Source organism: Corynebacterium sp. AOP12-C2-36 (assembly GCF_052379185.1).
In the GTDB taxonomy this organism is placed as follows: Bacteria; Actinomycetota; Actinomycetes; order Mycobacteriales; family Mycobacteriaceae; genus Corynebacterium.
Map to the genome: position 1 here is coordinate 1 of NZ_JBQSYJ010000008.1, position 55,994 is coordinate 55,994.

52 protein-coding genes and 1 pseudogene (1 of these 53 running past the window's edge) are annotated in these 55,994 nt (G+C 69.0%); 31 read left to right on the forward strand and 22 right to left on the reverse strand.

Annotated features, from left to right (window positions below):
• Positions 1–7 precede the first annotated feature (7 nt).
• The 6 genes from ACT3UN_RS08260 to ACT3UN_RS08285 form a co-directional block, all read right to left on the reverse strand.
• The gene (locus ACT3UN_RS08260) at positions 8–601 is read right to left on the reverse strand and encodes a MarR family winged helix-turn-helix transcriptional regulator (protein ID WP_301444249.1); all 594 of its coding nucleotides are present in this window, start codon (positions 599–601) and stop codon (positions 8–10) included.
• A 129-nt stretch (positions 602–730) separates the two neighbouring features.
• Positions 731–2,245 (reverse strand): cardiolipin synthase, encoded by a 1,515-nt coding sequence (cls, locus tag ACT3UN_RS08265; protein ID WP_441583015.1) that lies wholly within the window; start codon positions 2,243–2,245, stop codon positions 731–733.
• Between the two features lie 74 nt (positions 2,246–2,319).
• Positions 2,320–3,096: an exodeoxyribonuclease III gene (locus tag ACT3UN_RS08270; RefSeq protein ID WP_301443518.1), complete on the reverse strand. Its 777-nt coding sequence runs from the start codon at positions 3,094–3,096 to the stop codon at positions 2,320–2,322.
• Between the two features lie 63 nt (positions 3,097–3,159).
• Complete coding sequence (locus tag ACT3UN_RS08275; RefSeq protein ID WP_301443517.1) at positions 3,160–4,299, reverse strand: N-acetylglutamate synthase, CG3035 family; 1,140 nt, start codon at positions 4,297–4,299, stop codon at positions 3,160–3,162.
• Positions 4,292–4,927, reverse strand: a complete 636-nt coding sequence (locus ACT3UN_RS08280; protein WP_441583010.1) for a peptide deformylase — start codon at positions 4,925–4,927, stop codon at positions 4,292–4,294. The genes ACT3UN_RS08275 and ACT3UN_RS08280 overlap by 8 nt, the downstream gene beginning before the upstream one ends.
• Before the next feature lie 29 nt (positions 4,928–4,956).
• Positions 4,957–6,282 (reverse strand): MFS transporter, encoded by a 1,326-nt coding sequence (locus ACT3UN_RS08285; protein WP_444656892.1) that lies wholly within the window; start codon positions 6,280–6,282, stop codon positions 4,957–4,959.
• Between the two features lie 134 nt (positions 6,283–6,416).
• On the opposite strand from ACT3UN_RS08285, the gene ACT3UN_RS08290 reads away from it, so the two are divergent.
• Genes ACT3UN_RS08290 through ACT3UN_RS08300 form a run of 3 tightly spaced genes read left to right on the forward strand, consistent with a single transcriptional unit; the run spans position 6,417 to position 8,748 of the window.
• Entirely contained in the window at positions 6,417–6,653 is a 237-nt protein-coding gene (locus tag ACT3UN_RS08290) for a DUF3263 domain-containing protein (protein WP_301443514.1), read from the forward strand.
• A gap of 52 nt (positions 6,654–6,705) precedes the next feature.
• A complete protein-coding gene (locus tag ACT3UN_RS08295) occupies positions 6,706–7,542 on the forward strand; it encodes a LytR C-terminal domain-containing protein (protein ID WP_441583012.1) in 837 nt (278 codons plus the stop codon).
• A gap of 24 nt (positions 7,543–7,566) precedes the next feature.
• Complete coding sequence (locus tag ACT3UN_RS08300) at positions 7,567–8,748, forward strand: glutamate--cysteine ligase (RefSeq protein ID WP_441583013.1); 1,182 nt, start codon at positions 7,567–7,569, stop codon at positions 8,746–8,748.
• Positions 8,749–9,012: 264 nt separating this feature from the next.
• Here ACT3UN_RS08300 and ACT3UN_RS08305 read toward each other — a convergent pair whose 3' ends face one another.
• Together ACT3UN_RS08305 and ACT3UN_RS08310 are read right to left on the reverse strand one after the other, a co-directional pair.
• Positions 9,013–9,636, reverse strand: coding sequence for a hypothetical protein (locus ACT3UN_RS08305; RefSeq protein WP_301443579.1), 624 nt, complete (start codon positions 9,634–9,636; stop codon positions 9,013–9,015).
• A gap of 204 nt (positions 9,637–9,840) precedes the next feature.
• The gene (locus ACT3UN_RS08310) at positions 9,841–11,265 is read right to left on the reverse strand and encodes a M20/M25/M40 family metallo-hydrolase (RefSeq protein ID WP_441588342.1); all 1,425 of its coding nucleotides are present in this window, start codon (positions 11,263–11,265) and stop codon (positions 9,841–9,843) included.
• Positions 11,266–11,430: 165 nt separating this feature from the next.
• Between ACT3UN_RS08310 and ACT3UN_RS08315 the strand changes: the two genes are divergently transcribed.
• Complete coding sequence (locus ACT3UN_RS08315; protein WP_301443581.1) at positions 11,431–12,930, forward strand: glycosyltransferase family 2 protein; 1,500 nt, start codon at positions 11,431–11,433, stop codon at positions 12,928–12,930.
• A gap of 89 nt (positions 12,931–13,019) precedes the next feature.
• Here the strand turns inward: ACT3UN_RS08315 and ACT3UN_RS08320 are convergent, their stop codons facing one another.
• Both ACT3UN_RS08320 and ACT3UN_RS08325 read right to left on the reverse strand, forming a co-directional pair.
• Positions 13,020–13,322: a winged helix-turn-helix domain-containing protein gene (locus tag ACT3UN_RS08320; RefSeq protein WP_301443582.1), complete on the reverse strand. Its 303-nt coding sequence runs from the start codon at positions 13,320–13,322 to the stop codon at positions 13,020–13,022.
• Entirely contained in the window at positions 13,319–13,906 is a 588-nt protein-coding gene (locus ACT3UN_RS08325) for a response regulator transcription factor (RefSeq protein WP_301443583.1), read from the reverse strand. The genes ACT3UN_RS08320 and ACT3UN_RS08325 overlap by 4 nt, the downstream gene beginning before the upstream one ends.
• Before the next feature lie 182 nt (positions 13,907–14,088).
• On the opposite strand from ACT3UN_RS08325, the gene ACT3UN_RS08330 reads away from it, so the two are divergent.
• The 3 genes from ACT3UN_RS08330 (at position 14,089) to ppk2 (ending at position 18,717) form a co-directional block, all read left to right on the forward strand.
• Complete coding sequence (locus ACT3UN_RS08330) at positions 14,089–15,786, forward strand: sensor histidine kinase (protein WP_441583014.1); 1,698 nt, start codon at positions 14,089–14,091, stop codon at positions 15,784–15,786.
• Positions 15,787–15,950: 164 nt separating this feature from the next.
• Complete coding sequence (groL, locus tag ACT3UN_RS08335; RefSeq protein WP_301444005.1) at positions 15,951–17,600, forward strand: chaperonin GroEL; 1,650 nt, start codon at positions 15,951–15,953, stop codon at positions 17,598–17,600.
• A 196-nt stretch (positions 17,601–17,796) separates the two neighbouring features.
• On the forward strand, positions 17,797–18,717 hold the full coding sequence (ppk2, locus tag ACT3UN_RS08340; protein WP_301444006.1) for a polyphosphate kinase 2: 921 nt from the start codon (positions 17,797–17,799) through the stop codon (positions 18,715–18,717).
• Between the two features lie 187 nt (positions 18,718–18,904).
• Here the strand turns inward: ppk2 and ACT3UN_RS08345 are convergent.
• Together ACT3UN_RS08345 and ACT3UN_RS08350 are read right to left on the reverse strand one after the other, a co-directional pair.
• Positions 18,905–19,348, reverse strand: a pseudogene (locus ACT3UN_RS08345) (MarR family winged helix-turn-helix transcriptional regulator); the annotation flags it as partial.
• Between the two features lie 118 nt (positions 19,349–19,466).
• On the reverse strand, positions 19,467–19,775 hold the full coding sequence (locus ACT3UN_RS08350; protein ID WP_441579125.1) for a rhodanese-like domain-containing protein: 309 nt from the start codon (positions 19,773–19,775) through the stop codon (positions 19,467–19,469).
• Between the two features lie 54 nt (positions 19,776–19,829).
• Between ACT3UN_RS08350 and ACT3UN_RS08355 the strand changes: the two genes are divergently transcribed.
• Positions 19,830–21,380, forward strand: a complete 1,551-nt coding sequence (locus tag ACT3UN_RS08355) for a hypothetical protein (RefSeq protein ID WP_444656893.1) — start codon at positions 19,830–19,832, stop codon at positions 21,378–21,380.
• Positions 21,381–21,475: 95 nt separating this feature from the next.
• On the opposite strand, the gene ACT3UN_RS08360 is transcribed toward ACT3UN_RS08355, so the two are convergent.
• Both ACT3UN_RS08360 and ACT3UN_RS08365 read right to left on the reverse strand, forming a co-directional pair.
• Positions 21,476–21,949, reverse strand: coding sequence for an inorganic diphosphatase (locus tag ACT3UN_RS08360; RefSeq protein ID WP_301444161.1), 474 nt, complete (start codon positions 21,947–21,949; stop codon positions 21,476–21,478).
• Between the two features lie 11 nt (positions 21,950–21,960).
• Positions 21,961–22,425, reverse strand: coding sequence for an SRPBCC family protein (locus ACT3UN_RS08365; protein ID WP_301444162.1), 465 nt, complete (start codon positions 22,423–22,425; stop codon positions 21,961–21,963).
• Between the two features lie 208 nt (positions 22,426–22,633).
• On the opposite strand from ACT3UN_RS08365, the gene dacB reads away from it, so the two are divergent.
• The 16 genes from dacB to ACT3UN_RS08445 all read left to right on the forward strand — a co-directional run bounded on the left by dacB (position 22,634) and on the right by ACT3UN_RS08445 (position 37,210).
• Complete coding sequence (dacB, locus tag ACT3UN_RS08370; RefSeq protein ID WP_441583085.1) at positions 22,634–24,019, forward strand: D-alanyl-D-alanine carboxypeptidase/D-alanyl-D-alanine endopeptidase; 1,386 nt, start codon at positions 22,634–22,636, stop codon at positions 24,017–24,019.
• 22 nt (positions 24,020–24,041) lie between these two features.
• Complete coding sequence (gene tilS, locus ACT3UN_RS08375; RefSeq protein ID WP_444656894.1) at positions 24,042–25,079, forward strand: tRNA lysidine(34) synthetase TilS; 1,038 nt, start codon at positions 24,042–24,044, stop codon at positions 25,077–25,079.
• Positions 25,079–25,657: a hypoxanthine phosphoribosyltransferase gene (gene hpt / locus ACT3UN_RS08380; RefSeq protein ID WP_444656895.1), complete on the forward strand. Its 579-nt coding sequence runs from the start codon at positions 25,079–25,081 to the stop codon at positions 25,655–25,657. Before tilS ends, hpt begins: the two co-directional genes overlap by 1 nt.
• Positions 25,658–25,707: 50 nt before the next feature.
• On the forward strand, positions 25,708–28,092 hold the full coding sequence (gene ftsH, locus ACT3UN_RS08385) for an ATP-dependent zinc metalloprotease FtsH (RefSeq protein ID WP_444656896.1): 2,385 nt from the start codon (positions 25,708–25,710) through the stop codon (positions 28,090–28,092).
• Positions 28,093–28,167: 75 nt separating this feature from the next.
• The gene (gene folE / locus ACT3UN_RS08390) at positions 28,168–28,749 is read left to right on the forward strand and encodes a GTP cyclohydrolase I FolE (RefSeq protein ID WP_301443572.1); all 582 of its coding nucleotides are present in this window, start codon (positions 28,168–28,170) and stop codon (positions 28,747–28,749) included.
• A gap of 14 nt (positions 28,750–28,763) precedes the next feature.
• Positions 28,764–29,639 (forward strand): dihydropteroate synthase, encoded by an 876-nt coding sequence (folP, locus tag ACT3UN_RS08395; protein WP_301443571.1) that lies wholly within the window; start codon positions 28,764–28,766, stop codon positions 29,637–29,639.
• Entirely contained in the window at positions 29,632–30,012 is a 381-nt protein-coding gene (gene folB, locus ACT3UN_RS08400; RefSeq protein ID WP_301443570.1) for a dihydroneopterin aldolase, read from the forward strand. The genes folP and folB overlap by 8 nt, the downstream gene beginning before the upstream one ends.
• Positions 30,009–30,584 (forward strand): 2-amino-4-hydroxy-6-hydroxymethyldihydropteridine diphosphokinase, encoded by a 576-nt coding sequence (folK, locus tag ACT3UN_RS08405; protein ID WP_441582923.1) that lies wholly within the window; start codon positions 30,009–30,011, stop codon positions 30,582–30,584. Before folB ends, folK begins: the two co-directional genes overlap by 4 nt.
• Positions 30,581–31,072 carry a DUF3180 domain-containing protein gene (locus tag ACT3UN_RS08410; RefSeq protein WP_441582922.1) on the forward strand — a complete coding sequence of 164 codons (492 nt, stop codon included), beginning with the start codon at positions 30,581–30,583 and terminating at the stop codon, positions 31,070–31,072. Before folK ends, ACT3UN_RS08410 begins: the two co-directional genes overlap by 4 nt.
• A complete protein-coding gene (locus ACT3UN_RS08415; RefSeq protein ID WP_444656897.1) occupies positions 31,069–32,205 on the forward strand; it encodes a DUF6779 domain-containing protein in 1,137 nt (378 codons plus the stop codon). Before ACT3UN_RS08410 ends, ACT3UN_RS08415 begins: the two co-directional genes overlap by 4 nt.
• Positions 32,206–32,216: 11 nt before the next feature.
• Positions 32,217–33,131: a Rossmann-like and DUF2520 domain-containing protein gene (locus ACT3UN_RS08420; protein ID WP_441582920.1), complete on the forward strand. Its 915-nt coding sequence runs from the start codon at positions 32,217–32,219 to the stop codon at positions 33,129–33,131.
• 83 nt (positions 33,132–33,214) lie between these two features.
• The gene (gene panC, locus ACT3UN_RS08425) at positions 33,215–34,156 is read left to right on the forward strand and encodes a pantoate--beta-alanine ligase (protein ID WP_444656898.1); all 942 of its coding nucleotides are present in this window, start codon (positions 33,215–33,217) and stop codon (positions 34,154–34,156) included.
• Between the two features lie 10 nt (positions 34,157–34,166).
• Positions 34,167–34,580: an aspartate 1-decarboxylase gene (gene panD / locus ACT3UN_RS08430; RefSeq protein WP_301443564.1), complete on the forward strand. Its 414-nt coding sequence runs from the start codon at positions 34,167–34,169 to the stop codon at positions 34,578–34,580.
• A 216-nt stretch (positions 34,581–34,796) separates the two neighbouring features.
• Positions 34,797–35,288: an RrF2 family transcriptional regulator gene (locus ACT3UN_RS08435; RefSeq protein ID WP_301443852.1), complete on the forward strand. Its 492-nt coding sequence runs from the start codon at positions 34,797–34,799 to the stop codon at positions 35,286–35,288.
• A 57-nt stretch (positions 35,289–35,345) separates the two neighbouring features.
• Positions 35,346–36,623, forward strand: coding sequence for a globin domain-containing protein (locus ACT3UN_RS08440; RefSeq protein ID WP_441582918.1), 1,278 nt, complete (start codon positions 35,346–35,348; stop codon positions 36,621–36,623).
• 11 nt (positions 36,624–36,634) lie between these two features.
• The gene (locus ACT3UN_RS08445) at positions 36,635–37,210 is read left to right on the forward strand and encodes a GNAT family N-acetyltransferase (protein ID WP_301443850.1); all 576 of its coding nucleotides are present in this window, start codon (positions 36,635–36,637) and stop codon (positions 37,208–37,210) included.
• Here the strand turns inward: ACT3UN_RS08445 and ACT3UN_RS08450 are convergent.
• From ACT3UN_RS08450 to ACT3UN_RS08460, 3 genes are all read right to left on the reverse strand, one after another.
• Complete coding sequence (locus tag ACT3UN_RS08450; RefSeq protein ID WP_441579142.1) at positions 37,197–38,210, reverse strand: MerR family transcriptional regulator; 1,014 nt, start codon at positions 38,208–38,210, stop codon at positions 37,197–37,199. The genes ACT3UN_RS08445 and ACT3UN_RS08450 overlap by 14 nt on opposite strands.
• A complete protein-coding gene (locus ACT3UN_RS08455; RefSeq protein ID WP_441579143.1) occupies positions 38,197–38,838 on the reverse strand; it encodes a HEAT repeat domain-containing protein in 642 nt (213 codons plus the stop codon). Before ACT3UN_RS08455 ends, ACT3UN_RS08450 begins: the two co-directional genes overlap by 14 nt.
• Positions 38,839–39,104: 266 nt before the next feature.
• Positions 39,105–40,439, reverse strand: a complete 1,335-nt coding sequence (locus tag ACT3UN_RS08460; protein ID WP_441582917.1) for a YkvI family membrane protein — start codon at positions 40,437–40,439, stop codon at positions 39,105–39,107.
• A gap of 102 nt (positions 40,440–40,541) precedes the next feature.
• Here ACT3UN_RS08460 and ACT3UN_RS08465 point away from each other — a divergent pair, with 102 nt between their 5' ends.
• On the forward strand, positions 40,542–40,850 hold the full coding sequence (locus ACT3UN_RS08465) for a DUF503 domain-containing protein (RefSeq protein ID WP_301443916.1): 309 nt from the start codon (positions 40,542–40,544) through the stop codon (positions 40,848–40,850).
• On the opposite strand, the gene ACT3UN_RS08470 is transcribed toward ACT3UN_RS08465, so the two are convergent.
• Together ACT3UN_RS08470 and ACT3UN_RS08475 are read right to left on the reverse strand one after the other, a co-directional pair.
• Positions 40,814–41,059, reverse strand: a complete 246-nt coding sequence (locus tag ACT3UN_RS08470; protein ID WP_301443915.1) for a hypothetical protein — start codon at positions 41,057–41,059, stop codon at positions 40,814–40,816. The two genes, ACT3UN_RS08465 and ACT3UN_RS08470, sit on opposite strands and share 37 nt — an antisense overlap.
• Before the next feature lie 2 nt (positions 41,060–41,061).
• Complete coding sequence (locus tag ACT3UN_RS08475; RefSeq protein ID WP_301443914.1) at positions 41,062–42,087, reverse strand: SPFH domain-containing protein; 1,026 nt, start codon at positions 42,085–42,087, stop codon at positions 41,062–41,064.
• Positions 42,088–42,208: 121 nt separating this feature from the next.
• On the opposite strand from ACT3UN_RS08475, the gene lysS reads away from it, so the two are divergent.
• The 3 genes from lysS (at position 42,209) to ACT3UN_RS08490 (ending at position 46,793) form a co-directional block, all read left to right on the forward strand.
• Positions 42,209–43,849, forward strand: a complete 1,641-nt coding sequence (gene lysS / locus ACT3UN_RS08480) for a lysine--tRNA ligase (RefSeq protein ID WP_301443913.1) — start codon at positions 42,209–42,211, stop codon at positions 43,847–43,849.
• Positions 43,850–44,139: 290 nt separating this feature from the next.
• Positions 44,140–45,549, forward strand: a complete 1,410-nt coding sequence (locus ACT3UN_RS08485) for an acyl-CoA dehydrogenase family protein (protein WP_301442740.1) — start codon at positions 44,140–44,142, stop codon at positions 45,547–45,549.
• A gap of 35 nt (positions 45,550–45,584) precedes the next feature.
• Positions 45,585–46,793 (forward strand): acyl-CoA dehydrogenase family protein, encoded by a 1,209-nt coding sequence (locus ACT3UN_RS08490; RefSeq protein WP_441579147.1) that lies wholly within the window; start codon positions 45,585–45,587, stop codon positions 46,791–46,793.
• Between the two features lie 294 nt (positions 46,794–47,087).
• On the opposite strand, the gene ACT3UN_RS08495 is transcribed toward ACT3UN_RS08490, so the two are convergent.
• A complete protein-coding gene (locus ACT3UN_RS08495; protein ID WP_301442742.1) occupies positions 47,088–48,857 on the reverse strand; it encodes an AMP-binding protein in 1,770 nt (589 codons plus the stop codon).
• 466 nt (positions 48,858–49,323) lie between these two features.
• On the opposite strand from ACT3UN_RS08495, the gene ACT3UN_RS08500 reads away from it, so the two are divergent.
• Positions 49,324–51,966, forward strand: a complete 2,643-nt coding sequence (locus tag ACT3UN_RS08500; protein WP_301442743.1) for an ATP-dependent Clp protease ATP-binding subunit — start codon at positions 49,324–49,326, stop codon at positions 51,964–51,966.
• Positions 51,967–52,002: 36 nt separating this feature from the next.
• Here ACT3UN_RS08500 and ACT3UN_RS08505 read toward each other — a convergent pair whose 3' ends face one another.
• Positions 52,003–52,938, reverse strand: a complete 936-nt coding sequence (locus ACT3UN_RS08505; protein WP_301442748.1) for an A/G-specific adenine glycosylase — start codon at positions 52,936–52,938, stop codon at positions 52,003–52,005.
• A 145-nt stretch (positions 52,939–53,083) separates the two neighbouring features.
• On the opposite strand from ACT3UN_RS08505, the gene ACT3UN_RS08510 reads away from it, so the two are divergent.
• Together ACT3UN_RS08510 and ACT3UN_RS08515 are read left to right on the forward strand one after the other, a co-directional pair.
• Complete coding sequence (locus tag ACT3UN_RS08510) at positions 53,084–53,770, forward strand: carbonic anhydrase (RefSeq protein ID WP_441583029.1); 687 nt, start codon at positions 53,084–53,086, stop codon at positions 53,768–53,770.
• Between the two features lie 113 nt (positions 53,771–53,883).
• A complete protein-coding gene (locus ACT3UN_RS08515) occupies positions 53,884–54,618 on the forward strand; it encodes a hypothetical protein (RefSeq protein WP_301442745.1) in 735 nt (244 codons plus the stop codon).
• On the opposite strand, the gene radA is transcribed toward ACT3UN_RS08515, so the two are convergent.
• Positions 54,605–55,994, reverse strand: partial view of a DNA repair protein RadA gene (gene radA, locus ACT3UN_RS08520; RefSeq protein ID WP_301442746.1) — the 3' portion only. It continues 20 nt past the right edge of the window; only the last 1,390 of its 1,410 coding nucleotides appear in the window; the start codon falls outside the window, past its right edge; its stop codon occupies positions 54,605–54,607. The two genes, ACT3UN_RS08515 and radA, sit on opposite strands and share 14 nt — an antisense overlap.

The following is a 55,994-nucleotide window of genomic DNA, read 5'->3' on the forward strand; positions in this document are numbered from 1 at the left end:
GCCAGTGTCAGTTCCGGCTGCGCTGGATGTCCTCGATCAGGCTCTCCGCGGCGATCGACAGGTTACGCAGCGCGGGTACGCCGCGGCGCAGCTTCGCCAGGTCGCGACCGTCCATCCGCCGTGCCGCGCGGGCGATGAGCATCGCCCACTCGTCGGTGATCGAGTTCAGCATCTCGATGCCCTCGTCGGACAGGTAGAGGTCCTGGGCCCGGCGGTCCTGGTCGTTGGCCTGGCGCAGCACCAGCCCGGAGTTGATCAGACGCCGCACCGTGGCGGAGACGTTCGACGCCCGCAGGAACCGCAGACGGGCGATGTCGGAGACTCCGCAGCCCGGGTGCTGGGCGATGAAGTGCAGGACCTCGATCTCCGACTGCGAGATCGCGAGCTTGTGGTTCGGACGGTCCATCAGGCGGCGCAGTGCCGAGAGGAAGTCGTAGACCGCCGTGGCGATCTCGGCGACGTCGATCTCCGGCAGGATCTCCGGGGCACGGTGACCGCGGATCTGGTCCTGGACCGGGTCCGAGCCGAGGTCGTTGACGAAGTCGGCGAAGTCATCGGCGGACTCGGTGGAGTCTGCGGTGTCCCGGATGTCTTTGGCCATGATGGGCTCCTTGTCCGCTACAGGCTAGCTTCTGTCGTGAATCTCGGTCCTGTCCGCTCCCACGCTATCGGACCCCGTCCGGCACCGTGGTAGTTTCCAAGACCTATTGTTTATGACATTGTAAGCCATTTACTGGAGCGCGGACGTAAGGCGGGCGACATTCTCGACGTAGCGCCTCATCAGCGGCCGGTTCCCCCACTCCTCACCGGTGAGTTCCTTGCAGTCGGCGCGGTAGACCTCGGTGACGTCCATCATCGCCGCCAGCAGGTCACCGTGCCCGGCGAGCATCGTCACCTCGTAGTTCAGTCCGAAGGACCGCATGTCCATGTTCGACGAGCCGATGATCGCGAGTTCCTCGTCGGCGATGACGTACTTCGAGTGCAGCACCGCGGGGTAGGGGTAGCGGTAGATCTTGATGCCGGCCTCGAGCATCTCCGCGTAGTACGACGACTGCGCGTAGTCCACCATCGCCTGGTCGGCCTTCTCCGAGACGAAGAGTTCGACCTCCACGCCGCGGTACGCGGCGGTGGTCACCGCGTCCAGCAGTGACTCGTCCGGAACGAAGTAGGGGCTGACCAGGACGAGGTGTTCCTTGGCGTGGTGTGCCACGGAGGTGAACAGCCTCAGGTTCGGTTCGGTGGTGAACCCGGGGCCGGACGGGATGACCTGCAGGATCTCGTCTCCGGAGTCGGGGACCTCGGGGGCGTTGTTGGCGTTGAGCCAGCGGGTCGCCTGCGACGGGGAGAGCAGGTCGAGCTCCTCCTTGGACTCGGTGAACCAGTCGACGGCGAAGACGGTGTCCAGGCTCATCACGATCGGGCCGGTGACCTCGGTCATCACGTCGATCCAGTGGCGGCCCTCCTTCTGGTTCTTCGACATCATGTAGCTGGAGTCGATCATGTTCTGGCTGCCCATGAAGGCGGTGTGCCCGTCGACGACCACGATCTTGCGGTGGTTGCGCAGGTCCGGGCGGCGGAAACGCCACTTCAGCGGCTTCAGCGGCAGCATCAGCATCCACTCGACCCCGATCGAGCTCAGTCGTTTTCCGAGCTTGCGGTAGCCCGGGTACTTCCAGCTGCCCACGTGGTCGAACATGAGGCGCACCTTCACACCGCGCTGCACGGCGCGTTCCAGCGCGTCGAAGAACACGCCGGTGGTGTCGTCCCAGGAGGTGATGTAGATCTGCACGTGCACGTAGTTCTTCGCGTTGTCGACCGCCTCGGCCATGGCCTTGATCGACGTCTCGTAGTCGGAGTGCAGCGCCACCATCCGGCCGGTCGCCGCCGGCATGGACGTGAGGTGACGGTTGAGGTGCATCATGCTGCGGATCTCGTCGGTGACCTCGAAACCGGCGGGGACGTCCGGCTCGTCGTGGCTCACCGTGCGGATCAGCTCGTTGGCCTGGTTCTGGATCTTGTGGCGCCGCCGGTTGATGTACGGCGAGCCGATGAACAGGAACAGGATGATGCCGGCGAAGGGGATCAGGAAGATCGCCAGCAGCCAGGCCATCGCACTGGTGGGTTTGCGCTGCGAGGGCACGTAGCCCAGGGCGATGAACTTCAGGGTGTAGTCCAGCAGCACCAGCGCCCACTGCCACCACTCCAGCCCGCCGCCGACGACGTTGCCGAACAGGGGGAAGCCGATGCTGTCGGGGGTGAAGAAGTCCCAGAAGTCGGAGGCGAGCACGAGGTCCGGGGCGGCCAGTACCGCCAGGGCGCTCACAGCGCGTACTCCACGATCACGGGGGCGTGGTCGGACGCACCCTTGCCGCTGCGTTCGTCCCGGTCCACCGAGGGCGAGGACGGTTCCACGCCGCGGCAGTACTGCAGGTCGATGCGGATGCCCTGGTTCTTCTGGAAGCGCATCGCCTGGTAGTCCCAGTAGGAGTAGGTGCCCTTGAGGTCGGCGGTGGCCTCGGTCATGCCGCCGCGCTCCCGGACCGCCTCGAGCGCGGCGCGCTCACGCGGGGTCACGTGCGTCTTGCCCTCGAACCAGGAGCGGTCCCACAGGTCCTCGTCGGTGGGGATGATGTTGAAGTCGCCGACCACGACCACCGGCACGGCCGCGCCGTCCTTCCCCGTCTCCAGGTAGGACGCCAGGGCGTCCAGGAAGTCCAGCTTGTAGGTGAAGTGCCGGTCGGAGATCTCCCGCCCGTTGGGCACGTAGAGGCTCCACACCTCCACGCCGCCGCACACCGCACCGACGGCGCGCGGCTCGGTGACGGGCTCCTCGGCGGGATCCTTGCTGAAGCCGGGCTGCCCGAAGTCGGTGCGCACGTCGTCCAGACCGACCCGTGACAGGACCGCCACGCCGTTCCAGGCATTCTCCCCGGCGTGGGCGTGTTCGTAGCCGAGGTCGGAGAAGTCGGGGAACTGCGCGTCGGTGCACTTGGTCTCCTGGAGACACAGGACGTCCACGTCCGAGCGTTCCAGGAAGTCCCGGACGCGCTGTTCCCGGGTGCGCACGGAATTGATGTTCCAGCTGGCGATCCTCATGCCCTACACCATATCTTTTTCGGGCGGGATTCACTCCGGGTCCACCCCGGGTTGAAGGTCGCCTTACCTTCGGCCCGTGTCGTTTATGGCTGCAGGGGTGTCGGGACCGTCCAGCGTGAGGCAGCGGTGCCGGTGGTGCTCGGCGAATCCGAGGGAGCGGTAGAGCCCGAGTCCGGCGTCGTTGGACGCGATGACCTGCAGGTAGCTGCGGGTGGCGCCGTGCTCGCGGCCCCAGTGCAGCATGGCGGTGCCCATGAGGCGTCCCAGGCCGCGACGGCGCCACCGCGGGTCGACCTCGACGGCGGAGTAGCCGAGGTGCTGTTCGCGTCCGCCGGCGGTGACGGTGCCGCGGGTGACGGCCACGAGTCGCCCGTCGACGGTGAGGCGGGCGAAGCCGAGCGTGCCGTCGATGCGCGAGGCGAGCAGGCGCAGCGCGTGCTCGGGGAGGGGTTCGCCGCGGAAGTGGTAGAGGCTCAGCCACTCGTCGTCGGGTTCGTCGTCCACCGAGAACTCCACCTGCACACCGGGCACGTCGGGCAGCTCAGGCAGCTCACCTTCCAGGCTCCGGGTCATCACGATGATCTCCGGGCCGGACGTGGCCCCGGGCAGCCCCGCCAACTGCTCGGCCGGACGCGCCACGCGGTCGGGCAGCAGGATGCGCGTCGGCAGGTCGTGGTCGCGGTAGAACTCCCGGATCCGCTCCAACGGCACCGGGGTGGTGCCGGTCTCCGGACCCAGCGGCACCGCCGAGTTGGAGCGTTCGGTGATGCCGTCGCCGGCACGCATCAGCCAGCCGCCGACGGTGTCGTTGGTGATGCCCGGGAACGCCGCGGCCGTGGCCGCCTCGACGGCGCGGATGTCGGAGGTGCGCACCGGACGGTCCGCCAGCGTCTTGAGAACCACCACGTCGGACGCCGCGATCTCGTGCACCTCCCCGGCCGCCGTGCGCACGCGCAGCGGGTCGACGGAGTCGACGACGCCGATGACGTCGGTGACGAGCGGACGGCCCGTCGCCGGATTCATCTCGGGGCGTCCTGCGCCGTTTGTGCCCGAACGCACGAGGCGCCGGACGGTGGCGCGCACCCCCGCCCGCACCCCGGCGGGGTCGGTGTGTCGCGAGACCGGGAACGGCAGGCCCGTGACGGACGGGGCGACGGCCCCGGCGTGGGCGCCGGACCAGGAGGTATCAGGTTGCTCAGTCATCGTGGCCGAAGGGGTCCGGGTCCACCCCGGGGGTCCAGGAGTTGCCGGGCACGGTCCATCCCTCGCGCTTCACGGTCTTCTTCGCCGCACGCTTGTTCCGGCCGATGAGGGTGTCGATGTAGAGGAAGCCGTCGAGGTGGCCGACCTCGTGCTGCAGGCAGCGGGCGAAGAAGCCGTGGCCCTCCACGCTGACCTGCTCGCCGTGCTCGTCGAGCCCGGTGACGCGTGCCCAGTCGGCACGTCCGGTGGGGAAGTCGTGGCCGGGGACGGAGAGGCAGCCCTCCACGTCGACCTCCTCGTCCGGCATGGTCTCCGGGATCGTGGAGGTCTCCAGCACCGGGTTGATCACGCAGCCGCGGCGCATCGGGCCGCCCTGGGCGTCGACCTCCTCGGCGGGCTTGCGTGAGCCGTCCGGCCCGTCGATGTCGGGGCAGTCGTAGATGAAGAACCGCTGGGCCACGCCGACCTGGTTCGCGGCCAGGCCCACCCCGTGGGCGCGTTCCAGGGTCTCGTACATGTCGGCGACCAGCTTCTGGAAGCGCTCGCCGCCGATCTCCGCCTCGTCGACGGGTTCGGTGGGGTTGTGGAGGACGGGGTCGCCGCAGATGACGACGGGGAGAACTGACATGTGCTCCAGAATAACCGCCCCGCGCGACGTCACACGCTCAGGTCACACTTTTCCACGGACTTCGGCACCAGCCACACGGCGATACCCGACACGATCGCCATGGCGGCGAGGTAGACGCCGATCGTCCAGGACCGTCCCGTGGAGTCCAGCAGCAGCTGGGCGATCATCGGGGCGAAGGCGCCACCGAGGATCGAGCCCAGGGCGTAGCTGATCGACGTGCCGGAGTAGCGCACCTCCGCGGGGAACATCTCGGCGTACAGCGCCGACTGCGGGGCGTAGGACGGTGCCAGCCCGAACGTGAGCACCACGATCACCAGCACCAGCCAGAGCAGCTCGCCCTTGTCGACGAAGAACCACATCGGCACCGCCCACACCGCGATCAGCGCGTAGCCGATCATGAAGGTCTCGCGGCGTCCGATCTTGTCCGAGACCCGCCCGGACCAGATGGTGAGCACCAGCCAGGACACACCACCGATGAGCGTGGCGATCAGGGTGTGCGACTTCGGCATGCCCAGCGCGTTGGAGCTGTAGGACGAGAAGAAGGCGATGATCATGTAGCCGGCGGCGTTGTTTCCGGCGAAGATCAGGGCGGCGAGCAGCACGCGGCGCCAGTGGTTCTTGAACAGGCTTCCCAGCGGTGCGGAGGCCTCCTTGCGGCGCGCCTGCATCTCCAGGAACACCGGCGACTCGTCGACGGCGCGGCGGATCAGGTAGCCCATGGCGATGAGCACCACCGAGGAGATGAACGGGATGCGCCAGCCCCAGCTCTGGAACGCCTCGTCGGACATGTTGCTGGTCAGCAGGAACATGAAGGACGACGCCAGGATCAGGCCCAGCGGGACGCCGATCTGCGGGTAGGAGCCGAACACGCCGCGCTTGTCGCGCGGGGCGTGCTCGACGGCCATCAGGGCCGCCCCGCCCCACTCGCCGCCGGCGGAGAGTCCCTGCAGGATGCGCAGCAGGATCAGCAGCAGCGGTGCGGCCACCCCGATCGTCCCGTGGGTGGGCAGCAGGCCGATCAGTGCGGTGGCCACGCCCATGCCGAACAGCGTGACGACCAGGACCATCTTGCGTCCGTAGCGGTCACCGAGGTGGCCGGCGACGACCGCGCCGAGGGGGCGGAACAGGAAGCTGATGCCGATGGTCGCCCAGGAGACCACCTGTGCCAGCGGGGAGTCGCCCATCGGGGCGAAGAACAGCGGGGCGAAGACGAAGGCCGCGGCCTGCGCGTAGATGAAGAAGTCGTACCACTCGATCGTGGTGCCGACGAGCGTGCCGGCGAGCACGCGCTTCTGCTCCGGTGTCTGCTTCTGTGGGGCTTCGGACCGTTCGGTCGTGGACGGGGAGGTGCTCATGTATGTCTCTCTGGGTCTCTCCGGGATGGGGACGATTCACCGGCGGGTCGTTCGTCCTGGCAGCAGTACTGTACGCAACAGTGACGCCATGATGAGGTGAAACTACCATCCCCGCTCGTCTAAACTGATTCACCGTGGAGGAACAGAGTGCAGATACGGGGGTGGGTGTCTCGCAGCGTGAACGCGAGATGCTCGACTTCGAGTCGCTGTGGTGGCGCGACGAGGGGGCGAAGGGGGAGGAGATCCGACGTCGCTTCGGCGTGACTCCGGTGCGTTACTACCAGCAACTCAACGCGTTGATCTCGCGTCCGGAGGCGTTGGACGTGGCCCCGGTGGTGGTCAGGACGTTGCTGCGGCGCAGGGGCGACTGAATCCGGGGTGTCGTGTGGACGTGACGGGTGTGACTGTCGTTAGTATTGGGGCGTGACTGATCAGAGCGGACCCCGACACGGAGACGACTCCGTCTACGACCCGAACCCGGACACGGCCTACGACGACGACTACGCCATCGACCCCGAGGCCGGTGCGGCAGGTGCCGGTGCGGCCGGTGCTGGTGCTGCCGGTGCCGGTGCCGCCGGCGGTACCGGTGGCCCGCCGCTGCGCGGGCTGGCCATGGTGCTCACCGCCGTCGCCGTGATCCTGATCGCCTGGGGCATCTACGCCGTCGTCGGTGGGGACGACGACGAGACCGACACCGCCGGCGCGACGCAGAGTCAGTCCGCCGGGCAGGACGACGCGTCCGACGCTGACTCCGACGCGGCGTCCTCCCCGCAGGACGGCGCGGACGCCGGTGCGTCCGACGACGCCGCAGCGTCCGGCGCGGAGGGTGAGAACGGCGCAGACGGCGCAGACGGCACTGACGGTGCGGCGTCCGGCGACGACGGCGACGACGGCGCTGAGGGTGCCGGCGACGAGCCGTCCTCCGGCGAGGTCGACCGCGCGGCGACAGCCGTCACCGTGCTGAACAACAGCGGCGAGCCTGTCGCCCAGTCCACCGCCGACCGCCTGCGTGGCGAGCAGTGGACCAACATCGGCTACGGCAACCTGCGCGGGCGCATCGACGGCATCAGCGAGGAGTCGCGCGTCTACTACCCCGAGGGCAACGCACAGTCGCAGGCCGCCGCCGAGCAGGTCGCCGTCGATCTCGGGATCTCCGCCGCCGCCGGCAACCCGGACTACTACAACCGCTTCGGCGAGGCCGACGTGCGCAACGGACCGAAGGCCGACGGCGTGGTCGTCGTGCTGACCGGCCCGCTGTGACCGTGATGCAGTAACATCCTCCCCATGGAATTTCCGTCCTCCGCCCCGACGGTCGGCATCGAGTGGGAGGTCGCCCTCGTCGACCCCGGGACCAGGGACCTCGTGCCCCGCGCCCCCGAACTCGTCGACGCGCTCGACGAACGCTTCCCGGGCCACCGGGTCACCCGCGAGTTCCTCGCCAACACCGTCGAGATGGTCACCGGCGTGCACAAGACCATCCCCGACGCCGTCGAGGACCTGCGCGAACAGCTCACGCAGATCCTCAGCGTGGCCGACGACCTCGGCGTGGGCGTGTTCTCCGCCGGCACGCACCCCTTCGCGCACTGGGGCGACCAGATCCTCAGCGAGAAGGACAGCTACCAGGAGATCATCCAGCGCACCCAGTACTGGGGACGCCAGATGCTGATCTGGGGAATCCACGTGCACGTCGGCGTGGGCGGACGCGACCGGGTGTGGCCCATCATCAACGCCGTGATGACGCAGTACCCGCACGTGCTGGCTCTCTCGGCGTCCTCCCCTGCGTGGGAGGGGCTCGACACCGGCTACGCCTCCAACCGCACCCTGCTCTACCAGCAGCTCCCCACCGCCGGCATGCCCTACCAGTTCGCCGACTGGGACGAGTGGGAGGCCTTCAACGAGGACCAGGACCGCTCCGGGGTGATCAACCACACCGGCTCCATGCACTTCGACGTGCGTCCCTCCAAGTACGGGACGGTGGAGGTCCGCTTCGCCGACGCCACCATGGACATCCGCGAGGTCGGCGCCATCAGCGCCTTCATCCACTGCCTGGTCGTGCACTACGAACGCGAGTGGGAGGCAGGACGCGACCTGCCGAGTCTGCAGCACTGGCACGTCGCCGAGAACAAGTGGCGCGCGGCCCGTTACGGCCTCGAGGCCCTGATCATCACCGACCGCGAGACCACGGAACGCTGGATCACCGAGGACATCGCCGACTGGCTCGACGTGCTCGCACCCATCGCCGAGGAGTTCGGCTGTGCGGACACCCTGCAGGACGTCCGGGGCATCATGGAACGTGGCGGCGACTACGCCCTGCAGCGCGCCGCGGCCCGCGAGGCCGGTGCCGCGCTGGAGCCTGGTGTGCGCACCCGTGGTGACGTGGGCGCGGAGGAGGGGTTCACCCAGCCCGAGGCGTGGATCGCCGCGGTGGACCTCACGGTGGACACGCTGAAGCGCTCGGTGGAATAGTCGCCCGCCCAGGCAGGGTTTCGGGCTGAAATGCTGCCTGGGAGGGTGTTCGCTCTGCGTTGTGGGGGAGGAGGGCGGGGCGGAGGCGCCCGGGGTCCGGACATGTGCCGGTCCTGGGGCCGACCGCACCCTCGCGCGGCGGTGATGTAGCGCGATCACCCTCCCAGGTAGCGAATCGGGGTGATTGCCTACCTGGGAGGGCGACTATTCCGCACCGCGGGGAAAGGCGGAGCGGGAATGGAGAGGGGGAGTGCTCGGCGCGCTCTACCCGTGCAGCCGGCCGGCGGCGGAGGTCAGCGCGCTGGCGATGGAGAGGTCACGGTCGGCACCGAAGCCCACGGCCCACACCTTCTTCGTCTCGTGCTGCGCGAAGACGAAGGTCACGGTGGCCTCGAAGATGTCGTACTGGTGGAACTCCAGGATCTCCACGCGTCGACCGTGGTCGGCGAGGATCTGGGTCATGGCGGACGCCGCGCCCATCGAGGTGATGGAGACCTGCGTGCCGGCGTCCTCCCGCAGACCGGTCAGCGTGATGTCGAAGCAGCGCCGACCCGCGGGACGCCGCGTGGTGGTCATCGACTCGACCCGGTAGGTGGCGGGGGCGTAGGTGGCGACGAACTTGCGCCACTCCATGCCGCGGGCCTCCTGACGCATCCCGGCGGGCAGGCGGTGGCCGAAGCGGGCCCGGAAAGGGTCCTCGGCGAAGACGCGGCTGCGGCGCTTCTCCAGGCGGGTGGGGTTGCCCTCCCGGTAGGTGACGGCGGTGGAGCGTCGCACACCGGGGCGGCTGGTGTAGACGGGCGTGAGGCGTTCGTCGCGGGCGTCGTCCGTCCGTGCGAAGCGGATCATCGTGGTGGTGGGCATCCGGTTGTCCTGTGACTCGAACATCAGTGGGTCTTCCCTTTGTGCTGGTTACCGTCGGTGGGATGTGGACCGACGCAGCAGCCTGCGAGTAGCGTGACTTCCCCGTGGTGGAGGGGTCAGTCCGCGCCTCCACCCGGGTGGGCTACTCGCTTGAGGGTGTTGATCATGGCGATGATGTTATCTGCATCACTGTCCGAGGGCAACCCCGGGGTGGACGGGCCCTGAACCCTAGGTGGACAGTGCCCCCGAACGGGCGAGGAACAGCAGCTCGGCGGTGCCGATCGCGGCGATCTCGGTGGGGTCCACGGACTCGTCGGCGGAGTGGATGCGGCAGGACGGCTCCTCGATGCCGAACAGGGCGAGTTCGGCGTCCGGGTAGCGCTCCAGCAGGGCGTTGCTCAGCGGGATCGAGCCGCCGGAGCCGATCTCGGCGGTCTCCTCGGCGTCGTAGGCGTCCGCCAGGGCCTGGGCGAGCAGCTTCAGGGCGGGCCCGGAGGTGTCCGCGGAGAACGGGGACGCCAGCGACTGGCGTTCGATGCTGATCCGCGCGTGGTGGGGGACGTGCTCCTCCAGGTGCTTGACCAGTGCGTCCTGCCCGACCTTGGGGTCCATTCCCGGCGGGATGCGCAGGCTGACCACGGCGCCGGCCTCGGCGACGACGGCGTTGACGGAGTCGGCGACCGAGAGGGAGTCCAGGCCGGTGACGGTGATCGAGGGGCGGGAGATGGTGAGGTCGTTGGGGTTGAGGCCCTGCGCCGCACCGAGGACGTCGACACCGTCGAGGACGCCGGCGTCGGTGCGGAAGGTGGCCTCGTCGGGGCCACGTCCCTCCCAACGGGCGTCGGACGTGAGCCCGTCGACGGCGACGAGGCCGTCGTCGTCGTGCAGGGTGGCGAGCAGCCGGACGAGGGCGAGCAGGGCGTCCGGCGCGGCACCGCCGAACTGGCCGGAGTGCATGGGCTGCTCCAGGGTGCGCAGCCGGACGGTGACCGGCGCGGTACCGCGCAGGGCGGTGCAGACCGCGGGGACGCCGAGGGCGTCGTTGCCGGAGTCGGCGATGAGGAAGGTGTCGGCGGCGAAGAGCTCCGGCTCGGACGCCAGGAGGTCCTCCAGGCCGTAGCCGCCGCGCTCCTCGGAGCCCTCGACGACGACGCGCACACCGATGCTGCGCAGCGCGGTGGCGGTGGCGTCGTCCAGGTCACCGGAGTCGAGCAGCGCGTTGACAGCGCGCAGCACCGCGAGGTGCATCACGACGTGGCCCTTGCAGTCCGCCGCGCCGCGTCCGTACCAGCGCCCGTCGCGCTCGGTGAGCTCCCAGGGCGAGGACGTCCAGTTCTCGACGTCGCTGGCGGGCTGCACGTCGTAGTGCGAGTAGAGCAGCACCGTGGGCCAGCCCTCGGCGGCCTCGCGCACGCCGATGACGGACACTGAGCCGTCGGAGGTGGTGTGCGGTTCGACGGGCACGCCCTCGGCGCGGAAGGCGTCGGCGACCCAGCGCGCGGCGTCGGCGTTGTCGGCCTCCAGGCCGGGGGTGGAGTGCACGGAGCGGAAGGCGACGAGGTCGGTCAGCGCCTGCTGCAGCCACGGCATCTGCTCGGTGACGGCGGCGCGGGCGATCTCGGCGGAGAAGGCGGTCGAAGTGTTCTCAGGCATGTCCACCAGCCTAGTCCGCTCGCTTCCGGCGCCGTCCGGGTGGCTTACGCGACGCGTCCGGGGGACCACGGTGATTTCTTGTGGAAAACCTGCGGGAAGAGGGGGCCGTTCCTTGAGGTCGGTCGTTCAGAATGAGTTCACAGCCACCCGGAGAGAGGAAATCCGATGACCACCACCCAGACCCACCTGGACCCGCCCGTCGCGATGCCCGCGCAGGAGAAGATCGTGCAGGAGAAGATCGTGGAGACCACCGACAACGGTTTCGTGACCGTCACGTCGCAGGGCTCGGTGTCGCAGACCCGCCCGCACACCTCCATCGCCTGCGTGATCCCGGCGTACAACGAGGAGGACTCCATCGCCGGCGTCCTGGACTCCCTGCTCGCACAGTCGCGCCCGCCGGAGGTCGTCCACGTGGTCATCAACAACACCACCGACCGCACCTTCCCGATCGCCCGGAGCTACGCCGGTGAGCACCTGCAGGCGGGCGAGGGGCCCGGGCACACGGTGGAGACCTACTCGACCTACGTTTTCGTCCACGACATCGGTGAGAACGCCGACAAGAAGGTCGGCGCCCTGAACTACGGTTTCGCGAAGGTCTGCGACAGTTTCGACTACCTGCTGGGAGTGGACGGCGACACGATCCTGGAGTTCGACACCGTGGAACGTCTCGAGCAGGAGGCCCGCTCGGAGTCCCGCATCGGCGGCATCTCCGCGATCTACACCGTGGACCACGCGTCGAGCCGCGGCGTGGTGTCCTCCTTCCTCACCACCGGGCAGCGCGCGCAGTTCGCGGCGTTCACCATGGACAACCTGCTGCGCGGGCGCAACATGGCGGTGCTGGGCGGGCAGTGCTCCCTGTTCTCCATGCAGGCGCTCAAGGACGTGATGGAGGCCAACCGTCAGGCCACCCCGTGGGTGCGCGACAGCGAGGTCGAGGACTCCCTGCTCTCACTGCAGCTGCGCAGCATCGGGGCGGCGACGAAGATCAGCGCCACCGCACGCGCCTTCGTCGGCGGCATGCACACCGTCCGCGCGCTGGACGGACAGCAGGTCAAGTGGAACTTCGGCGCCATCGACCTGATGTGGCCGGGCCAGCGGTCGACCACCGCGGGCCAGCCGTTCCACCCGAACCTGCGGCTGCGGTGGTTCGAGAACATCTCGATGCTGGGCAACATCCTCATCCGCCTGGGGTTCCTGCTCCTGCTCGCCGCGTCGCTGAGCATCGACGCCTTCGTGTTCAGCCCGATCTGGCTGATCCCCCCGGCGGTCTCGGTGGTGCTGAACCTCAGGATCGCGATGTCGATCAAGGGCCACACGGCCCGCGACATCCTGTTCGCCCTGCTCTTCTTCCCCTCGGAGATCTACCTGTGGATCCGCATGGGCCACTTCATCCGGGCCTGGGCGAAGTTCTTCAGCAAGGCGCAGACCGACAACTGGGCGGCGCAGGCGAAGGCGGAGGGCGGCCGTGGTTCCGCCTTCCTCGCCCCGCTGGTGGTGGCGGCGTTGATCGTCGGCGGCGCGATGTACGCGTGGTTCCAGCAGCCGGCCGGTGTGCAGTCGGCGATCCTGTCGCTGGGGTGGCCGCTGCTGTACATCACGACGATGGTCATGACCTTCTTCATGCTCCGCAAGGCGGTCCGCCGCCACCACGGCTTCACCGTCTAGCCGTGGATACGACGAGAGCAGGGCAGGACGCCCGGGCCGCCGCACACCGCGGCCGGGGCGCTGGGGGCGTCCGGCGCGGTGCGTTCAGGTCAGGAGGACGCTGCGGCGAGTTTGTAGCCGACGCCGCGGACCGTCTCGATGACGGCGCCCGGGGACGCCGCGGAACCCGCCGCCTCCCCGCGGCCGAGCTTCCGGCGGAGGTTGCCGATGTGCACCTCCACCGCACGCTCGTCGGCCTCGCTGACGTAGGCGGCGGAACCCGTCGGGTCCTCCGCCCGGAGGTGCCGGACGAGGTCGGTCTTGGTGCGGACCCGGCGACCGCTCAACAACAACGTGTGCAGGAGCTCGAATTCGGTCCGGGTGAGGACGATTTCCTCCGGGCCGACATTCACCGTCCGGGTGTCGGGGTCGAGGCGGACGTCGTTGTGGGAAAGGACCTGCGAACCGTCCGACGGGGTTGGACGCTCCGGCACCACGGCAATTGTCTCGGTGATTTCGGCGGGTACGGCGGGCGCGGCGTGTGCCCCGGGTTCGACGGTTTCAGCGGCCCGTGGAATTCGGCGGTTTCGCCGTCCTCCGTGGCGGTGCGTGGGCGGCGGAGCATCGCCGTCACCCGCGCCCGGAGTTCACGGGGGCGGAAGGGTTTCGTGATGAAGTCGTCCGCCCCGGTGTTCAACGCCATCAGGGTGTCGACCTCGTCGGTCCGCGCCGAGATGATGATGACGTAGCAGTCGCTGAGCAGGCGTATCTGCCGCACGACCTCGAAGCCGTCGATTCCGGGGAGCCCCAGGTCGACGGTGGTGATGTCGGGACGGTACCGCTCCACGGCGTCGACTCCGGTCGCCCCGTCCGAGGCGACGTGGACCTGGAACCCGGATTGCTGGAGAACCGAGGAGATCAGGTCCCGGATATCGGGGTCGTCCTCGATAACCACCGCTGTTCCCGCGGCCTCCTGGCTGTCACGGCGATGAGCCATTCGGACCACTCCCGATGTTCAGATTTGTTGGCTAGTCATTTAGGTTTCGCACGTCGCATTCTATCCTACGAAACGATCCCGTGCCCTGGTGAACGTCCGGTCGACTGCGGCGGTATTTCCCGTGCGGTGCACCGGGGCGTTCCTCATGGCCAGGACGTGAGAGAAGCTCTATGATGACCATCATGCCCTGGTTGATTCCCACACTCGGCACCTCGAATTCCCGTATGCGGGAATTCGACGCCGCTGAGCGCGCGATCATCAACCAACGACCTTTCCTCGTCACCGTGGGTTTCGTCCTGGTGCTGGCGGCGGCCGTTCTGCCGCAGCTCTACAAGGACCCGTTGTTCCTCGCGGGGATCGTGGTCGCCGTGCTGACCAGGGTCCCCAGTTCGCTGCCGTCGCTGCGGCACCGTTCCGAACTGCTGAACTGGCTCACCCCGCTGCTGCAGTTCCTCGCCATCGCGCTCCTCCGCGCCGGCGGCAGTGACAGCCTGACGGGCCTGAGTCTCATCGCCGTCTTCCCGGTCTTCTGGATCTCCTGGATCTTCCACGGACACCGGTGGATCCACGTCCTGAATCTGGCGGCGACGTTGCTGATCGTCTGGAACCCGATCCTCCTGGCGGAGGTGAAGCTCACGGCGACGTCGATCCTCGGGCTCGTCCTCGTCCCGGCGATCCTGTGCGTGGTCGGCGTCTTCACCTCGAGCGTCAGCGAGAGCATCCACACCCAGCAACGGGAGTTGAGGGTCAAGGACAGGGAGCTGCGGGCCGTCGCCGCCGAGAGCCAGCATCGCGCGCACCTGCTGGACACCGTCATCGAGGCGGTCCCCACCGGGGTGGTGGTGGTCGACGGCGACGGCAGGGAGATGCTGATGAACAGCCACCAGAGGCAGCTGCACCAGTTGGCACGGCCCAGGGAGGTGGGCGTTCCCCGTGAGGACGAGCTGCTCATCTTCGACGCGGACAAGACGACGTTGCTCGCCGCCGGGGACCGCCCGGTCCGCCGCGCCATCGAGGGTGAGGAGGTGGCCAACCAGCTCATCTGGATCGGGGACAGCTACCTGCGGGCGATGTCGGTGTCGGCGAAGCCGATCCAGGACCAGGACGGGGCGTCCGCCGGTTCGGTCATCGTCTTCAACGACGTCACCGAACTCATGGAGGCGCTCAAGGCCAAGGACGACTTCCTGCGCCGGGTCAGTCACGAGCTGCGTACGCCACTGACGTCGATCCTCGGCTACGTCGACCTGGCGTTGGAGGAGGTGTCGGGGGAGGAGCCCGACCTGGAGCAGCTCGGGACCAACCTCGAGGTGGTGGAGCGCAACGCCGAACGGCTCCTGCTGCGGGTCTCGGACCTGCTGGAGTCGGCGGCGCGGCCGTCCGTGCGGCCGCGCACGGCGGACCTCGCCGAGGTCGTCCGTTCCAGTCTGGAGTCGGCGAAGCCCTTCGCCGAGTCCGCCGGGGTCTCCCTCGTCGACGCCACGACCACGGGGCTCCACGGCGAGTTCGACCCGGCACGCATGCACCAGGTCTTCGACAACCTGATCACGAACGCCGTCAAGTACTCGTCGTCGGGCGACACGGTCACCGCCACCTGCCGGACGGTCGGGGACGGCCTGGAGGTCTGCGTCAGCGACACCGGTCGGGGGATGGGGGAGGAGGACCGGCTGCGGGTCTTCGACCAGTTCTTCCGGAACTCGGAGGTCAAGGAATCCGCGATCCCGGGTCTCGGGCTCGGGCTGACGATCGCCAACGCTATCGTCCGCGGGCACGGCGGCGGCATCACGGTGGCGAGCACGCTGGGTGAGGGCACGTCGTTCACGGTGCGGATCCCGTCGGCTACCTTGCACTCGGCGGGGGAGACTGCTAGAAACGGGAGTTAGCACTTGCTCTAGTGGAGTGCCAGAACGAAGAACAACAGATTTCAAGTCTCACTCAGGTGTAGTGAGGGTGGACGTCGCGGCATGCGTCCTCCCGTGCCGTCGCGGGCGCTGGACCTGATCCGAACGTGTCGCTCCTATCTCTACAACGGAGGATCAAGAGCCACATGGCAAAGATGATTGCATTCGACGAGGAAGCTCGCCGCGGTCTGGAGAAGGGTCTGAACACCCTCGCCGACGCGGTGAAGGTCACCCTCGGCCCGAAGGGCCGCAACGTTGTGCTCGAGCGCAAGTGGGGTGCCCCGATGATCACCAACGACGGTGTCACCATCGCCCGGGAGATCGACCTCGAGGATCCCTACGAGAAGATCGGTGCCGAGCTCGTCAAGGAGGTCGCCAAGAAGACCGACGACGTCGCTGGCGACGGCACCACCACCGCCACCGTGCTGGCGCAGTCCCTGGTCAAGGAGGGCCTGCGCAACGTCGCGGCCGGCTCCAACCCCATGGGCATCAAGCGCGGCATCCAGGCCGGTGTCGAGAAGGTCACCGAGGCACTGCTCGCCGGCGCCAAGGAGATCGAGACCCGTGAGCAGATCGCCGCGACCGCCGGCATCTCCGCCGCGGACGAGAAGATCGGCGAGCTCATCGCCGAGGCGATGTACGCCGTGGGCGACGGCCAGCTGAACAAGGACGGCGTCATCACCGTCGAGGAGTCCAACGCCTTCGGCGTCACCCTCGAGACCACCGAGGGCATGCGCTTCGACAAGGGCTACCTCTCGGCATACTTCGCCACCGACGTCGAGCGCGGCGAGGCCGTCCTGGAGGACCCCTACATCCTCCTGGTCTCCTCGAAGATCTCCAACGTCAAGGACCTGCTGCCGCTGCTGGAGAAGATCATGCAGTCCGGCAAGCCGCTGCTGATCATCGCCGAGGACCTCGAGGGCGAGGCCCTGTCCACCCTGGTGCTCAACAAGATCCGCGGCACCTTCAAGTCCGTCGCCGTCAAGGCCCCGGGCTTCGGCGACCGCCGTAAGGCGCAGCTGCAGGACATCGCCATCCTCACCGGTGGCCAGGTCATCGCCGAGGAGGTCGGCCTCTCCCTCGAGACCGCCGACCTGCCGCTGCTGGGTACCGCCCGCAAGGTCGTCGTCACCAAGGACGACACCACCATCGTCGACGGCGCAGGCTCCTCCGAGCAGCTCGCCGGCCGCGTCCGTCAGATCCGTCAGGAGATCGACAGCGCCGACTCCGACTACGACAAGGAGAAGCTGCAGGAGCGTCTGGCCAAGCTGGCCGGCGGCGTCGCGGTCCTCCAGGTCGGTGCCGCCACCGAGGTCGAGCTCAAGGAGCGCAAGCACCGCATCGAAGACGCCGTGCGCAACGCCAAGGCTGCCGCCGACGAGGGCATCGTCGCCGGCGGCGGCGCCTCGCTGCTGCAGGCCGCCCACGTGCTGGACGGTAACCTCGGACTCGAGGGTGACGAGGCCACGGGCGTGCAGATCGTCCAGGCCGCCCTGTCCGCACCGCTGAAGCAGATCGCCTTCAACGCCGGCCTCGAGCCCGGCGTGGTCGTCGACAAGGTCTCCGGTCTCGAGGCGGGCCACGGCCTGAACGCCGCGACCGGCGAGTACGTCGACCTGCTCACCGCGGGCATCTCCGACCCGGTGAAGGTGACCCGTTCCGCACTGCAGAACGCCGCCTCCATCGCCAGCCTCTTCCTCACCACCGAGGCTGTCGTCGCCGACAAGCCGGAGCCTGAGGCTGCCGGCGCCGGTGCCGACGAGATGGCCGGTATGGGTGGCATGGGCGGATTCTGATCCACCCGCTGCTCCCCGTGTGAGCTGACATGGGCGAACCCCGCCCCCCGGACCGCGACTCTTCTGCGGCCCCGGGGGCGGGGTTTCCGTGTGTCCGGGGCAATGCGCCACATCATCACCCCCGACCTCCTCTGACCGGGGGTGATCTGGTGGCGGCGTCGTGTGGGGACGTCTGTGACGCACTACGATGGGGGACATGACCAACGACAGTGGCGATCAGGGTGCAGCGGCCGAGCAGGACTTCCACATCGTCGACCTGGCGTCCACCGAGGGCTACATCGTGGACGACTCGGACGAGGACGATCCGGTCCTGATCACGCCGGACGGCCACCGCGTGGACACGTGGCGGGAGAACTACCCCTACAGTGAGCGCATCGGCCGCGAGGAGTACGAGACGACCAAGCGCTCCCTCCAGATCGAGCTGTTGAAGTGGCAGAACTGGACCAAGGACACCGGTCAGAAGCACATCATCCTCTTCGAGGGACGCGACGCCGCCGGCAAGGGCGGCACGATCAAGCGCTTCAACGAGCACCTCAACCCCCGTGGTGCGCGCACCGTCGCGCTGGAGAAGCCCAGCCCGCGTGAGTCCACGTCCTGGTACTTCCAGCGCTACATCCAGAACTTCCCCTGCGCCGGCGAGACGGTCTTCTTCGACCGCTCCTGGTACAACCGTTCCGGAGTGGAGCGCGTGATGGGGTTCTGCACCGACGACCAGCACGCCGAGTTCCTGCGGGAGGTGCCGATGCTGGAGAACATGCTCATGGGCTCCGGGATCAGCATCACGAAACTGTGGTTCTCGGTGACGCAGAAGGAGCAGCGGACCCGTTTCGCCATCCGCCAGGTGGACCCTGTGCGGCAGTGGAAGCTCTCACCGATGGACCTGGCGTCCCTGGACAAGTGGGACGACTACACCCGGGCGAAGGAGGAGCAGTTCCGCTACACCGACACCAACGAGTCGCCCTGGATCACGATCAAGTCCAACGACAAGAAGCGTGCACGGCTCAACGCCATGCGCTACGTGCTGAGCAAGTTCAACTACACCGGCAAGGACTACGATGTGGTCGGTGAGCCGGACCCCCGGATCGTGAAGCGCGGACGCGACCAGATCGGCGACTGACGCACCGTCGCCGCGGCGGCGACGCCCGCCGGTGGCGTCAGGCGGACGCTGCGTCCTTCACGCCCTTGGCGTCCTTGGCGCTCTTCGAACTCCCGGTAGCCCCCTCGGCTGCCGGGATTTTCGCGTCCGCGTTCAGCCCGCCGACCTCGCCGTCCTCGTCGATGTCCACGCCGTCGAGTTCCTCCCCGTCCTCCTCGGCGGCGATGATCGACTTCGCGAGCTTCTTCAGGTGCTTGAGCTGCTTGGAGGTCGACTCGTCCAGGGCGTCGTCCTCGGCGGTCTGCACGATGGGGGAGAGGACGAGCTGGGCCTTGCGGCCCTTCTTCGTCACCGAGATGATCTGCCGGCGACGGTCGTTGGGGTCCTTGTCCCGCTTGGCCAGCTTGCGCTTCTCCAGCGAGTCCACCAGCCGCACCATGTCGGAACGGTCCACCCCGATGATCTCGCCCAGCTCCGCCTGGCTGGCGGCGTCCCCGTCGACCAGGTAGGTCAGCACCCAGTACTCCCGGAGGTTGAACCCCTCGGACATCAGTGCGGTCTCCACGAACGTGCGGGTACGGCGGCGCAGCCGTTCGAGCTGGAAGGACGGCGACTTCAGGAGCTCGCTGGGGAGGTTCGCGGTATCCGGCATGTCCCCACCCTAACGGGTGTCGAATGGGATGTACGAACTATGGGGGTCCCCCGCTATCGCGGCGGGGATGTTCCCGCCGGGTTGACCGGTGTGGTGCCGGCCCCGGCCTAACCCTCTGCTAACCCTCGGTGCCGATGATCGGCAGTCCCGCGTCGCGCCAGCCGATGGTGCCGGAGCCGACGTTGATGGTGTCGATGCCGTTCATCTCCAGCCACTGAGCGGCCTTCGCCGAACGCCCGCCGGACAGGCAGATCAGGTAGATGTCGCGGTCCAGGTCGAACTCACCGTAGCGGGCCTGGAGCTCGGAGAGCGGCAGGTTCGTCGCGCCCTCGGCGTGCCACTGGTTGAACTCGTCCGGCTCACGGATGTCGATGAGCTGTGCCCCTGCCGGGACGTCGGTCGGTGTCACTGTCTCGAAATCACTCATGGTGCCCCAGTGTACGCAGAGGCGGGTGGCTGGCATCCCGGTAGTGTCGATGCCATGGCAGACGACGAGGCAACAGCGGCCGCGGAGCTCCGCGTGGAGATGCAACGTATCGCAGTACCACCGCCGGAGCCCGCGCCCGCCGGTCACCGGACACTGCCGGTGGAGATCGCGACCTGGATGATCGAGGACGACTGGTTTCCTGTCCCGGACCTCGGCGACACGATTGAGCTGCCGCTGCACTTTAGCGAGGTCAGCGAGTCTAGCGAGGTTAGCGAGGACGTCGTCACGCTGGACGCCTGGGCGGACGAGGATGGGTCGCGGCCGGGTGGTGTCGACCGGGGCGCAGGGCCGCGCTGGCCGACGTTCCTCCGGGGTGACGGATGGACGGCAGAATGGTCCGCGCCGCGTCCGGTCGCCGGCCACATCCGGGTCACCGGGAGCCTGCGGTATGAACCGGATATCTTCGGTACCGGCCGCTTCCCGCCGACCCGCGGGGCCGTCCGGCGCATCAGGCTCTGTGGTGACGGAGAAGAAGTAGATGTCTCCAATCTTCGGCCACCGTTCCCAGCCTCGGGCTCCGGACACGCGTACCGCAGGGTGTGGCGCGCCCATGTGATCCTGGATCTCGACGATGCCACCGCACCGCAGCCGCGGGAGAGTGAATCCGGCTGGGAACACGGATTCGCCGTCAGCACCGCAACGGGCGAGGACGGACGGGAAAGCGCCCTCAGTCTCTGGCGTCTCGATGATGAGCTACCCGTGCTTTGGCGTACGGACGTTGCCAGCGGGGCCTCCGACAGCGTGCCCTTGCCGGTGAAAATCGGTGACATTCAGATCCACCTTCCGGGCGTCCTGACAGCGCACAACGGCGGCTGCCAGATCTCCCTCACCGGCGGTCGCCGACTGCTGGTCACCGGCGACGGCCCCGGCTCCGAGGTCCAGGTGGACGAGATCGCAGATCCTCCGGCGCTGCAGGAGGATCCGGAGGGCGGGAAGCGTCCTCACGAGGTCGTTGTCGCACCAGAGGCCTGGGGCGGTTGGGTCGTCGGACGGTACGGGCAGACACAAGCCCGGCAGCCGGAAACGCCCATCTCCGCCTACACAGGCCCCGTGCGCACCGGCGTTCTGGAACTCGGGCGGGTCAGCGCGCAGGGGGACATTACCTGGATGAGGCAGCATGAGATCAGCGGACCATCCGGGTGCCCAGGCGTGCTCGCCACCGATGATGTGGTGATGACCTGGAAGAACAACGCCCTGCAGTACTTGGATCCGAACCTGCAGGTCACCGGCGAAGGTCACCTGCCGGACGATATCTGCTCCGAGAACATGGAGTTCGCCACCGCAGGGCCCTGGCTCGCCGTGCAGTCCCTGCACGTGGCGACCTCGCAGGCGGGTGAGGTGACGACGGACCGCAGGCTGTACCTGCTGGACCCGCTCACGATGGAGGTCGAGTTCAGTGCGCCGTGCACCTGGCAGGTACAGGTGCAGGCGGACGGCCGGGACACCGTGTGGCTGGCCGACGGCGATCTCCAGCGCGCCACCCGCGCCGGTGACAACGACTGGACGACCCGCACGCTGTGGCGCGAGCAGGAGTCCACGGAATAACGAAACCCCCGCCGCCGTGAGGTCACGGCGGTGGGGGAGGAGGGGACGCCCGGGGCGTACAGCACGCCCGGGGTACCCGGTGCGTCCGGGGCGTCCTACTTGTGGCGCTCCACGGCCTCGGCGAGGATGCGCTCGGCCTCGGCCTTGTCGCCCCAGCCGGACCCGTTGACCTCCTTGCCGGGCTCCAGGTCCTTGTAGTGGACGAAGAAGTGCTCGATCTCGTCCTTGACGTCCTGCGCGACGTCGTCGATGTCCTGGAACTTCTCGAAGCGCACGTCGTCGACGACGCAGAGCAGCTTGTCGTCACCGCCGGCCTCGTCGGTCATCTTGAACACGCCGACCGGGCGGGCCTCGACGATGACGCCCGGGAAGACGGACTCCGGCAGGATCACCAGGGCGTCCAACGGGTCGCCGTCCTCACCGAGGGTCTCGTCGATGAAGCCGTAGTCGGCCGGGTAGGCCATCGGGGTGAAGAGGTAGCGGTCCAGGTAGACCTTGCCGGTCTTGTGGTCGACCTCGTACTTGTTGCGGGAACCCTTGGGGATTTCGATGGTGACTTCGATGCTCATGGGAGGTCAGTTTACCCTGCCCGCTCCGCGCTCGACGCGATTGCCGCCAGGGTCTGTTCGATCCCCTCCCGCAGCTCCCCCTCGAAGGTGTCGTTGCCGCCGAGTGCCGTGGCGACGAGAACCCGCGAGAGCAGGGACGTGTCACCGTCGACGATGCGCGACTCGGTCAGTTCGGTGGTGCCGTCACCGTTGTCGGTGAGTTCGAAACGCCAGTGCGAACCGTTGATCGGGATCCGCCACTCCAGGGTCTCGGTGGGGCTCCACCGGGTGATCTTCGACCACGTCGGCCAGAACAGCACGCCCCGGCGGTTCAGGTTCAACGTGGTGGTGCCTACCCCGGGCGTGCCGCCGAGGATGAACATCTTGCGGCACTGGGGGCTGCGCTCACCGATGGCGTCGAGGTCGGTGACCGCGGCCCAGACGGCGTCGGGGGAGGCCTGGACGGTGCGGGAGGCGGTGATCAGTTCGGTGGTCATGGGGCAGACACTACGGTCCGGCACACCTTCGCCGCAGTGTTTCGGCGAGGAAACCGCCACTCTGTCGCCACTCTGCCGCGACTCTGGCGCCGCCGGGCGCGTGCCAGCCTGGGAGACCCCGGAGCCGTCCGATACTCTGGTGGGGATTCAGTACTGTCCCGATCCGCCCCGACCCGACCCGCCCACGCAGGAAGGCACCGATGCCCCGATGAGCAAGTCCGCCTCGCGCCGTTGGCTCTACGGCATCCTCGCCTTCGTCATCGTCGTGGCCGTCGTGGTGGCTGCCGCCCTGGTCATCCACCAGCGCAACGCCTACACCGTGGCGGACGCCCCGGATCTCCCGGAGCCCACGCCGGTCCTCGCCGCGGCAGAGACCGAGGGCGCGGCACCGGACGTCAGCGACGAACTCGCCGCCTCGGCGTCCGACCCGGCGTTGGGGACCCTGTCCGGCCACGTCACGGACATCGCCACCGGCGAGGAGCTCTGGTCGCAGAACCCGGACAACATGCTCGTCCCGGCGTCCGCCACGAAGCTGGCCACCGCCACGGCCGCGTTGCTGACCCTGGGCGACGACGACCGCGTCGCGACCCGCGTCTACCGCGGCACGAAGCCCGGGCAGATCGTGCTCAAGGGTGACGGCGACATCACCCTGGAGCGCTCCGAGGGTTCCGGCTTCTTCACCGACCCCGCCAACATCGACGACCTCGCCGCACAGGTCAGCGAGGCACTCGGGGAGGACCAGGTCACCGAAGTGGTCGTGGACAATTCCGTGCGCGCCGGGTCGCTGTTCAACCAGACCTGGTCGCGCGACGACATCGGCATGGGCAACGTCGCCCCGCTGTCGGCGGTGATGATCGACGCCGGGCGCCTGGACCCGACCGACTCCTACTCGCCGCGCTCCACCACCCCGGGGGCGGACGTGGGCGACGCACTGGCCTCCGCGCTCGGGGCCGACGGCGCCACGGTCACCACCTCCGACAGCGAGGTCGCCGTCGGGGGGAACGCAGCAGACACGGCAGACACGGCAGATGCAGCAGACGCGCCACTGGGCACGGTCAACTCCGCCCCGCTGACCACGCGGGTGCGCGACATGCTGCTGCACAGCGACAACCTGCTGGCCGAGGCCGTCGCCCGCGAGGTCGCCGTCGCCGGTGGCGAGGAACCCACGTTCGAGGGCGCGGCCAAGGCCACGCTCGCCGCGCTGACCGAGGAGGGCCTCGACGTGGACGACGCGGTGCTGCGCGACAACTCCGGGATGAGTGAGGCGAACCGTCTCAACGCCCGCATCCTCGACGGTCTGATCACCGCCGCCGGCACGGACGACGACCTGCGCGTCCTGCTGGACGCCCTGCCGGTCGCCGCGGGCGACGGCACGCTGGTCGACCGCTACGGTACGGACTCCGGTGCCTCGCAGGCGGCCGGCTGGGTGCGTGCGAAGACGGGCACGTTGGACGGGGTGAACACGCTGGCCGGCACCGTGACCACCGAGTCCGGCCGGGCGCTGAGCTTCGCCTTCCTGTCCAACGGTTCGGACATGGACGCAGGACGCGCCGCCCTGGACCGGTTGGCGGCGTCGCTGCGCGCGGCGGCGTGACGGTCCACCCCGGGCTGCAGCCGTGATCGACACACCCCACACCCTCGCCGTGCGGCGCAGTCTGCGCCGGTTCCTCGACGAGTACGCCGGACGTCTCGGCGGACGCACCGGCGCCGAGGTCGTCTGCGGCGTCTCCGGCGGCGGCGACTCGGTGGCGCTCGCCGCCGCCTGCGTCCACGCCGGTCTGCAGGTCACCACCGTCACCGTGGACCACGGCCTGCAGGACGCCTCGGCGCAGGTCGCCGAGGACGCCGCCCGGGCCTGCGCCGGGGTGGGGGCGAGGGCGACCACGGTGCGGGTGCAGGTCACCGGTACCGGCGAGGCCGGCGCGCGGGTGGCCCGTTACCGGGCGCTGGGCGAGTACGCGGACGGGCGTCCCGTGTTCGTCGCGCACACCGCCGACGACGACGCCGAGGGTCTGCTGCTGTCGCTGGCCCGCGGGTCGGGCACCGGTAGCCTCGCCGGGCTGCGCGAGGTCGCCGAGGAGCACCCGGTGGTGGACGCCGGTGCGGCGTGGCTGGGACGTCCGTTGCTCGGGGTCTCGCGTGCCGACACCCTCGGCAGCTGTGCCGAGCTGGGCCTGCCGGTGTGGCACGACCCGCACAACGAGAGTCCGGAGATCCTGCGTTCGCGGGTGCGCAACGAGCTGCTGCCGTTGGCGCGCGAGATCCTCGGTGACCGGGTGGGCGAGGCGCTGGCCCGCTCGGCGCGGATGCTGCGGCAGGATGCCGACCTGCTCGACGCCCTGGCCGCCGAGGTGCTGCAGGACGTACCGGGGGACGCCGGGGACTCGGCGCTGCCGGTGGACGCGGTGGCGGGGCGCGCCGCGCCGCTACGCCGGCGCGTCCTGCGGCGGTGGCTCGGCGGGGCTGCAGGTCCGCTGACGTCGCGGCACCTGGACGCGCTGGACGCGCTGGTCGCCGACTGGCACGGGCAGGGGGGCGTGGCGGTACCGCACCCGACCTCTACAATGGGGGACACCCGTCGTCTGGTGGTGCGTCGCCGCCGGACGGACACCGGCAGCAAGCTAGTACTAGAGCAAGAGGACAGGACCCCGTGATGATCGCCAAGAACGCCGACGTGCCGGACAACTGCTACCACGACGACGTCGAGGGGGTGCTCGTCGACGAGACCACGCTGCACGCCCGGATCGCCGAGATGGCCAAGGCCGCCAGCGACCGCTACCGCGGTGAGGACGAGGACACGATCCTGCTGTGCGTGCTCAAGGGGGCGACCTACTTCATCGCCGACTTCGCCCGGGCGATGGACATCCCCACGCAGATGGAGTTCATGGCGCTGTCGACCTACGGACAGTCGGCGGAGTCCTCGGGCACGGTGGAGATCCGCATGGAGCTCACCCGTGACATCGAGGGGCGCAACGTGATCATCCTCGAGGACATCATCGAGTCCGGAATCACCCTGCACTGGCTCGTCGACCACCTCAAGGGTCGCGGGCCGAAGAGCCTGGAGGTGGTGACCCTGCTGCGTAAGCCGGAGGCGGTGCAGCGCCACGTGGAGACCACCGACATCGGCTTCGACATCCCCAGCGACTTCGTGGTCGGCTACGGGCTGGACTACGCCGAGCGTTACCGTGACCTGCCGTGGGTCGGCACGTTGCGGCCCAGCGTGTACAGCTAGGTGTACAGCTAGGAACGGCACGCCGCGTCCTGCGATACGCTAGTGGGACTATGAACAAGAAGAGGGTTCTGAGGATCGCCGCCATCGTCGCCGCGGTTCTCGTCGTCATCTACGCCTTCGGTGTGCTCACCGACTCCACGCGTGGTTACGACGACGTCGACACGTCCGTGGCAATGAAGCAGTTCGACGACAACAACGTCGCCGAGGTGCAGATCAACGACCGTGAGCAGCAGTTGCAGATGACGCTGCGCAACGAGATCAGCGTGGACGGCAAGGACGGCATCGACCAGGTCACCGCGCAGTACCCTGCGCGTGCGGCGGACACGGTCTTCGACCGCGTCGAGGCGTCGGACGCCGACAGCTACTCCACCAACGTCACCCAGGACAGTCTGCTGGGCTCGATGCTGGTGATGCTGCTGCCGATCCTGCTGATCGGTGGTCTGCTGCTGTTCTTCCTCACCCGGATGCAGGGTGGTCCCGGCGGTGCCTTCAACATCGGCAAGTCGAAGGCCAAGGAACTCAACGTCGACAACCCGGACACCACCTTCGACAACGTCGCCGGTGCGGACGAGGCGGTCGAGGAGCTCGACGAGATCCGTGACTTCCTGCAGAACCCGGAGCGCTACGAGCACCTGGGCGCGAAGATCCCGCGTGGTGTGCTGCTCTACGGTCCTCCCGGCACGGGTAAGACGTTGCTGGCCCGGGCGGTCGCCGGTGAGGCCGGTGTGCCGTTCTACACGATCTCCGGCTCGGACTTCGTGGAGATGTTCGTCGGCGTGGGTGCCTCGCGTGTGCGCGACCTGTTCAAGACCGCCAAGGAGAACAGCCCCTGCATCATCTTCGTCGACGAGATCGACGCGGTCGGCCGCCAGCGTGGTGCCGGCATGGGTGGTGGCCACGACGAGCGTGAGCAGACCCTCAACCAGCTGCTGGTGGAGATGGACGGCTTCAGCGACCGGGAGAACGTGATCCTGATGGCCGCGACGAACCGTCCGGACATCCTGGACCCGGCGCTGCTGCGTCCGGGCCGCTTCGACCGTCAGATCCCGGTGAGCAACCCGGACATCGCCGGGCGCGAGCAGATCCTGCGCGTGCACTCCGAGGGCAAGCCCCTGGCACCGGACGTGGACCTGAGGTCGCTGGCCAAGCGCACGGTCGGCATGTCCGGCGCGGACCTGGCCAACGTGCTCAACGAGGCGGCGCTGCTGACCGCCCGGGTGGACGGCAACGTGATCACCGGCGACGCGTTGGAGGAGGCGACCGACCGGGTGATCGGCGGTCCGCGCCGCAGCACGAAGATCATCTCGGAGCACGAGAAGAAGGTCACCGCCTACCACGAGGGCGGCCACACGCTGGCGGCCTGGGGCATCAAGGACATCGAGCGGGTGTACAAGGTCACGATCCTCGCGCGCGGGCGTACCGGCGGTCACGCCATGGCCGTGCCGGAGGACGACAAGGGCATGTACAACCGTTCGGAGCTCTTCGCCCGGCTGGTGTTCGCCATGGGCGGGCGCTCGGCGGAGGAGCTGGTCTTCGGCTCGCCGACGACCGGCGCCTCGTCCGACATCGAGCAGGCCACGAAGATCGCCCGTTCGATGGTCACCGAGTACGGCATGAGCCCGGAGCTCGGGGCCGTGAAGTACGGCGAGGAGCAGGGCGACCCGTTCGTGGGCCGTGGCGGTCAGGGTTCGCTGGAGTACTCCCCGGCGGTGGCCGCCACCATCGACGACCAGGTGCGCATGCTCATCGAGAAGGCGCACGGGGTGGCCTACGGCATCCTGCGCGACAACCGCGACTACCTCGACCGCCTGGCGGAGAAGCTGCTGGAGAAGGAGACCTTGCGTCGTCCCGACCTGGAGGCCATCTTCGACGACATGGAGCCGGTGGAGGTCAGCGACGTCTTCCCGAACCAGGACGCCGGCCACCCGAAGGACTTCCGCGAGCCGGTGAAGACCCCCACCGAGCTGGCCCGCGAGCGTGGCGAGGAGCTGCCCGCCCGCAACGACTTCTTCTCCGAGGCGCGTAAGGCGCGCATCGAGCGTCGGCGTCGTCAGCAGGCCGGCGAACTCGAGGAGCAGCGCGACGGGAGCGAGCAGGACGGCCCCGCCGCACCGGCACAGTCGTCGCAGTCGGCTCCGGGCCGCTGGAGCGGTGCCTCGCACCCGGACCACCTGTGGGGTGGTCAGGACCGCGTCGACCCCGAGGCGGCCCCGGACGCGGGCGGACGTCACCCCGGCGAGAGCAGCTACGGTGCGGGGCCGTCCGGCCCGGCGGAGCAGGAGCTCCGTGGTTTCCAGTTGCCGGAGAGCGAGCGACCGGACAACCCGTGGACGAGTGACGATGCGCCGACGCGTAACCTGAGGGCCCAGAATGGCGGGACCCAGGATGACGGCGGTCGCCATCACCGCCGCGACGACACTGACGAGAAAGACTGAACCGACACCGTGACTGACACTGAACACGACCCGGAGAACGGCGCAGCGAACGGCGCAGCGAACGCACCGGTCTCGCTGAGTACCGGACGTCCCTTCGACCAGGCCCGTGCCGAGGCGGCCGTGCGTGAACTGCTGCTCGCCGTGGGTGAGGACCCCGACCGCGAGGGGCTTCAGGAGACCCCGGCGAGGGTGGCGCGTGCCTACCGCGAGTCCTTCGGTGGGCTGTACGACGATCCGCGGGAGGTGCTCGCCAAGACCTTCAACGAGGACCACCGCGAGCTCGTCCTGGTCAAGGACATCCCGGTGTACTCCACCTGCGAGCACCACCTCGTGCCGTTCTACGGGCACGCCCACATCGGCTACATCCCCGGCGACTCCGGTACCGTCACCGGGCTGTCCAAGCTGGCGCGCCTGGCCGACGGCTTCGCCAAGCGCCCCCAGGTGCAGGAGCGTCTGACCAGCCAGATCGCCGACGCCGTGTCGGAGAAGCTGGAGGCGCACGCGGTGATCGTGGTCATCGAGGCCGAGCACCTGTGCATGGCGATGCGCGGTATCCGCAAGCCCGGTGCGACCACGGTGACCTCCGCGGTGCGCGGTGGTTTCCGTGAGGACGCCCGCTCCCGTGCCGAGGCCCTCAGCCTCATCCGCGGGCACTGAGCACGGCAGGCACCATGAGCGGAACGCCAGCATTCCCGACCGCGGTGATGGGGATCCTCAACGTCACCGACGACTCCTTCTCCGACGGCGGCATGTGGTCGACGACCGACCGCGCCCTGGCGCACGCCCGGGAGATGGTCGCCGCGGGCGCGCACATCATCGACGTCGGCGGGGAGTCCACCCGCCCCGGTGCCACCCGTGTGCCGGCGGACGTCGAGGCGTCCCGGGTGGTGCCGGTGATCCGTGAACTCCACGCCGAAGGCATCATGACCAGCGTGGACACCATGCGCTCCAGTACGGCGGCCGCCGCGATGGAGGCCGGTGCGGAGATGGTCAACGACGTGTCCGGCGGGCTCGCCGACGCCGAGATGCACGCCACCGTCGGTGACTTCGGGGCCGACTACTGCCTGATGCACTGGCGCGCGCAGCGTTTCGAGTCCGCGGAAGGACGCGCCGACCACGGTGGGGACGTCGTCGCCGACGTCTGCCGGGTGCTGGCGGAACTCTCCGAGAAGGCGCAGGACGAGGGAATCGACCACGACCGCATCATCGTCGACCCCGGCCTGGGGTTCGCCAAGGACGCCGACGACAACTGGGCGCTGCTCTCGGGCATGCGTTCCTACCTGGAGTTGGGCCACCGGGTGCTCATCGGCGCGAGCCGCAAGAGGTTCCTCACCGCCCTGCGTCCCGGCGACGACGGTGCGCCGGGGACCCCGGAGTCCGCCGACGACGCCACCGCCGCGGTCAGCGCCCTGGCCGCGGCGTCCGGCGCCTGGGCCGTGCGCGTCCACGACGTGGCACCCAACCGCGCGGCCGTCGACGTCGCACACGCCGTGGCCACCGGCCACGGACCCGCACTACCTGGAGGATGGAGGGCCCGTCGTGGCTGACCGCATCGAACTGGCCGGCCTGGAGGTCTACGGCTACCACGGGGTCTACGACTTCGAGAAGGAGCAGGGCCAGAAGTTCATCGTCGACCTGGTGGTCTGGACGGACTTCACCGACGCCGTCGCCGACGACGACATCACCCGCACCATCTCCTACGTCGACCTCGCCGACATCGCCGTGGACATCGTCTCGGGGCCGAGCATGGACCTCATCGAGACGGTCTCGGCGACCATCGCCGACCGCATCAACGAGGTGGCCGGCGTGGTCGCCGTGGAGGTGACCGTCCACAAGCCGGACGCGCCGATCCACCACCCGTTCTCCGACGTGCGGGTCGTGGCGCGCCGGTCGCGCAAGAGCCCCGGGACGCGCACATGAGCGCCGATGGAGCCGTGCCTGTGGAGCCTGCGGTGCCGGCCGTCCTCGCCTTCGGCTCGAACCTGCCCGGCACGCTGTCCGCCCCGGAGGACCAGATCCGCCGTGCCGCGCACGCCCTGGCGGGGACAGACGGTGTCGACGGGGTCAGGCCGCTGGCCGCCAGCGCGATGTACGCCACCGCGCCGTGGGGGGTGACCGACCAGGAGGAGTTCCGCAACTGCGTGCTCGTCGTGGAGACCACCCTGTCCCCGCTGACACTGCTGCACCACTGCCAGGATCTGGAGCAGGCCGCGCGCCGCGTGCGCTCACGGCACTGGGGGCCGCGGACCCTCGACATCGACATCATCGACTACGCCGGTGTGCGCAGTGAGGGGCAATGGGACGAGGAGCTCGTGCTGCCGCACCCGTGGGCGCACCAGCGCGCCTTCGTCCTGGCGCCGTGGCTGGACGCCGACCCGCAGGCCGTGCTCGACGGACGGCCCGTGCGTCAGCTGCTCGCCGACCTCGACGGTGGGGACGCTGACGCGCTCGCCGGAATCCGGGCGTTGCCCGACGTACGATGGGCCCCATGAACCAGACCAGTGTGGGGCTGCTCGCCACCTCGGCGGTCGCCGCCGGGGTCGTGTCCTTCGCCGCGGTGTGGGTGTTCTACGGCAGCTACCCGCCGATCCGGATCAGCGGTTCGCTGGCGTTGTGGGTCTTCGCCGCCGTCGCCGGTGTGCTGGCCGTGATGGTGCGCCGCCGCATCGCCGACGGTGAGGTCGGGCAGGACCGGTCGCAGATGTCGCCGGTGTTCATCTCCCGCTGCGCGCTGTTCGGCACTGCCGCAGGCTGGATCGGTGCCCTGGCGGTCGGTTTCTACGGTGGGATGGCGGTGTACGTGCTGCTGCGTCACGGCCAGCTGCTCGCCGCGCAGCAGGACGCCCCGGGGGTGGTGGTGTCGTTGCTGGCGGCGGTGGCGATGACGGTGGCCGGTGTGCTGCTGGAACGAAGTTGTCTGGTCCCTCCCGGCGATGCCGACGGTGAGGACGGGCGCGGCGATGTATTCTTGACGCCATGAGTTCCGCGTATTCGCCCGACGATTCGCACCGGCTACCCGATCCGTCGAGCCGGAGCGGTTCCTCCACGCCGGGAAATGGTCTGAAGCTGCTGATGTACCTGGTGTTCGTCCTCGCCCTCGCGGCGACGATCATCATGTTCTTCGTCGACTCGGAGAGATGGCTGAACATCGCCGTGATCACCTCCCTGTGGGCGGCGTTCTTCGGCGCGATCCTCGTGTCGCGCTACTCCGGCATAATCGGTGAGGAGCGCAGCCGGCGTCAGGAGCAGGAGCGCCGCCACAAGGCGGAGCTGGACCGCGAACGCTCGGAGTCGCAGCGCCGCGAGGTGCAGTTGGAGAACGACTACCGCAACCGTCTCGGCAGCGAGCACGACAAGACCCTCGACGCCATCCGCAAGGAGCTCGAGGCGATGCGTGAACAGCTCTCCGACCTGTCCGGTGGGGCGTGGGACGGCGAGCAGGTGTCGCTGAAGGCCCGTGCCGAGCGCATCATCGAACTGGAGCGCAACGTCTCGCGTGCCGGGGAGACGGGCGGTCACCCCGGGGCGCACGAGCGCGCCGAGTCGGCTGCACCGGCCCAGTCGGCCCAGGCTGGGGCTCCCGCCCAGAAGAATGCCGAGAAGGGCGCCCAGAAGAGTGCCCCGCAGGGCGGGCAGAACCGCTCCGGTGGACGCCGCGGCGGTTTCTCCACGGGCACCTTCGCCGCCGTGCGCTGGTCGGGTGCGGACAGCGAGGACACCACCCAGATCCCGATGGTCGTCGACACCCGCTCGATGGAGCCCACCGGTGGCACGTCGGAGTCCGAGGCGGAGCAGGGGCAGAAGTCTTCTGAGGCGACCCCGGCAGCCGAATCCCGCCCCCGCTGGTCGGAGCAGCAGGACACGCCGGCCCCGTCCGCCGAGCCCGCCGCTGAGCCCGCCGCCGAGCCGGCACAGCCCGCACAGCCGGAGCAGCCCGCCGAGGCGACGCCGGTGGCGGAAGAGCCGGCCGCTGCCCCGTCCCAGGGCCAGTCACAGGGGCGCCGCCGTCGTGCCGAGGAGGCCGAGGTCCACGGCCGTCGTCGTGCCGACGAGTCCGACCAGGGCGTCACCGTCGCCGAGCTGATGGCGCAGATGAAGAAGAACGCCCGGTAGACTCGTCCCCCGTGAACGACACCGCACCCACCGACCGACAGGAACCACGCCTGTCGGTCGGAGTCATTTCCGCCGGGGCCGTGGGCACCGCCGTCGCCGAGGCCCTGCTGCGTGCAGGCCACCACGTGCACGGTGTGGTCGCCCGCTCCGCAGCGTCGCGTGAGAACGCCCGTGCACGACTGCCCGGGGTGGCCGTCCACGGCGACTCCGCCTCCGACATCGCCGAGGTCGCCCAGGCCGCACTGGTGGTGCTGGCGGTACCGGATCCGCAGCTGCCCGAGGTGATCGACCAGGTGGCCCGCACCGTGCGGGCCGGCCAGATCGTGGTGCACACCGCCGGTGCCCTGGGCTGCGAGGTACTCCAACCGGTCACCGACACCGGCGCCCTGCCTCTGGCGTTGCACCCGGCGATGACCTTCCGTGGACGCCCCGAGGACACCGACAACCTCGCCGGCTGCGCCTGGGGTGTGACCACCGACTCCGAGACCGGCACGGCCGTCGCCGAGCTGCTCGTGGCCTCGATGGGCGGGATCGCCGTGCCGGTGGCCGAGGAGCAGCGCACCGTGTACCACGCGGCGATGGCGCACGGCGCGAACCATCTGGTCACCCAGGTCGTCGAGGCGATGCGCATGCTCGACCACGCGCTGAGCAACGACGCGACTGCGGCGGCGGAGGACCCGCGGTCGGCGTTGCTGCTGCGCCGGATCCTGCCCGCCGCGCTCACCGGGGCGTTGGAGAGCCGGACGGCCGCGCTGACCGGGCCGACGGCCCGGGACGACGCGGCCACCGTCCTGCGCCACGTCGCCGCGCTCGAGGAAGTCGGCGGGGGACACGGTGGGCTCGCGGCGTCCTACCGGCAGGACGCGCTCCGCACCGCGCGGGCGGTCGGGTCGTTGAACGTGGAACGCGCGCTCGACCAGCCCTGACTGGGGTGGGCGGTGCCGGGGCGACTAGGGTGTTCTAGCGTTCCGCGAATTTTCGTACCGTCACCCCGCAAGGAGAGTCACCGGTGAGTTTCACCCCGGGTCAGGCCACCGTCTACACCGACATCGACAGCATCGGTGAGCTCACCCGTGCCATGCGCAAGGCCGGACGCCCCGTCGTCCTGGTGCCCACGATGGGTGCGCTGCACGAAGGCCACCTCGCGCTCGTGCGCGCCGCCCAGGCGCAGCCGCGCGCACTGGTGGTGGTGTCCGTGTTCGTCAACCCGCTGCAGTTCGGTGAAGGCGAGGACCTCGACGCCTACCCGCGCACCCTCGACTCCGACGTGGAGAAGCTCACCGCCGCCGGCGTCGACGCCGTCTTCGCACCCAGCCCGCGGGAGATGTACCCCAACGGCCCTCGCACCACCGTCCTGCCGGGCGACACCGGCGCGACCCTGGAGGGTGCGCAGCGTCCCACGCACTTCGCCGGGGTGCTGACCGTGGTCTCGAAGCTCTTCCGCATCACCCACTGCAGCGACGCCTTCTTCGGGGAGAAGGACTACCAGCAGCTCGTGCTGATCCAGCAGATGGTCACCGACCTCAACCTCGGCGTGAAGGTCCACGGCGTACCCGTGGTGCGTGAGGCAGATGGACTGGCGAAGTCCTCGCGCAACGTCTACCTCTCCGGGGAGGAGCGCAACGCGGCGATGTCACTGTCCGCCGCCCTGCTCGCCGGAGCGCACGTCGCCGAGGACGGGGCGGACGCCGTGCTCGACACCGCCCGCCAGGTGCTGGCCACCTCGCCGGGGATCGAGGTCGACTACCTCGAACTGCGTGGTCTCGACCTCGGTGAGGCGCCCGAGAAGGGTGACGCCCGGCTGCTCGTCGCCGCCCGGGTCGGCGCCACCCGCCTGATCGACAACGTGGGCGTGCCGCTGGGCATCGGGTTCCGCAACATCGGTGACGAGCCGGGCGATGAGCAGGGCGAAGAAGCCGAAGCGGTTACGTCCGGCACGTCGAGCGAGTAGGGTACTGCACGTGATCCGCACCATGATGAAGTCCAAGATCCATCGGGCGACCGTCACCCAGGCCGACCTGCACTACGTGGGCTCGTGCACCATCGACGCCGACCTGATGGAGGCCGCCGACCTGCTCGAGGGCGAGCAGATCGACATCGTCGACGTCGACAACGGCGCCCGGCTGACCACCTACGCCATCACCGGCGAGCGTGGTTCCGGCATGATCTCGATCAACGGTGCCGCCGCCCACCTGGTCCACCCCGGTGACCTGGTCATCATCATCGCCTACGGCCAGTACAACGCCGAGGAACTCAAGGACTACAACCCGCGGGTCGTCTTCGTCGACGACGCCAACGAGCAGGTCACCCTGAGCGCGGACCCGGCGGACGTGCCCGTCGGTTCCGGACTGCTGAACCCGCGCCACCCTGCGTAGGGGTCTAGCCGACCCCGCGGGGGTCGTCGGGGGCCGGTCGGGGGCCGGGGAGCAGAGGGACGGGGAAAATGTGACGGAGATCAATCACTGCACGGGCGTCCGGGGTGAACCCGCCGGTGGGGGAGCGGTAAACGTACCCTGACCTGCTGGTGGGGCGATCTTTTACGGGGTATTTCAGATGTACCTTTTAGGTCGAGGGGGCCTAGCGTTGGGGTCATGCACCTCACGAAGTTCACCGACCTGGGGCTCCGCTCGCTGATGATCCTCGGTGACACCGGGGCGGCCGGGGCGGTCGATCCGGCGCAACGACGCACCATCGGCGAGCTCGCGGTCCAGACGGCGGCACCGGCCTCGCACGTGAAGAAGGTCGTGGCCCGGCTGACCGGATCCGGGATCCTCGGCTCGGTCCGTGGCCGCGCCGGTGGGGTGTACCTGGCCGAAGGTGCGCGGGCCGTCGACGTCGGTGCGCTGCTGCGTGAGCTCGAGGGTCGCCACGAAGTCGTGGACTGCGACGGGGACACCCCGTGCCCGCTCGCCGGCCGGGGCTGCTCACTGCGCCACCTGCTCGCCGAGGCCCAGGAGAACTTCTACTCCACCTTCGACGGCATCACCCTGGGCACACTCATCGACCGCAACGCCGCGGGCGAGCCCCGCGGGGCGGTCGGTGTGGGCATGCCCCAGATCCCCGCACCACGGACGCGCCCGTAGTGGCGTCCACCCCAGGCTCCCGTACTCAGCTGTACAAACCTCTAAGGAAGCTCCCCGATGTCAACCACCGCAACCACCCCGTCCACCCCGTCCACTGCCTCGCCGGCAGCTGAGCCTTTCCGTGCCGGGCGCCTCACCCCGGACCACGAGTCCACGGTGAGGGACACCCTGCCGCTCGTCGGGGCGCACATCAACGAGATCACCCCGAACTTCTACGCCCGCATGTTCGAGGAACACCCCGAACTCCTCCGGGACACCTTCAACCGTGGCAACCAGCGTGCCGGCGACCAGCAGAAGGCCCTGGCGGCCTCGGTCGCCACCTTCGCCTCGATGCTCGTCGACCCCTCCGCCCCGGACCCGGTGGCGATGCTGTCGCGCATCGCGCACAAGCACGTCTCCCTGGGGATCACCGCCGACCAGTACCAGATCGTGCACGACCACCTGTTCGCCGCGATCGTCGAGGTCCTCGGCGACGCGGTCACCCCGCCGGTCGCCGAGGCGTGGGACGAGGTCTACTGGCTGATGGCGCAGGTGCTCATCGACGCCGAGACCGGGATGTACCGTTCGGCCGGGGTCGCACCCGGCGACGTCTTCCGCGACGCGGTGCTCACCGGACGCCGCGCCCTGTCGGCGACGGTCACGGAGCTCACTTTCGCCGCCGCAGATGCCGCCACCGACTTCGCCGAGGCCCGCCCGGGGCAGTACGTCTCCGTCGGCGTGGTCATGGCCGACGGCGCCCGCCAGCTGCGCCAGTACTCCCTGGTGGCGTGGGACGACGACGGGTTCAGCATCGCCGTCCAACGCGACGGGGAGGTGTCCACCGCCCTGGTGGACGACCTCGCCGTCGGCGACCGGGTGGACGCCACCCTGCCGGCCGGTGACCTGGTGCTCCACCGCGACGTCCTCGCCGGTGCGGCACCGGTCGTCCTGGTCAGCTCGGGGATCGGTTCGACACCGATGACCGGCATGCTGTCGGTGCTGGCAGCTGCCGACACACGTCCCACGGTGACCGTCCTGCACGCTGACGGGGACGCCGCCTCGCATGCGCAGCGCGGGGCCACCGAGGGCTACGTCGAGGCCCTGCGGGCGGCGGGGGCGACGGTGCACGTGCGGACCGCCTACCGTGCCGACGGTGCCCGGATCGACCTGCCCACCCTGGCCGGGGAGGGCGTCCTGCCGGGCGGGGCGCACTGGTACCTGTGCGGTGGCAACAGCTTCCTGCAGGACGTCCGTACGCAGCTCGAGGACATGGCGGATGACATGGCCGGGAGCCTGGCACCCGCGGGCGTCAACGTGGAACTGTTCAGCCCGAACGACTGGCTGCTGGGCGGGTAGTCTCGACGGTCATGAATGACCCTCATGCCCCGTTGAGCTGGCCCCTGCCGTCCGCGGACATCGTGGGAGAGCTCGCCGACGGCTCCACGCTGCGGCTGCGCGCCCCGGTGAACACCGACATCGCCGGTCTGGTCACCTCCAGCAGGCACGAGGACTCGCGGAGATTCACCTCCCTCTCGGAGAACTACTCCTCCCGCGACGCCGAGATGTTCCTGCTCACCATGGCACGCTCACCGGCGGCGATGCTGTGGATCATCGACGACCCGACCTCGCCGGGCGACTTCGGCGGCACGTTGGAGGTCCGCCTCGTCGACCGGCAGGACCGGTGCGTGGAACTCGGCTACACCACCGCCCCGCACCTGCGCGGCCGTGGCCTGATGAGCGCGGTGGTGGGCGCGGTCGTCGACTTCCTCTTCGACTACCGGGTGCACCGTGTGCAGATCAAGGCGAACCCGCAGAACGTGGCGTCCTGCGCGGTGGCGCTCAAGGCGGGGTTCCGGCACGAGGGCACGGCGCGCGACGCCGAGATGCTGCGCGGGGCCTTCAACGACCTCGACACCTTCGCCCGGTTGGCTACCGACGACTGAGGGCCCGGGCGGTCCGGGCGACCCGTGGGTCGGCGTCGTCGGTGAAGGCGGCGAGGACGTCCGGGGAGTCCGGTGTGATCTCGGCGAGCGCCTGGACCACGCGCAGGCGCGCATCCGGTGACGCGCCGGACACCGCCGCCACCAGGGTCGCGGGGATGTCGTCGTAGGACGTCGATCTGCGCGTGCGCATCACCGCGAGTGCCTCGGCGGCCTCCACGTCGTGGTCGCCGGTGAGCACCATCTCGACGAGCGTTCCCACCAGGGCGGGTGAGTCGGTGCGGCGGGCGAGGGCGAGCGCACAGGCACCGCGGACCGGGGGAGGATCGTCCAGCAGGTCGGTGAGGATGGTCGTGGCCCGGGCGTCGTTGATCTCGCGCAGCACCTCCACGACACGCAGCCGCACCGCCGGGTCGGCATGGGGGAGATGCCCCGACAGCTCCGCGGTGACGTCCCCTGCTACGTCCCCTGCCGCGTCCCCTGCCGTGCGCACGAGCGACCAGCGCAGCGCGCCGGCCACGTTCGGGTCGTCCTCCTCCAGGTAGAGCTCCACCAGCGCCCCCGCCGTGGGACGGTCGGACGCGGTGAGCGCGGCGGACTGGCGACGCGCCGGGTCGTCGGAGCGCAGTGCGGTGAGAAGGGAGGTGAGTCCGAGGACGTCGTCCCACGTGCCCGGGGTCGTGCCGGGGCGTCCGCGCACGGTGTCGAGGTGGTCCAGGAGCGCCTGCTCGGCGCGGATGCGGTCCCGGGTCTCGGCGCGCAGCCGGTCGAGGACCGCACCGACGTCGAGACCGGGGTCGTCCAGCGCGGTGCGGACCTCCGCGACGCCCATGCCCAGGGCACGCAGCGCCTCGGCCTTCATCAGCCGGTGCACGTCGCCGCGGTCGTAGTCGCGGTAGCCGCCGGACGTGCGGTTCGACGGGCTGACCAGGCCGTGCTCGTCGTAGTGGCGCAGCATCCGCACGCTCACACCCGACAGCCGGGACACCTCACCGATCAGCATCATTCGAGTCTATCCCGGGCCGGGCCCGCTGTGCCTCGTACTCGGCGGCGTCGAATCCGAGGTCCGGGTCGTCGAGCAGCAGCAGGGTGGCCGCGGCGTGGCGGGACCCGTGCGTGCGCAGGACGCCCCGGGCGTCCTCCCCGAGCTCCAGGTAGGCGCGGGTGAGGCTGCGGCGCAGCTCCCGGTCCCCGCGTCCGAGCTGTCCGCTCAGCCGGACGGCCAGGCGTGGTGCCTCGGGCTGAGGGACGAGCCCGACCGCCGCACGCCACGCGGTGCGCGCGACCTCGTCGTCGGCGTCCTGCAGCAGGTCGTCGGTGATGTGGGGGTAGGACGCCACCGCCGCCACCTCACCGATCTTCGACAGCGTGTGCAGTGCCTGCGAGCGCGCCTGCGCGGTGGGCGAGTGCAGTTGAGTGAGCAGGACGGGCACGACGTCGGCGTGGGGATGCCTGGTCAAGGCCCAGGTGAGCATGTCGCGCACGAAGAAGTCCGGTTCCACGGCGCACTGCGCGACGAGGTCGGCGACGTCCCCGGGGCGGGGGTCGCTGCCGGCGGCGAGTGCGGCGCGCATGCGGGAGCTTGCGTCCTGCGCGGTGAAGGCGGTGCTCAGGCGGGTGTTGGTGGTCATGTGGCCAGCAGACACCCTCACAGGGTGAGAGGGTCAAGCACATACGGAAATCGGCCGCTTGATCTGCACATGTTGGGGTGGCGGACACGATCAGGACGATCACCACGTGGTCGCTGGCCCGCGTCGTACGGCAGCGGCCACCCGGTCTCGACGGGTCGGCGTTCTGAACGGGGCGCCGTCGACCCTGATGTCAGCTGAGTCATGCCCCAGGTCAAGAATCGTCGATTTCTTGACCTGGGGCATGACTGAGATGACGGTGGTGGGGACTAGTGCGGCACCGGTGTCCGGGTGTCCCCGCTGTTGTCGGTTTCCCCGGAGGCCCCGGTACCGTCTTCGCCGTCTTCGGCGTCCTCAGTGTCTTCAGTGTCTTCAGTCTCCTCGGCCTCTTCGATGACCTCCTCGGTCACCGCCTCGGCGAGCTTCTCGGTGTCGGCGTCGGACTCCTCGAGTGCACGGGCGAGTGCCTTCTCCTCCTTGCGGCCGAACTCCTGGTCGTCGTCCTCGCGACGCTCGGTCAGGTCGCGGATCTTCTCGCGCTGGGTGATCTCCTTGGAGATCGCCGTGCGCGCGTAGATCCACCAGCCCACGACGATGGCGATCATCACCATGCCCAGGTAGCCCAGCACCGGGTAGACGTAGGTCATCAGCGTGTCGAAGCCGACGAAGCTCACCACGTAGCCGGCGACGCACAGGGACAGGAACACCGGGGTGTACCACGACGGGCGCGATGCCGTGACCCGCTTGCCCAGGGCGTAGAACATGCCGATGGCGGTGTTGAAGATCATCGCGAAGATGATGAACACCATCACCAGGCCCATCACCGGGTGCATGGAGTCGAAGAGCGTGAGCATCGGGACGTCGTCGGAGCCGACGGTGTCGATGTTGGCCAGCAGGGTGAACACGGCCAGGATCAGCAGGACGGTGTAGATGACGCCGCCGAGCAGACCGCCGCGTCCCGCGGCACGCATGTTCGCGTGGTTGCCGCCGATCACCAGGGACATCGACACGCCCAGCAACAGGGCCAGGCCGTTGTAGTTCAGTGCCGACAGCCACCACGGGCTCACCGGCGACTCCTCCTGGACGGCGATGTCGCTGACGGCGCTGAAGTCGTCCGGCAGGTTGAACAGGGTGTAGACGAACCCGACGAGTACGGCGATGATCAGCAGCGGGGTCAGCGCGCCGATGATGTCGCTGACCTTGTCCACGTTGAGGAGCCCGGTGACCATCACCAGCACCGTCATGACCAGTGAGCCGATCCAGGAGGGGAGACCGAACTGCTGCTCCAGGTTGGACCCGGCACCGGCGAGCATCACGAAGCCGATGCAGAACAGGGTCAGGGTGACCACGATGTCCAGTGCCCAGGAGGCCGCCGGGTGGGTGATGCTGCGGAACACCGCCTTGTGCTCGTCGGCGAGGAAGTAGCTGCCGAGCTGCAGGATCACCGCGCCGGCCACGGTCATCACCAGGCCGGCCAGGACCGCACCCCACAGGCCGCTGAGGCCGAAGGAGGCGAAGTACTGGATGACCTCGAGTCCGGTGGCGAATCCGGCGCCGACCAGCAGGCCGAGGAATGCCATGGATATCTTGAGTTGTTCCTTCACGGTTCCGGAGCCTCCTGAAGTCGTCCTCGTGCCTCACACGGGGTGGGGCGGGGGTAGGCTGCCGGACTGTACCGGAAAAGCTGCGCTAATGTTGCGGGCTATATGTGGATCGGAACTCTTGAACTCGACGTTCTCCTCGGTGACGTGCACTCCCTCAAGCAGAAACGCTCCGTGGTGAGACCGGTGATCGCCGAGGTCCACCGGAAGTTCGGGATCTCCGTCGCCGAGGTCGACCACCGTGACCTGCACCGTCGTACGGGGATCGGGGCGTCGGCGGTCAGCGCGGACCGGGAGCACGTCGTGGAGGTGCTGGAGTCCGTGGAACGCCTCGTGGCGTCGCGTCCGGAGATCCAGGTGCTGTCGGCGCGGCTGCGCTACCTGTCCTCCGAGGACCTTCCCGGGGACGTCTGACTCTCCTGCGGTGGTTCCTGCTCCTTGCGCGGCCGGCCGCGACGGGGGAGTTCACCGGTGGACGACGGCAGGCGTCCCGCCCGTCGCAGCTGGTCGCGCAACATCACCTCGATCTGGGCGTTCACGCTGCGCAGGTCGTCGTGCGCCCAGCGGGCGATGGCGTCGTACACCGCCGGGTCGATGCGCAGGGGCACGTTCTTACGCGCCATGACTACGCGCCATGGAGGCCGCCGGTGTTGATCACCGGCTGGGTGGAGGAGTCGGAGCACAGCACCACGAGCAGGTTGGAGACCATCGAGGCGCGGCGCTCAGGGTCGAGGTCCACGATGTCGCGGTCCTCCAGCTGGTCCAGGGCGGTCTGGACCATCGACACCGCACCGTCCACGATCTGCTCGCGGGCGTCCACCACGGCCTGGGCCTGCTGGCGCTGCAGCATGGCACCGGCGATCTCCGGGGCGTAGGACAGCGCGGAGATCCTGGCCTCAACGATCTCCAGTCCGGCGACCGCCACGCGGGCGGCGACCTCGTCGGCGAGCTCCTGGGAGACCACGTCGGTGGAGCCGGCGAGGCTGGTGGCGGCGTCGCCGGGGGTGCCGTCGGCGTTGGTGCGTCCGGGCACGGAGTCGTAGGGGTGGGTGGTGGCGACGTGGCGCAGCGCGGACTCGGACTGGGAGTGGATGAACTCCTCGACGTCCTCCACGGAGAAGGTGGCCTTGGCGGTGTCGGAGACCTGCCAGACGACGATGGCTCCGATCTTCACCGGGTTGCCGTTGAGGTCGTTGACCTTGATCTCGTTGGTCTCGAAGTTGCGGACGCGCACGCTGACCTTGCGCGTGGTCGCCAGCGGCGGCACGAGGGTGAGGCCGGTGGTGCGGTTGGTGCCGAGGTAGCGTCCGAAGAACTGCACGACCTGCGTGTGACCGGGGTTGATGACACGCAGCATGGTCAGCACGACCACGGAGAGCAGGATGAGGACGACGGCGAGGCCGATGAGCGTGCCGCCGAGGCCGCCTCCCAGGCTCCCGGACTCCAGGCCGACGGCGGCCCAGACGATCAGGGCGATCGGTGCGAGGAACAGGACGATGCCGCCGAGCAGTGCGGCGACGGCCAGGCCCGTGGAGCCGGACCATGCGCGGTGTTCGCTGATGCTGACGTTGGTGCCCTCGTGGCCGACGGGGGTTCCGGCGACGGCGTCGGGTGCTGGGGAGTGTGCTGGGGCGGGGTTCTCGGGCGGCATGCTGTCCTCTCTTCTCCCGGTGTCTCCGGGACGGTCGCCAGTCTACGCTAAAGTGATATCACTTTGATGTCACCGGGAGGACGGTCGGTGCGCCTCCGGCCATGCAGTAGGCTTGGTCACCGTGACTGACGCGAAGAACTCCTCCCAGAACGCACCCCAGAACGCCGCCCCCGCCGTCGACGGCGGGGACAACGACCTTCCCGAGCAGGTCAAGGTTCGTCGCGACAAGCGCGACCGCCTCATCGCCGAGGGCGTCGACCCCTACCCGGTGGAGGTCGCACGCACGCACGCGCTGAAGGACGTCGTGGCGTCCTACGCGGTTCTGCCGAAGGACGGGGAGGACGCACCGGACGCGGCGCGCGCCGAGGGCGTCACCTACCTCGCCGCCGGCGAGGAGACCGACGTGGAGGTCGGCATCGCCGGACGCGTGATCTTCGTGCGCAACACCGGCAAGCTCGCCTTCGCGCGCATCCAGGACGGCGACGGTACGCAGCTGCAGGCCATGTTGTCGCTGGCCGAGGTGGGGGAGGACGCCCTGGCGTCCTGGAAGGCCACCGTGGACCTCGGCGACATCGTCTTCATCCACGGTCGTGTCGTGGCCTCGAAGCGCGGCGAGCTCTCCGTGATGGCGGACGGCTGGTCGATGGCGTCGAAGTCGCTGCGCCCGCTGCCGGTCGCGCACAAGGAGCTCAGCGAGGACACCCGCATCCGCCACCGCTACACCGACCTGATCATGCGTGAGCAGGCCCGGACGAACGCGGTGACGCGCATCAAGGTGATGCGCGCGCTGCGTCACGCACTCGAGCGCCGCGACTTCCTCGAGGTCGAGACCCCGATGCTGCAGACCCTGCACGGCGGTGCCGCGGCGCGTCCCTTCGAGACCCACTCCAACGCCCTCGACATCGACCTCTACCTGCGCATCGCCCCGGAGCTCTACCTCAAGCGCTGCGTGGTCGGCGGCATCGACAAGGTCTTCGAGGTCAACCGCAACTTCCGCAACGAGGGTGTGGACTCCTCGCACTCCCCGGAGTTCGCCATGCTGGAGACCTACCAGGCCTACGGCACCTACGACACCGGTGCCACGCTGATCCGTGAGGTCATCCAGGAGATCGCCGAGGAGGTCTTCGGCACCACCACCGTGACCCTGGTCGACGGCACCGAGTACGACCTCGGCGGGCAGTGGCGCACCATGGAGATGTACCCCTCGCTCAACGAGGCGCTCGCCGAGAAGTTCCCCGACCAGGACGTGGTCGACGAGGTCACCGTGGACAGTTCCGTGGAGGATCTCAAGGCCTTGGCCGCCGTAGTCGGGCTGCCCGTCCCGGCGAAGGGTGGTTGGGGCCACGGCAAGCTCGTCGAGGAGATCTGGGAGCACCTGTGCGAGGACCAGCTCTACGGGCCGGTCTTCGTCCGCGACTTCCCGGTCGAGACCTCCCCGTTGACCCGTCAGCACCGCACGAAGCGGGGCGTCACCGAGAAGTGGGACCTCTACGTGCGCGGCTTCGAGCTGGCCACCGGCTACTCCGAGCTGGTGGACCCGGTCGTGCAGCGTGAGCGCTTCGAGGACCAGGCTCGCCTGGCCGCCGGTGGTGACGACGAGGCCATGGTGCTCGACGAGGACTTCCTCGCCGCGATGGAGCAGGGCATGCCCCCGACCTCGGGAAACGGCATGGGCATCGACCGTCTGCTGATGGCGCTCACCGGGCTGGGGATCCGTGAGACGGTGCTGTTCCCGATGGTGAAGCCGGAGCGCGACAGCTAGGCGCAGTGCCGGCGGAAACGCCGGCCGGTGGCGTCCCGGAGGGCCTTGTCTGGCCTGTAGGGGACGCTACGGGGGTGGTCCCGGGGGTGCGGGGTGGGGTGCCTCACCTGCTGTGATGGGTCAGTCAAGGAAAGTATCTGTGGGGCAGGCGGTATTCGAGCCTTTTTGTGACGGGGATCATGATTCGTCGTTATGATGTAATCATTATCTGTCCGACCCAATCCATGACTGTGTGTTCTCCCGTCGACACCGGGTGATACCCGAGTACAGCGAAAGGTAGCTGCCTCACCATGAGTGACCGAAGCAAGCGGAACGACTCCACACCGGGCCTCAACACCATCAAGCGGGACGCCATCGGTACCGCCATGCGTGTGCTGACCCGTTTCACCGGCTCCGACCTGGCCACCAAGTACGGCCTGAGCGAGAAGGTCGACCGTGTGGCCTACGAGTCCACCAAGGGCGGCATGCGCACCCTCGGTGCCATCAACCGCCAGTTCAAGAAGTCCAAGGGCTCCGGCAAGCCGGTGCGCCTGGAGAGCCAGGGCAGCGAGGGTGACGGCACCACCGAGCCCAAGAAGCCGGCGAAGGTCCTCTTCGACCTGACCCCCTCCGAGGACCAGGAGATGCTGACCTCCGCCGTGCGCGAGTTCGCCGAGGAGCAGCTGCGCCCCGGTGCCCACGACGCCGACGAGGCCGCCGAGACCTCCAAGGAAGTCCTCGACACCGCCGCTGAGCTGGGGATCTCCCTGGTCAGCCTGCCGGAGGAGTTCGAGGGCCTGGCCTCCGAGTCCGCCTCCACCACCTCCGCCCTCGTCGCCGAGGCCCTCGCCTTCGGTGACATGGGCCAGGCCGTCGCCATCCTGGCGCCCGCCGGTGTGGCGACCACGATCACCAACTACGGTGACGACGCCCAGCAGAAGACCTACCTGCCGGAGTTCGCCGGCGAGTCCGTCCCGCAGGCCGCCGTGATCGTCAACGAGTCCCGCGCCCTGTTCGACCCCTTCGTGCTGCAGACCACCGCGAAGCGTGAGGGCGACGACATCGTCATCAACGGTGTGAAGACCATGGTGCCCAGCGCCGGTTCCGCCGAGCTCTTCGTCGTCGCCGTGGACCTGGACGGGGTCAACACCTTCGCCATCGTCGAGTCCTCCACCGAGGGCGTCGTCGTCGAGGCCGACCCGTCCATGGGTATCCGTGCCGCCGGCCTGGGCCGCGTCCTGCTCAAGGACGTCAAGGTCCCCGCCTCCAACCTCCTCGGTGGTGCCGAGCTCGACTCCGAGACCCGCACCGACAACTACGCCGAGATCATCCGCCGTGCCCGCCTGGGCTGGGCCGCCCTCGCCGCCGGCACCTCCGAGGCCGTGCTCGAGTACGTCAAGCCCTACGTCAAGGAGCGCCAGGCCTTCGGTGAGCCCATCGCGCACCGTCAGTCCGTCGCCTTCATGGTCGCCAACATCCGCATCGAGCTCGACGGCCTGCGCATGATCCTGCTGCGCGGCGTCTCCCGCATCGACCAGGGTCTGTCCTACAACCGTGAGGCCGGCCTCGCCCGTCGCTTCGCCGCGGACCGCGGTATGCAGATCGGTCTCGACGGCGTCCAGCTGCTCGGCGGCCACGGCTACACCAAGGAGCACCCGGTGGAGAAGTGGTACCGCGACCTGCGAGCCGTCGGCGTCGCCGAGGGCGTCGTGGTCCTGTAAGTCCCCGTCAGTAACAACATCGAAGGAGCACTGAAATGATCAACCTGGAACTCCCGAAGAAGCTGCGCGGGACCATCAACCAGGCCCACCAGGCCGCAGCGGAGATCTTCCGCCCCATCGCCCGCAAGTACGACCTCGCCGAGCACGAGCGTCCCATCGAGCTCGACACCATGGCATCCCTCGTCGAGGGCATGACCGACGGTGGCGGCAACCTCGCCGGTGCGTCCGGCGGCCGTGGCGACAAGAAGAAGGACGACGGTTCCGTCCGCAACGGCGGCAACATGTCCTCCCTGGTCAACGTCATCGAGACCTGCTGGGGCGATGTCGGACTGACCCTGTCGATCCCCTACCAGGGCCTCGGTAACTCCGCGATCGCCGCCGTCGCCACCGACGAGCAGCTCGAGCGCTTCGGCAAGGTCTGGGCCTCGATGGCCATCACCGAGCCGCAGTTCGGTTCGGACTCCGCCGCCGTCGCCACCACCGCGAAGCTGGACGGCGACGAGTACGTCCTCAACGGCGAGAAGATCTTCGTCACCGCCGGTGACCGTTGCACCCACGTCGTCGTGTGGGCCTCGGTGGACAAGTCCGCCGGCCGCGCCGCCATCAAGTCCTTCGTCGTCCCGCGCGACACCCCGGGCTTCGAGCTCGCCCGCCTGGAGCACAAGCTGGGTATCCGTGCCTCGGACACGGCCCACTTCATCCTGGACAACGTGCGCGTCCCGAAGGAGAACCTGCTGGGTACCCCCGAGGTCGACACGAAGAAGGGCTTCGGCGGGGTCATGGCGACCTTCGACAACACCCGCCCGCTGGTGGCCGGCATGGCCGTCGGTGTCGCCCGCGCCTCCCTGGAGAAGCTGCGCAAGATCCTGACGAAGGCCGGCCTGGAGATCGACTACGACGCGCCGAGCTGGAACCAGCCCGCCGCCGTCGCCGAGTACATCCGCCTGGAGTCCGACTGGGAGGCCGCCTACCTGATGACGCTGCGCGCCGCCTGGATGGCCGACAACAAGCAGCCGAACAACAAGGAAGCCTCCGAGTGCAAGGCGAAGGCCGGCCGCATGGCCACCGACCTGACCCTGCGCGCCGTGGAGCTCGCCGGCACCTACGGCTACTCCGAGCGTTCCCTGCTCGAGAAGTGGTCCCGCGACTCGAAGATCCTCGACATCTTCGAGGGCACCCAGCAGATCCAGCAGCTGGTCGTCGCCCGTCGTGAGCTGGAGCTGTCCTCCGCACAGCTGAAGTAGCAGTTCACAGCCCTAGAAGCGGCTCCCGGTCACATCGACCGGGGGCCGCTTTCGGCATGTCCGGGACCCTCGTGCACCCCGCAGGCATCCCGCACAGGGCGTTCTCTTCGGATCCACGGTGAGTCACAGCAACCCGGGAGGCTGGTCGGACCAACCCCTGGGGTTGCTGGACCGGTCGCGGGGTGGTGCGGGAGCGGGTGCAGGTACGGCAACGGCGCCGCACACAAAAGAGACGGCCCCGGGGGAGAGAAGCTCTCCTCCGGGGCAGTCGTCAGGGCCGTCGTCGGGACCGGGTCAGGCGTCGGAGCCCTTCGGCTCGCCGATCTCGCCGGTGGCGGCGTCGACCTCCGGCAGTTCCCGGGGGACAACCTTGCCCACGGCGTTGCGGGGGAGGCGGTCTAGGAACACGTAGTTGCGCGGGACGTTGTGGCGGGCCAGGTGCTCCTTGACCTCGGCCTTGGCCTTGTCCTTGAAGCCGTCCTCGTCGTGACCGGCCTTCAGCACCACGTAGGCGCAGAGCGACTGGCCGAACTCGTCGTCGGCGATGCCGTGGACGTGCACCTCCTCGACCTCGGGGAGGCCGTAGAGCACGTCCTCGGTCTCCTGCGGGTACACGTTCTCGCCACCGGAGACGATCATGTCGTCGCTGCGCCCGGCGATGTAGAGCAGCCCGTCCTGGTAGTAGCCGAGATCGCCGGTGGCGACGAGACCCTGGATGGTCTCCTTGTCCACGCCGGGCCGGGTGTAGCCCTCGAAGAGCATGTCGTTGCCCACGAAGATGCGGCCGATCTCGCCCTCGGGGAGCTCCTTGCCGTCGTCGCCGAAGATCTTGAGGACGGTGGCCAGCGGCGGCTTACCGGCGGTCGTCGGGTGCTCGGCGAGCTCCTCGGGCCGGGCGATGGACGCCCAGCTGACCTCGGTGGAACCGTAGAGGTTGTAGAGGACCTTGCCGAACTTCTCGGTCGTCTCCTCGATCACGGCCGGCGGCAGGGCCTCGCCGCAGGCGGTGATGACCTGCGTTCCGGGGTTGAACTTCTCCGGCACGGCGGTGAGCAGGCGGCGCAGCATGGTCGGCACGATGGCGATGGCGTACGGACGGTTCGCCTCGATCAGCTTCACGGCACCACGCGGCGAGAACTTACGCTGCAGGATCAGCGTGCTGCGCAGCGCCAGGCCCAGCTGGATCTGGGCGAAACCCCAGGTGTGGAACATCGGTGCGGCCACGTAGTAGCCGCGGTGGTGCTTCAGCGGGATGCGCGACATGATCGACGATGCAGGCAGATAGGTGCGCGGCTCGGGACGACGGGCACCCTTCGGGGTACCGGTCGTGCCCGACGTGAGGATGATGGTGCGTCCACGACGGGGCCGGGTGGGGATCTTCTGCTCGTGCGGCGTGCTGCGCAGGACCTCGGTCAGCGTGGGCCAGTCCGGGTTGCGGGTGGCGTGGTCCTCGGACGCGGTCGCCTCGGCGACGTTGCTGGCGTACTCGACGGCGTCGTCCTCGTCGTCCTCCGGCGCGAGGGCGGCGGTGGTGTGGTTCTCCTCCCAGTTCACGATCACGGGGCACTGGTCGAAGCCCTTGGGCAGCAGCGGGATGAACTCTTCGTCGATGAACAGGAGGTCGAGCTTCTGCTCCTTGACGACGGCGCGGGTCTGCTTGGCGGACGCGCCGGTGTTGAGCAGCACGATGTCGGTGCCCAGGCGGCCGTGGGCGCACAGCGCCATGATGAAGCCGCGGTGGTTGCGCGACAGCACGCCCACGCGGTCACGCTCACGCACACCGGTGCGGTAGAGGGCCTTGGCCAGCAGGTTCGTCTGCTCGTGGAGCTCGGAGTAGGTGATCGAGCCGGCGTCGTCGATGATGGCGGTGTGGTACGGGTCGCGGGCGGCACCGAGGGCGAGGATGCCGGCGGGCAGGAACTCCCACTGGTAGATGTACTTCAGTGCCTTGCCCATGGCCACCGGGGACATGGCACCGAGGACTCCTGCCTTGAACAACGGCACCGTCCCCTTGGCGAGGATGGGCAACTGGTCGAGGGTAACTGCGGGCTGGGATCCGCTCATGGTGCTCCTTCGGGGTGCTCGTGCGAACAGCGACGATGGGTTTTCCGTCTCATTATTATGGTTAAGAGTACATAACAACGGGCGGTGCGTCCGGCGTTTCGGGAAGTTCGTCGCAGCCGCCTTTGCATAGCGTGATTAACCACTGCGCCGCAGGTCAGGGGTGGGGAATCGGGGTCGGCCGGATGTGACGGGGCTTTTCCCGGCGCCGGTGCGGCCGTCACGCAGGGACGGCGGTGGGGCCGACGGGCGCCCGGAGCGTCCTGCGCGGGCCCTGTTCGCTGTCGGCGTACACATCGGGAAATGGCCGTCAAAACACCCTCTGACATGCAGATTAGTGGGGTCAGAGGGGAGGGTCGGGCCATGGAACAAGCTGAGACGGCCGGTCGTTGTACAGAGTGACTGAACGTGGGAACGCCGAATCACTAAGGTGGTGCCCACATCCGGACCTTGAAGTGAGGGAGAGCAAATGTTCGAGAGGTTCACCGACCGTGCGCGACGAGTCGTCGTCCTGGCGCAGGAAGAAGCCCGCGCGCTCAACCACAACTACATCGGCACCGAGCACATCCTGCTCGGGCTGATCCACGAGGGGGAGGGAGTCGCCGCCAAGGCACTGGAGTCCATGGGTATCTCCCTGGAGGCCGTGCGTACCGAGGTCGAGGACATCATCGGCACCGGCGGCCACCCGCCGAGCGGCTACATCCCCTTCACCCCGCGGGCCAAGAAGGTCCTGGAGCTCGCCCTGCGCGAGGCTCTGCAGCTGGGGCACAAGTACATCGGCACCGAGCACATCCTGCTCGGCCTCATCCGCGAGGGTGAGGGCGTGGCCGCACAGGTGCTGGTCAAGCTCGGCGCCGACCTGTCCCGCGTCCGTCAGCAGGTCATCCAGCTGCTTTCAGGCTACGAGGGCACCGAGCCGGAGGCGGCTCCGGACGAGCCCGCCACGGCGGGCGTCGGCCAGCCGTCGGACTCCGGCGCCGGCGGCAAGCCCGGCCAGAAGTCCAACTCCCTGGTCCTCGACCAGTTCGGCCGCAACCTGACCCAGGCTGCCAAGGACGGCAAGCTGGATCCGGTCGTGGGACGGGAGAAGGAGGTCGAGCGCATCATGCAGGTGCTCTCGCGCCGCACCAAGAACAACCCGGTCCTCATCGGCGAGCCCGGTGTGGGTAAGACCGCCGTGGTCGAGGGCCTTGCCCTGGACATCGTCAACGGCAAGGTGCCGGAGACCCTGAAGGACAAGCAGCTCTACTCGCTGGACCTGGGTTCCCTGGTCGCCGGCTCCCGCTACCGCGGTGACTTCGAGGAGCGCCTGAAGAAGGTGCTCAAGGAGATCAACCAGCGCGGCGACATCATCCTGTTCATCGACGAGATCCACACCCTGGTGGGTGCGGGTGCCGCCGAGGGCGCGATCGACGCGGCCAGCATCCTCAAGCCGAAGCTGGCCCGTGGTGAGCTGCAGACCATCGGTGCCACCACACTGGACGAGTACCGCAAGCACATCGAGAAGGACGCCGCCCTGGAGCGTCGTTTCCAGCCGGTGCAGGTGCCCGAGCCGAGCGCCGAGATGACCATCGAGATCCTCAAGGGTCTGCGCGACCGCTACGAGGCGCACCACCGTGTGTCCATCACCGACGGTGCCCTGGCTGCCGCGGCCCGGCTGTCGGACCGCTACATCAACGACCGTTTCCTGCCGGACAAGGCCGTCGACCTCATCGACGAGGCCGGCGCCCGCATGCGCATCAAGCGCATGACCGCGCCGAAGGCGATCCAGGACGTCGACGACAAGATCGCCGAGGTCCGTCGCGCCAAGGAAGCCGCGATCGACGACCAGGACTTCGAGAAGGCCGCGTCCCTGCGCGACGACGAGCGCAAGCTCACCGACGAGCGCGCCGAGAAGGAGAAGCAGTGGCGCGCCGGTGAACTCGACGACGTCGCGGAGGTCGGCGAGGAGCAGATCGCCGAGGTGCTGGGCACCTGGACGGGCATCCCCGTGGTGCGGCTCACCGAGGAGGAGTCCACCCGGCTGCTCCACATGGAGGACGAGCTGCACAAGCGCATCATCGGGCAGGACGACGCGGTCAAGGCCGTCTCCCGGGCGATCCGCCGTACCCGTGCGGGTCTGAAGGACCCGAAGCGTCCCAGCGGTTCGTTCATCTTCGCTGGCCCGTCCGGCGTGGGTAAGACCGAGCTGTCGAAGGCGCTGGCGGAGTTCCTCTTCGGCGACGACGACTCGCTGATCCAGATCGACATGGGCGAGTTCCACGACAAGTTCACCGCCTCGCGCCTGTTCGGTGCACCTCCCGGATACGTCGGCTACGACGAGGGCGGCCAGCTGACCGAGAAGGTCCGCCGCAAGCCGTTCTCCGTGGTCCTGTTCGACGAGATCGAGAAGGCGCACTCGGAGATCTACAACACCCTGCTGCAGGTCCTCGAGGACGGTCGTCTCACCGACGGCCAGGGTCGCATGGTCGACTTCAAGAACACCGTGCTGATCTTCACCTCGAACCTGGGCACCAGGGACATCTCCAAGGCCGTGGGCATGGGCTTCACCGGCTCCGGTGAGACCGACGAGGACGCCCAGTACGACCGGATGAAGTCGAAGGTCAACGACGAGCTGAAGAAGCACTTCCGCCCGGAGTTCCTCAACCGTATCGACGACATCGTGGTCTTCCACCAGCTCACCCGCGAGCAGATCGTGCAGATGGTCGACCTGCTCACCGGCCGGGTGCGCAACGCCCTGTCGGAGAAGGACATGGGTCTGGAGATCTCCGAGGAGGCCAAGAGCCTGCTGGCCGTGCGTGGTTTCGACCCGGTGCTCGGTGCCCGTCCGCTGCGCAGGACGATCCAGCGCGAGATCGAGGACCACCTGTCGGAGAAGATCCTCTTCGGCGAGATCGGTGCCGGCGAGATCGTGACCGTGGACGTGGAGAACTGGGACGGCACCGGCAAGGGCGAGGGCGCGAAGTTCGTCTTCGGTTCCCGTCCGAAGCCGCTGCCCGAGATCGCCGCGGAACCGGCCGAGGAGGCGCAGGACGACGTCATCGACGCCGCGTCCGACGAGGACTCGCTGCCCGAGACGCAGGACGTCTCCGCCGGCGAACACCGCGAGTAACAGCAGACAGAACCGGCGCCGGGGTGCGGCGTCCGTCTACCGGGGTAACCGGTAGCGGGCGTCGGCCCCGGCGCCGGTCTGTGTCACGAGACCGTCGACGACGAGGGACGCCAGGGCGCGGGCACGCTGACCGGCGTCCTCGCTCGTGGCGTCGAAGTCGCCGGCGGGCACCTCCTCGGCGCCCTCGGCGCGCAGGATCGCCATGATGCGTCCGCGGACCTGCCGGTCGGTGCCCTCGAACTTCTGGACGCGTTTCTTCGCCGCGGCGGTGTCGGCGCTGCTGGGGGCGGGGCGTCCCAACGCGATCCAGCGGCAGCGGGCCGCGACGGGGCAGCGGTCGCACTGCGGGGAGCGGGCGGTGCACACCGTCGCCCCGAGTTCCATGAGCGAGGAGCACATGCCCAGCGCCTCCTGGTGCAGCTCCGGGGAGTGGTGGGGGTTGCCGTAGCCGCGTCGGCGCAGCCCCGGATCCTCGTCGACCCAGGGCATCAGGTCGGCGACGTCGGCGAGGTCACCGGCCTTCGCCGGGCCCTGCAGGAACTCCCCGCGCGCCAGGCGCCGGTGCACCCGCCGCACGTTCGTGTCGACGACGGGGACGGCGCGTCCGAAGGCGAAGGCGGCGACGGCGCGGGCGGTGTACTCGCCGATGCCCGGCAGGGCCAGCAGTTCGGCGACGGTGCCCGGCACCTCCCCGTCGTGGTCGTCGACGATGGCCCGGGCGCATTCGCGCAGGCGCAGTGCCCGTCGCGGGTAGCCCAGGTTCGCCCAGGCGCGCAGGATCTCGTCGGTCGGGGCCTCGGCCAGGTCCGCCGGGGTGGGCCAGCGCTCCAGCCACGCCTCCCACAGCGGGGCCACGCGGGCGACCGGGGTTTGCTGCGACATGATCTCGCTGAGCAGGACGGCCCACGGTGTGGTCCCGGGGTGTCGCCACGGCAGGTCGCGGGCGTTCTCGTGGAACCATCCGTTCAGCACGGATCCGAGGCTGGACTGCTCGGCCTCTGCGGCCTGCGCCGTTCCTGCCTTCTTCGTCGTGTCGTGCGTCTGTGCCGTGCCCACGGGATCCAACTGTGCCGCACCGGCGGGGCATCCGGCAAAAGGCGGTGGCACAATGGTTCGCATGACAAATGATGACTCGGCTCCGGCCCACCACACCAGCGACCCCTCCGGCCCCCTGGCCCCGCAGGAGGCCGTCGAGATGCTGATGGCCGGAAACCGTCGCTTCATGGACGAATCCTCCGCGCACCCGAACCAGGACCGCGGCCGGCGTGAACTGCTCACCGGCGGTCAGCGTCCCAACGCGGTGGTGCTGGCCTGCTCGGACTCGCGCGTGCCGGTGGAGATCGTGTTCGACCAGGGGCTCGGCGACATCTTCGTGATCCGTACCGCCGGCGAGATCACCGACCTGTCGGTGCTGGCGTCGCTGGAGTTCGCGGTCGTCTCGCTCGGTGTGCCGTTGGTCGTGGTGCTCGGCCACGAGAGCTGTGGTGCGGTCGCCGCCGCCCAGACCGCACTGGCGACCGGCAGCATGCCCCCCGGTTTCCAGCGGGTCCTGGTGGAGAAGGTCACCCCCTCGCTGCTGGCGGCACGTTCGCAGGGTGCGGACACCGGCGAGGACTTCGAGAAGCACCACGTGGTCGAGATCGCGAACCACATCGTGGACCGCTCCCCGGGGATCCTGCAGCGTCTGCGCGAGGGAAACTGCGGCGTGGTCGGCATGCGCTACCGCCTGTCGGACGGCCTGGCGGAGCCCGTCGCCACCTACGGCCTCGAGGTCGAGGGTGTGGACCCCACCGAGGTTCCCTGAGTCGTTCCGGCAGGGGATGTATTCCAGGGGACGTACTTCACGGGATGTACTTCACCGAGGCTAGCGGGGTGTCATGACACCGTGGCATCGTCGCCGCTGGTTACACTGGGCCTGTGACCCAGCACAACGACCCCCGACCTCTGCCCCCGGAAATCTACCAGCGCCGTCGCGTCGGCGCGGTCGTGGTGCTTGTGCTGGTCGTGGCGTTGCTGTGGTGGGTGGTCAGTTCGCTGACCGGCGGTGACGAGGGGCAGGACCAGGTCGCCCAGACCTCGCAGTCCTCGCAGAGCTCCGCGGCGTCGGAGGCCACGTCGGAGCCCTCGGAGTCTGAGCCCGCGAGCTCCTCCGAGTCGGCGGAACCGTCCTCCTCGGCGTCCGCTGACCCGTCGGCGTCCGCCGAGCCGACGGAGAGTTCGGCCGCGGGCGTCCCCGACGAGGTGGCCAACAAGGACACCTGTGAACTCGACGACCTGCAGCTCACGGTGCGCCCCGGTGCACCGACGTTCCGGGACGGTCAGCAGCCGAACTTCTTCCTGGAGGTCAACAACCCCACCAAGGGCGACTGCGACATCGACCTGGGGGACAACGAGCTGAGGTTCGAGGTCTTCACCATGGACTCCGGTTACACGCGGGTGTGGGGCGACACCGACTGCAACGCGCCCACCTCGACCGGCCGGCTGCGCCTGGACCCGGGTCAGTCCCGCACCTACGAGATGACCGCCTGGTCGCGCACCAGCTCCTCACCGGACTCCTGCGAGAACCGCGAGGCCGTCGGCAACGGTGCCTACATGCTCTACGGCCACATCGGGGAGAAGACCTCGGAGTCGGAGACCTTCAACCTCGCATGACCCCGATCTTCGCCACGGCCTCCTGGACGGTGCCGACGGCGATGATCTTCAGCCCCTTCGGTGGCGTGGCACGGTCCGACCCGCGGGTGGAGTCCGGGACGACGGCGGTGGTGAACCCCAGCCGCCGGGCCTCGGCCAGGCGCTGACGCAGGTCGGGGACGCGCCGCACCTCGCCGCCGAGCCCGACCTCACCCACGGCGACGAGCCCGGTGGGCAGTGCCGTTCCGGAAGCGGTGGAGGCCATCGCCAGGGCGAGGGCGAGGTCGGCACCTGGTTCGTTGATCTTCATCCCGCCGACGGTGGCGGCGTAGACTTCGTGACCCATCAGGTCCACCCCGGCCCGTTTGGCGAGTACGGCCAGCACCACGGCCACGCGGCTGGCGTCGATACCGGTGACGACCCTGCGCGGGGTGTGCATCTGGGTCTCCAGGGCGAGGGTCTGGATCTCGCCGAGCATGGGGCGGCGGCCGTCCATCAGCACGGTCACCGCCGTCCCGGCGACAGGGTCGTCCCGGTGGTGCAGGAACAGTCCGGACGGGTCGGCGACCTCGCGGATGCCCTCGGCGGTCTGCTCGAAGCAGCCGACCTCGTCGGTGGCGCCGAAACGGTTCTTCTGGCCGCGCAGGAAGCGCAGGGAACTGTGGCGGTCGCCCTCGAAATTCAGCACCGCGTCCACAAGGTGCTCCACGGTGCGGGGCCCGGCGACGTTGCCGTCCTTGGTGACGTGGCCGACCAGCAGGACGGGGACACCGGTGGACTTCGCCAGGGTGGTCAGCGTGGCGGCGACCGCGCGGGTCTGGGCCACGCCGCCGGCGACACCCTCCACGCCCGAGGCGTTGAGGGTCTGCAGGGAGTCGACGATGACCAGTTCCGGCTGCACGGCGTCGATCTGGCCCAGTGCGGTCTCCAGGTCGTGCTCGGCGGCGAGGAACAGCGAGTCCGAGAGCGCGCCGGTGCGTTCGGCGCGGTGGCGTACCTGCCCCACGGACTCCTCGGCGGTGATGTAGAGGACGCTGCGGTCCTGGCGCGCCCAGCGGTTGGCGACCTCCAGCAGCAGCGTGGACTTGCCCACCCCGGGTTCGCCGGCGAGCAGGACCGCGCTGCCGGGGACCACGCCACCACCGAGCACCCGGTCGAGTTCGCCGATGCCGCTGGGACGGTGGTTGGCGATCGTCGGGTCGATGTCGGTGACCGCCTTCGCAGGGGAGGTCGGGGTCAGCCCCGTGGCGCGTGCCCCGCCGGTGCCACCGGCACCGCCGCCGGCGGGGAACACGGCGTCCATCGTCCCCCACTCCTGGCAGGAGGGGCACCGGCCCACCCACTTCGACACCTGGTGGCCGCAGGACGTGCAGGCGTAGGTGCTGCGGGACTTTTTC

Bases quoted from the DNA above. Each gene is read 5' to 3' on its own strand.
- ACT3UN_RS08315 (WP_301443581.1), top strand. From the start codon at position 11,431: ATGACCACCACCCAGACCCACCTGGACCCGCCCGTCGCGATGCCCGCG.
- ppk2 (WP_301444006.1), top strand. From the start codon at position 17,797: ATGACCAACGACAGTGGCGATCAGGGTGCAGCGGCCGAGCAGGACTTC.
- ACT3UN_RS08270 (WP_301443518.1), bottom strand. From the start codon at position 3,096: ATGAGGATCGCCAGCTGGAACATCAATTCCGTGCGCACCCGGGAACAG.
- ACT3UN_RS08450 (WP_441579142.1), bottom strand. From the start codon at position 38,210: ATGCTGATCGGTGAGGTGTCCCGGCTGTCGGGTGTGAGCGTGCGGATG.
- ACT3UN_RS08485 (WP_301442740.1), top strand. From the start codon at position 44,140: ATGAGTGACCGAAGCAAGCGGAACGACTCCACACCGGGCCTCAACACC.
- ACT3UN_RS08355 (WP_444656893.1), top strand. From the start codon at position 19,830: ATGGCAGACGACGAGGCAACAGCGGCCGCGGAGCTCCGCGTGGAGATG.
- ACT3UN_RS08365 (WP_301444162.1), bottom strand. From the start codon at position 22,425: ATGACCACCGAACTGATCACCGCCTCCCGCACCGTCCAGGCCTCCCCC.
- ACT3UN_RS08445 (WP_301443850.1), top strand. From the start codon at position 36,635: ATGAATGACCCTCATGCCCCGTTGAGCTGGCCCCTGCCGTCCGCGGAC.
- ACT3UN_RS08455 (WP_441579143.1), bottom strand. From the start codon at position 38,838: ATGACCACCAACACCCGCCTGAGCACCGCCTTCACCGCGCAGGACGCA.
- ACT3UN_RS08300 (WP_441583013.1), top strand. From the start codon at position 7,567: ATGGAATTTCCGTCCTCCGCCCCGACGGTCGGCATCGAGTGGGAGGTC.
- ACT3UN_RS08275 (WP_301443517.1), bottom strand. From the start codon at position 4,299: ATGACTGAGCAACCTGATACCTCCTGGTCCGGCGCCCACGCCGGGGCC.
- ACT3UN_RS08475 (WP_301443914.1), bottom strand. From the start codon at position 42,087: ATGCCGCCCGAGAACCCCGCCCCAGCACACTCCCCAGCACCCGACGCC.
- ftsH (WP_444656896.1), top strand. From the start codon at position 25,708: ATGAACAAGAAGAGGGTTCTGAGGATCGCCGCCATCGTCGCCGCGGTT.
- ACT3UN_RS08360 (WP_301444161.1), bottom strand. From the start codon at position 21,949: ATGAGCATCGAAGTCACCATCGAAATCCCCAAGGGTTCCCGCAACAAG.
- ACT3UN_RS08470 (WP_301443915.1), bottom strand. From the start codon at position 41,059: ATGGCGCGTAAGAACGTGCCCCTGCGCATCGACCCGGCGGTGTACGAC.
- ACT3UN_RS08260 (WP_301444249.1), bottom strand. From the start codon at position 601: ATGGCCAAAGACATCCGGGACACCGCAGACTCCACCGAGTCCGCCGAT.
- ACT3UN_RS08310 (WP_441588342.1), bottom strand. From the start codon at position 11,265: ATGCCTGAGAACACTTCGACCGCCTTCTCCGCCGAGATCGCCCGCGCC.
- folK (WP_441582923.1), top strand. From the start codon at position 30,009: ATGAGCGCCGATGGAGCCGTGCCTGTGGAGCCTGCGGTGCCGGCCGTC.
- ACT3UN_RS08350 (WP_441579125.1), bottom strand. From the start codon at position 19,775: ATGAGTGATTTCGAGACAGTGACACCGACCGACGTCCCGGCAGGGGCA.
- ACT3UN_RS08325 (WP_301443583.1), bottom strand. From the start codon at position 13,906: ATGGCTCATCGCCGTGACAGCCAGGAGGCCGCGGGAACAGCGGTGGTT.
- ACT3UN_RS08500 (WP_301442743.1), top strand. From the start codon at position 49,324: ATGTTCGAGAGGTTCACCGACCGTGCGCGACGAGTCGTCGTCCTGGCG.
- ACT3UN_RS08510 (WP_441583029.1), top strand. From the start codon at position 53,084: ATGACAAATGATGACTCGGCTCCGGCCCACCACACCAGCGACCCCTCC.
- ACT3UN_RS08490 (WP_441579147.1), top strand. From the start codon at position 45,585: ATGATCAACCTGGAACTCCCGAAGAAGCTGCGCGGGACCATCAACCAG.
- ACT3UN_RS08465 (WP_301443916.1), top strand. From the start codon at position 40,542: ATGTGGATCGGAACTCTTGAACTCGACGTTCTCCTCGGTGACGTGCAC.
- ACT3UN_RS08285 (WP_444656892.1), bottom strand. From the start codon at position 6,282: ATGAGCACCTCCCCGTCCACGACCGAACGGTCCGAAGCCCCACAGAAG.
- ACT3UN_RS08495 (WP_301442742.1), bottom strand. From the start codon at position 48,857: ATGAGCGGATCCCAGCCCGCAGTTACCCTCGACCAGTTGCCCATCCTC.
- folP (WP_301443571.1), top strand. From the start codon at position 28,764: ATGAGCGGAACGCCAGCATTCCCGACCGCGGTGATGGGGATCCTCAAC.
- ACT3UN_RS08410 (WP_441582922.1), top strand. From the start codon at position 30,581: ATGAACCAGACCAGTGTGGGGCTGCTCGCCACCTCGGCGGTCGCCGCC.
- ACT3UN_RS08435 (WP_301443852.1), top strand. From the start codon at position 34,797: ATGCACCTCACGAAGTTCACCGACCTGGGGCTCCGCTCGCTGATGATC.
- ACT3UN_RS08415 (WP_444656897.1), top strand. From the start codon at position 31,069: ATGAGTTCCGCGTATTCGCCCGACGATTCGCACCGGCTACCCGATCCG.
- dacB (WP_441583085.1), top strand. From the start codon at position 22,634: ATGAGCAAGTCCGCCTCGCGCCGTTGGCTCTACGGCATCCTCGCCTTC.
- hpt (WP_444656895.1), top strand. From the start codon at position 25,079: ATGATCGCCAAGAACGCCGACGTGCCGGACAACTGCTACCACGACGAC.
- ACT3UN_RS08280 (WP_441583010.1), bottom strand. From the start codon at position 4,927: ATGTCAGTTCTCCCCGTCGTCATCTGCGGCGACCCCGTCCTCCACAAC.
- ACT3UN_RS08305 (WP_301443579.1), bottom strand. From the start codon at position 9,636: ATGTTCGAGTCACAGGACAACCGGATGCCCACCACCACGATGATCCGC.
- groL (WP_301444005.1), top strand. From the start codon at position 15,951: ATGGCAAAGATGATTGCATTCGACGAGGAAGCTCGCCGCGGTCTGGAG.
- ACT3UN_RS08440 (WP_441582918.1), top strand. From the start codon at position 35,346: ATGTCAACCACCGCAACCACCCCGTCCACCCCGTCCACTGCCTCGCCG.
- ACT3UN_RS08330 (WP_441583014.1), top strand. From the start codon at position 14,089: ATGCCCTGGTTGATTCCCACACTCGGCACCTCGAATTCCCGTATGCGG.